51 protein-coding genes (1 of these 51 only partly in view) are annotated in these 57,671 nt (G+C 47.9%); 20 read left to right on the top strand and 31 right to left on the bottom strand.

The window, feature by feature from the left end:
* The 5 genes from gatA to GZ78_RS01435 form a co-directional block, all read right to left on the bottom strand.
* A protein-coding gene (gatA, locus tag GZ78_RS01455) for an Asp-tRNA(Asn)/Glu-tRNA(Gln) amidotransferase subunit GatA (RefSeq protein ID WP_034832190.1) crosses the window boundary here: on the bottom strand, positions 1–803 show its 5' portion. The gene continues 646 nt to the left of window position 1, outside the view; only the first 803 of its 1,449 coding nucleotides appear in the window; the start codon lies at positions 801–803; its stop codon lies beyond the left edge, outside the window.
* Between the two features lie 95 nt (positions 804–898).
* Positions 899–1,186 carry an Asp-tRNA(Asn)/Glu-tRNA(Gln) amidotransferase subunit GatC gene (gene gatC / locus GZ78_RS01450; protein ID WP_034832188.1) on the bottom strand — a complete coding sequence of 96 codons (288 nt, stop codon included), beginning with the start codon at positions 1,184–1,186 and terminating at the stop codon, positions 899–901.
* Positions 1,187–1,548: 362 nt separating this feature from the next.
* Complete coding sequence (locus tag GZ78_RS01445; protein ID WP_034832187.1) at positions 1,549–2,235, bottom strand: tellurite resistance TerB family protein; 687 nt, start codon at positions 2,233–2,235, stop codon at positions 1,549–1,551.
* Positions 2,236–2,355: 120 nt separating this feature from the next.
* On the bottom strand, positions 2,356–2,658 hold the full coding sequence (locus tag GZ78_RS01440; protein WP_152558489.1) for a hypothetical protein: 303 nt from the start codon (positions 2,656–2,658) through the stop codon (positions 2,356–2,358).
* A 163-nt stretch (positions 2,659–2,821) separates the two neighbouring features.
* Positions 2,822–3,112, bottom strand: a complete 291-nt coding sequence (locus GZ78_RS01435; RefSeq protein ID WP_034832183.1) for a hypothetical protein — start codon at positions 3,110–3,112, stop codon at positions 2,822–2,824.
* 294 nt (positions 3,113–3,406) lie between these two features.
* On the opposite strand from GZ78_RS01435, the gene fdhD reads away from it, so the two are divergent.
* The 5 genes from fdhD to mreD all read left to right on the top strand — a co-directional run bounded on the left by fdhD (position 3,407) and on the right by mreD (position 9,669).
* Positions 3,407–4,174 carry a formate dehydrogenase accessory sulfurtransferase FdhD gene (gene fdhD / locus GZ78_RS01430; protein ID WP_034832182.1) on the top strand — a complete coding sequence of 256 codons (768 nt, stop codon included), beginning with the start codon at positions 3,407–3,409 and terminating at the stop codon, positions 4,172–4,174.
* A gap of 64 nt (positions 4,175–4,238) precedes the next feature.
* Positions 4,239–6,575 carry an FdhF/YdeP family oxidoreductase gene (locus GZ78_RS01425; protein WP_051785914.1) on the top strand — a complete coding sequence of 779 codons (2,337 nt, stop codon included), beginning with the start codon at positions 4,239–4,241 and terminating at the stop codon, positions 6,573–6,575.
* 350 nt (positions 6,576–6,925) lie between these two features.
* Complete coding sequence (locus GZ78_RS01420) at positions 6,926–7,963, top strand: rod shape-determining protein (RefSeq protein WP_034832180.1); 1,038 nt, start codon at positions 6,926–6,928, stop codon at positions 7,961–7,963.
* Between the two features lie 315 nt (positions 7,964–8,278).
* On the top strand, positions 8,279–9,184 hold the full coding sequence (gene mreC, locus GZ78_RS01415; RefSeq protein WP_051785714.1) for a rod shape-determining protein MreC: 906 nt from the start codon (positions 8,279–8,281) through the stop codon (positions 9,182–9,184).
* On the top strand, positions 9,181–9,669 hold the full coding sequence (mreD, locus tag GZ78_RS01410) for a rod shape-determining protein MreD (protein ID WP_034832179.1): 489 nt from the start codon (positions 9,181–9,183) through the stop codon (positions 9,667–9,669). Before mreC ends, mreD begins: the two co-directional genes overlap by 4 nt.
* Positions 9,670–9,689: 20 nt before the next feature.
* Here the strand turns inward: mreD and GZ78_RS01405 are convergent, their stop codons facing one another.
* Positions 9,690–10,553, bottom strand: a complete 864-nt coding sequence (locus tag GZ78_RS01405) for an endonuclease/exonuclease/phosphatase family protein (protein WP_161787280.1) — start codon at positions 10,551–10,553, stop codon at positions 9,690–9,692.
* A 313-nt stretch (positions 10,554–10,866) separates the two neighbouring features.
* Between GZ78_RS01405 and GZ78_RS01400 the strand changes: the two genes are divergently transcribed.
* The 4 genes from GZ78_RS01400 to tldD all read left to right on the top strand — a co-directional run bounded on the left by GZ78_RS01400 (position 10,867) and on the right by tldD (position 18,899).
* Entirely contained in the window at positions 10,867–11,469 is a 603-nt protein-coding gene (locus tag GZ78_RS01400; protein WP_034832176.1) for a Maf family protein, read from the top strand.
* 211 nt (positions 11,470–11,680) lie between these two features.
* Positions 11,681–13,153: a ribonuclease G gene (rng, locus tag GZ78_RS01395; RefSeq protein WP_034832173.1), complete on the top strand. Its 1,473-nt coding sequence runs from the start codon at positions 11,681–11,683 to the stop codon at positions 13,151–13,153.
* A 212-nt stretch (positions 13,154–13,365) separates the two neighbouring features.
* Complete coding sequence (locus GZ78_RS01390; protein WP_034832171.1) at positions 13,366–17,262, top strand: YhdP family protein; 3,897 nt, start codon at positions 13,366–13,368, stop codon at positions 17,260–17,262.
* A 197-nt stretch (positions 17,263–17,459) separates the two neighbouring features.
* A complete protein-coding gene (tldD, locus tag GZ78_RS01385; RefSeq protein WP_034832170.1) occupies positions 17,460–18,899 on the top strand; it encodes a metalloprotease TldD in 1,440 nt (479 codons plus the stop codon).
* A gap of 148 nt (positions 18,900–19,047) precedes the next feature.
* Here the strand turns inward: tldD and GZ78_RS01380 are convergent, their stop codons facing one another.
* The 11 genes from GZ78_RS01380 to GZ78_RS01330 all read right to left on the bottom strand — a co-directional run bounded on the left by GZ78_RS01380 (position 19,048) and on the right by GZ78_RS01330 (position 27,637).
* Complete coding sequence (locus tag GZ78_RS01380; RefSeq protein WP_152558488.1) at positions 19,048–19,539, bottom strand: hypothetical protein; 492 nt, start codon at positions 19,537–19,539, stop codon at positions 19,048–19,050.
* A 258-nt stretch (positions 19,540–19,797) separates the two neighbouring features.
* A complete protein-coding gene (locus GZ78_RS01375) occupies positions 19,798–20,193 on the bottom strand; it encodes an energy transducer TonB family protein (protein WP_034832166.1) in 396 nt (131 codons plus the stop codon).
* Between the two features lie 45 nt (positions 20,194–20,238).
* A complete protein-coding gene (locus tag GZ78_RS01370) occupies positions 20,239–20,736 on the bottom strand; it encodes a gamma-glutamylcyclotransferase family protein (RefSeq protein ID WP_034832165.1) in 498 nt (165 codons plus the stop codon).
* A complete protein-coding gene (locus GZ78_RS01365; protein WP_034832163.1) occupies positions 20,733–21,248 on the bottom strand; it encodes a hypothetical protein in 516 nt (171 codons plus the stop codon). The genes GZ78_RS01370 and GZ78_RS01365 overlap by 4 nt, the downstream gene beginning before the upstream one ends.
* 12 nt (positions 21,249–21,260) lie before the next feature.
* Positions 21,261–21,722, bottom strand: coding sequence for a GNAT family N-acetyltransferase (locus GZ78_RS01360; protein WP_034832161.1), 462 nt, complete (start codon positions 21,720–21,722; stop codon positions 21,261–21,263).
* 66 nt (positions 21,723–21,788) lie between these two features.
* Positions 21,789–22,271 (bottom strand): hypothetical protein, encoded by a 483-nt coding sequence (locus GZ78_RS01355; protein WP_034832160.1) that lies wholly within the window; start codon positions 22,269–22,271, stop codon positions 21,789–21,791.
* 97 nt (positions 22,272–22,368) lie between these two features.
* Entirely contained in the window at positions 22,369–22,680 is a 312-nt protein-coding gene (locus GZ78_RS01350) for a cupin domain-containing protein (protein ID WP_034832158.1), read from the bottom strand.
* Positions 22,681–23,172: 492 nt separating this feature from the next.
* Positions 23,173–23,799, bottom strand: a complete 627-nt coding sequence (locus GZ78_RS01345; protein WP_034832156.1) for an NUDIX hydrolase — start codon at positions 23,797–23,799, stop codon at positions 23,173–23,175.
* 62 nt (positions 23,800–23,861) lie between these two features.
* Positions 23,862–24,920 carry an AI-2E family transporter gene (locus GZ78_RS01340; protein WP_034832154.1) on the bottom strand — a complete coding sequence of 353 codons (1,059 nt, stop codon included), beginning with the start codon at positions 24,918–24,920 and terminating at the stop codon, positions 23,862–23,864.
* A gap of 110 nt (positions 24,921–25,030) precedes the next feature.
* Positions 25,031–25,975, bottom strand: coding sequence for a hypothetical protein (locus tag GZ78_RS01335; protein WP_034832152.1), 945 nt, complete (start codon positions 25,973–25,975; stop codon positions 25,031–25,033).
* A gap of 117 nt (positions 25,976–26,092) precedes the next feature.
* Complete coding sequence (locus tag GZ78_RS01330) at positions 26,093–27,637, bottom strand: carboxypeptidase M32 (protein ID WP_236631463.1); 1,545 nt, start codon at positions 27,635–27,637, stop codon at positions 26,093–26,095.
* Between the two features lie 263 nt (positions 27,638–27,900).
* On the opposite strand from GZ78_RS01330, the gene GZ78_RS01325 reads away from it, so the two are divergent.
* Positions 27,901–28,860: a tetratricopeptide repeat protein gene (locus GZ78_RS01325; RefSeq protein WP_236631462.1), complete on the top strand. Its 960-nt coding sequence runs from the start codon at positions 27,901–27,903 to the stop codon at positions 28,858–28,860.
* A 104-nt stretch (positions 28,861–28,964) separates the two neighbouring features.
* On the opposite strand, the gene GZ78_RS01320 is transcribed toward GZ78_RS01325, so the two are convergent.
* From GZ78_RS01320 to GZ78_RS01300, 5 genes are all read right to left on the bottom strand, one after another.
* On the bottom strand, positions 28,965–29,423 hold the full coding sequence (locus GZ78_RS01320) for an Hsp20 family protein (RefSeq protein WP_034832148.1): 459 nt from the start codon (positions 29,421–29,423) through the stop codon (positions 28,965–28,967).
* 164 nt (positions 29,424–29,587) lie between these two features.
* On the bottom strand, positions 29,588–30,334 hold the full coding sequence (locus tag GZ78_RS01315; RefSeq protein ID WP_034832147.1) for a sulfite exporter TauE/SafE family protein: 747 nt from the start codon (positions 30,332–30,334) through the stop codon (positions 29,588–29,590).
* An 11-nt stretch (positions 30,335–30,345) separates the two neighbouring features.
* Positions 30,346–30,852, bottom strand: a complete 507-nt coding sequence (locus tag GZ78_RS01310) for an 8-oxo-dGTP diphosphatase (protein WP_034832145.1) — start codon at positions 30,850–30,852, stop codon at positions 30,346–30,348.
* 66 nt (positions 30,853–30,918) lie between these two features.
* Positions 30,919–31,590, bottom strand: a complete 672-nt coding sequence (locus tag GZ78_RS01305; protein WP_034832143.1) for a metallophosphoesterase — start codon at positions 31,588–31,590, stop codon at positions 30,919–30,921.
* Positions 31,591–31,687: 97 nt separating this feature from the next.
* The gene (locus GZ78_RS01300) at positions 31,688–33,043 is read right to left on the bottom strand and encodes a DUF6829 domain-containing protein (protein WP_034832142.1); all 1,356 of its coding nucleotides are present in this window, start codon (positions 33,041–33,043) and stop codon (positions 31,688–31,690) included.
* A 276-nt stretch (positions 33,044–33,319) separates the two neighbouring features.
* On the opposite strand from GZ78_RS01300, the gene GZ78_RS27065 reads away from it, so the two are divergent.
* Together GZ78_RS27065 and GZ78_RS01290 are read left to right on the top strand one after the other, a co-directional pair.
* Complete coding sequence (locus GZ78_RS27065; RefSeq protein ID WP_161787279.1) at positions 33,320–35,563, top strand: opioid growth factor receptor-related protein; 2,244 nt, start codon at positions 33,320–33,322, stop codon at positions 35,561–35,563.
* A gap of 341 nt (positions 35,564–35,904) precedes the next feature.
* The gene (locus GZ78_RS01290) at positions 35,905–36,330 is read left to right on the top strand and encodes a YybH family protein (protein ID WP_034832140.1); all 426 of its coding nucleotides are present in this window, start codon (positions 35,905–35,907) and stop codon (positions 36,328–36,330) included.
* 330 nt (positions 36,331–36,660) lie between these two features.
* Here the strand turns inward: GZ78_RS01290 and GZ78_RS01285 are convergent, their stop codons facing one another.
* Complete coding sequence (locus tag GZ78_RS01285; protein ID WP_201772671.1) at positions 36,661–38,184, bottom strand: FMN-binding glutamate synthase family protein; 1,524 nt, start codon at positions 38,182–38,184, stop codon at positions 36,661–36,663.
* Positions 38,185–38,420: 236 nt separating this feature from the next.
* Between GZ78_RS01285 and GZ78_RS01280 the strand changes: the two genes are divergently transcribed.
* The 5 genes from GZ78_RS01280 to GZ78_RS01260 all read left to right on the top strand — a co-directional run bounded on the left by GZ78_RS01280 (position 38,421) and on the right by GZ78_RS01260 (position 46,021).
* Positions 38,421–40,745, top strand: coding sequence for a hypothetical protein (locus GZ78_RS01280; protein ID WP_152558486.1), 2,325 nt, complete (start codon positions 38,421–38,423; stop codon positions 40,743–40,745).
* Positions 40,746–40,988: 243 nt separating this feature from the next.
* Complete coding sequence (locus GZ78_RS01275) at positions 40,989–41,756, top strand: SMP-30/gluconolactonase/LRE family protein (RefSeq protein ID WP_051785711.1); 768 nt, start codon at positions 40,989–40,991, stop codon at positions 41,754–41,756.
* A gap of 341 nt (positions 41,757–42,097) precedes the next feature.
* Positions 42,098–43,408: an MFS transporter gene (locus GZ78_RS01270; protein ID WP_051785710.1), complete on the top strand. Its 1,311-nt coding sequence runs from the start codon at positions 42,098–42,100 to the stop codon at positions 43,406–43,408.
* Positions 43,409–43,542: 134 nt separating this feature from the next.
* A complete protein-coding gene (locus tag GZ78_RS01265) occupies positions 43,543–44,604 on the top strand; it encodes a phospholipase A (RefSeq protein ID WP_236631461.1) in 1,062 nt (353 codons plus the stop codon).
* A 133-nt stretch (positions 44,605–44,737) separates the two neighbouring features.
* Positions 44,738–46,021, top strand: coding sequence for an MFS transporter (locus GZ78_RS01260; RefSeq protein WP_034832133.1), 1,284 nt, complete (start codon positions 44,738–44,740; stop codon positions 46,019–46,021).
* Between the two features lie 26 nt (positions 46,022–46,047).
* Here the strand turns inward: GZ78_RS01260 and GZ78_RS01255 are convergent, their stop codons facing one another.
* Both GZ78_RS01255 and GZ78_RS01250 read right to left on the bottom strand, forming a co-directional pair.
* Positions 46,048–47,196 (bottom strand): alpha-hydroxy acid oxidase, encoded by a 1,149-nt coding sequence (locus GZ78_RS01255; protein WP_034832132.1) that lies wholly within the window; start codon positions 47,194–47,196, stop codon positions 46,048–46,050.
* 146 nt (positions 47,197–47,342) lie between these two features.
* Positions 47,343–48,236, bottom strand: a complete 894-nt coding sequence (locus GZ78_RS01250; RefSeq protein ID WP_034832130.1) for an NAD(P)/FAD-dependent oxidoreductase — start codon at positions 48,234–48,236, stop codon at positions 47,343–47,345.
* A gap of 128 nt (positions 48,237–48,364) precedes the next feature.
* Here GZ78_RS01250 and GZ78_RS01245 point away from each other — a divergent pair, with 128 nt between their 5' ends.
* Complete coding sequence (locus GZ78_RS01245) at positions 48,365–48,709, top strand: hypothetical protein (protein WP_152558485.1); 345 nt, start codon at positions 48,365–48,367, stop codon at positions 48,707–48,709.
* Between the two features lie 490 nt (positions 48,710–49,199).
* A complete protein-coding gene (gene ltrA, locus GZ78_RS01240; protein WP_201772633.1) occupies positions 49,200–50,525 on the top strand; it encodes a group II intron reverse transcriptase/maturase in 1,326 nt (441 codons plus the stop codon).
* A gap of 94 nt (positions 50,526–50,619) precedes the next feature.
* Here the strand turns inward: ltrA and GZ78_RS01235 are convergent, their stop codons facing one another.
* The 4 genes from GZ78_RS01235 to GZ78_RS01220 form a co-directional block, all read right to left on the bottom strand.
* Positions 50,620–51,636 (bottom strand): threonine aldolase family protein, encoded by a 1,017-nt coding sequence (locus GZ78_RS01235; RefSeq protein ID WP_034832126.1) that lies wholly within the window; start codon positions 51,634–51,636, stop codon positions 50,620–50,622.
* A 155-nt stretch (positions 51,637–51,791) separates the two neighbouring features.
* Positions 51,792–52,382, bottom strand: a complete 591-nt coding sequence (locus tag GZ78_RS01230; RefSeq protein ID WP_034832123.1) for a hypothetical protein — start codon at positions 52,380–52,382, stop codon at positions 51,792–51,794.
* Between the two features lie 85 nt (positions 52,383–52,467).
* A complete protein-coding gene (locus GZ78_RS01225; protein ID WP_034832120.1) occupies positions 52,468–52,755 on the bottom strand; it encodes a hypothetical protein in 288 nt (95 codons plus the stop codon).
* A 251-nt stretch (positions 52,756–53,006) separates the two neighbouring features.
* Positions 53,007–53,288 (bottom strand): hypothetical protein, encoded by a 282-nt coding sequence (locus GZ78_RS01220; RefSeq protein ID WP_034832117.1) that lies wholly within the window; start codon positions 53,286–53,288, stop codon positions 53,007–53,009.
* Positions 53,289–53,676: 388 nt separating this feature from the next.
* Here GZ78_RS01220 and GZ78_RS01215 point away from each other — a divergent pair, with 388 nt between their 5' ends.
* On the top strand, positions 53,677–54,957 hold the full coding sequence (locus GZ78_RS01215; protein WP_201772632.1) for a DNA polymerase Y family protein: 1,281 nt from the start codon (positions 53,677–53,679) through the stop codon (positions 54,955–54,957).
* A 625-nt stretch (positions 54,958–55,582) separates the two neighbouring features.
* Here the strand turns inward: GZ78_RS01215 and GZ78_RS01210 are convergent.
* Together GZ78_RS01210 and GZ78_RS01205 are read right to left on the bottom strand one after the other, a co-directional pair.
* On the bottom strand, positions 55,583–56,275 hold the full coding sequence (locus tag GZ78_RS01210; RefSeq protein WP_034832113.1) for a hypothetical protein: 693 nt from the start codon (positions 56,273–56,275) through the stop codon (positions 55,583–55,585).
* 126 nt (positions 56,276–56,401) lie between these two features.
* On the bottom strand, positions 56,402–57,559 hold the full coding sequence (locus tag GZ78_RS01205) for an IS4 family transposase (protein WP_034832110.1): 1,158 nt from the start codon (positions 57,557–57,559) through the stop codon (positions 56,402–56,404).
* Positions 57,560–57,671: the final 112 nt, after the last annotated feature.

Raw genomic sequence — 57,671 nt, 5'->3', positions numbered from 1 at the left:
CCTGTTGAGAAATATTCTTTTGGCAGGCCAACTGTCAGGCCTTCCAGTGAATCATTCAGATTTGCGCTGTAGTCAGGTACTTCATGATCCAGGCAGGTAGAGTCGCGATGGTCAAAACCCGCCATAACATTCAGCATCAGGGCTGCATCTTCTGCTGTCTGGGTCATGGGGCCAGCCTGATCGAGACTGGAAGCATAAGCAATCATGCCGTAACGGGATACACGACCATAGGTCGGTTTGAGGCCTGTGATACCACAGTGTGAAGCGGGCTGACGGATAGAGCCGCCAGTGTCTGTGCCCGTAGCACCTGCTGCCAGGCGGGCTGCAACACAGGCTGCGGAGCCTCCGGATGATCCACCCGGTATAGCCTGAGTGTCCCAGGGGTTTTTTACGACACCGTAATAACTGTTTTCATTGGAGGAGCCCATGGCAAATTCGTCCATATTGGTTTTACCCAGCATGACGGAGCCCGCTTCTTTGAAGTTGCGAGTGACTGTGGACTCGTAAGGAGCTACGAAGTTATCCAGAATTTTGGAGCCACACGTAGTTTTAACACCTTCGGTACAGAACAGATCTTTATGGGCCAGAGGTATGCCGGTTAATGCTGAGGCGTTTCCAGCTGCACGACGATCGTCAGCAGCCTTGGCTTGTTCCAGAGCCAGCTCTTCCGTTACGGTGATGTAGCTGTTGTAGTTACCGTCCAGTTGCTTGATTCGATCAAGGTAGAGCTGGGTTAGCTCAACACTGGAGAGTTTGCCGTCGGCCAGGGCGCGGCTTTGTTCTGAGAGTGATTTGTCGTACATGATTCAGGGTAATCGCTTTAAAACAGAGTAAAAGGTTGAAGCTGCCGTTCTTCTGGATTCAGGCCGAGCGGCTTATTCTCGATCAGCCTGTTTGTTCACTCAATGACCTTGGGAACGAGGAACAGTCCATCTTCAACGGCGGGTGCACAGCTTTGCAGCTGTTCGCGATTATTCACTTCAGACACCACATCTTCCCGCAGGCGCTGAGTAGCATCCAATGGGTGAGCCATGGGTTCCACATTATCGGTATTAACCGACTGCATCTGGTCAACCAGTTCAAGAATGCTGCTGATGGTATTGGCAGTAGCTTCAACCTGACTGTCGTCTATGGACAGGCGTGCCAAGTGGGCAACCTTCTGAATTTCAGAGGCATCAATGGCCATGGCTATCTCCGAATTCGAGCTTTAAAAAGCGTTCATACCCTGTTTTCACCTGCTTTGTGAGGCAATGGGAGCACTGAGTATGGGGAATAAAGGCTAAATGTATGGGCTATGAAGGTGAATCTCAAGGTGTAGCCAGGATTAATTCTTATAAACCTGGCTTATCTTGGGTTTGCGGCTTCTTTCTTAAGTTGCGCAGGCGTAACAAATCGGAATCAAAGCAGACAAGGTCTCATTGCAAGCCGCTGACACAGCCCACCTGACCAAACGGTAATAAAAGCTGAAGAAGTCACTATTCGGTAATAAAAGCTGAAGAAGTCACTATTTCAAGCCAAAGCCCTGTCTATGTCATGGCTCTATGGCAGCTATACGTTCTGCACCTGCGCTTCCAGTTTCTCGACTAACCCAGGCTCCAGTTTAAGCTGTTTGGCCAGTTCCTGAAGGTAAGCTTTTTCCATGAAGTTTTGTTCATCAACTACCAGTAGAGAGGCAAGATAAACTTCTGCCGCCTCTTCAGGGCTGTAAACTTCACTGGCCACCTCTGCGGGGTCCAGAGGTTTTTCCAACTCTTGCTGAACAAACTGATTGACGTTTGTCGTTGCACCCAGAGACTTGACGACTTCCTGAATTCTTTCTTTCTCAGTGTCATCTACGTGTCCATCAGCCTTGGCTGCGGCAATCATAGCTTGCAGAATGATCAGGCTCTGTCTCTCTTCATTCTCTGGTAGCAATTTCATATCCGTGGTGTCTTGCTGAGCGCCTTCTGACTGATTACTTTTCCAGTCCTTATAGGTTTTCAGTGCCAATGCTCCCAGAGCTGCGGCACCGCCGGCACCTGCTGCAGTACCTGCGAGTTTACGACCTTTTTTTGAGCCAAGCAGTAATGACAGTGCGCTACCCGCCAAAGCGCCTTTACCCATACCAGAAAGCATGGCACTGCGTTCGCCGCCAGATGAGGGAATGTTAAGCCCTTTCTCTAACTTGTTTTTACCATCACTGGCCAGAGAGGAACCTGAGCTCAGAACTTGATTCAATAAACCCTTAAAATCCATAACGGCCTCCCGTTCAGGCTCTATTAATAACGAGGGTTACTATACGTGAGTTCATCTGCTTTGCATGATTCGGCAAGGTAAAGGTTTGTTAGCATCAGGTAAGGTAAATGCTTTAGCGGTTTAACCCGGAACGGTTGTGTCCGGCCTCAATAAAGATTCAGTGACTAACTGAATTTGCCTTTTGGCGTAAATGTCCTGTTTGTTAAAGTGATTGATCATCTTCTCAATAGATGAAAAATAGTTTCTGGTGACAGTTGAGTCATTGAGCAGATCGACCCCTCCATTCTGGTTTTTCACCAGACAGCGCCAATGACCATTGCCTCCCCAAAGAAAAGTTCGGGCACTTGGTTGTCGGAGAGCATTAATGGTTTCCGGGCGGTTGGGGTTAAGTTCTATCACGTTAAATCGATAGGCGTCCGGCACTAGGAGGCTGACCGAGAATAGACAGTCCGGCCTAAAATCCAGAAAGAACGGCCATCTTTTCCACTGGATTTGCTTAAATAGGTCAACTATTCGCACAAATCCAGTGAAAAAGCTGACTCGTTCTACTGAATTTTATGCTCGGACGCTATTCTCGGTCAGCCTCCTAGTCCTTCGTGAAAAGGTTCTGCTCGAAAGACGTCACCTTCATCAGGTCGGTGCAGGGTAAGGGCTCTTTGTCCCTTGGGTGGATTTCTGAGTTCTTCAAACGTTTTTCGCCACCAGAGCTGTTCTTCCTGATTTTTGAGGTCATTCTTACGACGCCATTTCTGGTCACCACTCGACCACTGCTGATGGCAGGTAGAGTTTCACTCTGACCTTTAAAGCTGAGGTCATCCAGTTGCTGTTCCCAGTTGCGAACTTTGGAATAAAGACCTGAATAAGATGCTGGTAGCATGATCGTCCCTGTCAGCTTTTTTGTTCTCCTGTCTTTTATTTTAACGTATGGTTGGTTAATTGTTGGGCACTACATTGTGAAAAAGATGGAATTTTTTTGAAACTGGTAACGTCTTCTTTTCTGTCAGTTTGAAAAGGCTGACATTTATCCATGGCAGCAGAAAAGGGTTCTCCGATTGAATGCCGCATTTTGAAGATCAGGCTATTCAAAGCACCTAATCAGCAGGCCGAGATTGTCTTAAGTCCAACAGGCTCCTAGAGATTTAGACCCTGCAAATACAATCAGCCCGAAGCAATGACACTCATATATAAAGACTATTCAGGAGCGTTATCCAGTCCTCTTCCCGATGAAGTAGCGGTTTCGCTCAGTTATAACGGGATTAGCCATGCAGTGATGGTGGCTTCTGAAAATGACCTGAAAGATTTTGCCCTGGGCTTTACCCTCAGTGAGGGGCTGGTTAGTCATCCGGACCATATTTATTCAGTCAGCCGTTCTCAGGTGGATCTGGGGTTTGTTCTGGAGGTGGAGATTGCCCAGCGGGATTTTCAAAACCTGAAAAAACAGCGGCGAAGTCTTCAGGGGCGCAGTGGCTGTGGTCTATGCGGGCATGAGTCACTGGAATCGACGTTTACTCCGCTGGCTGTATTGCCGGGTGCCCGCTTGCCACCTGCTGAGCACTTACACGAGATTCGTCAACGAATCAGAGACTGGCAACCACTAGGAGCCGGTTCAGGTGCATTGCATGCAGCGGCTTTGCTAAGCCCGTCAGGTGAAATTACTCTCTGCCGTGAAGATATTGGTCGCCATAATGCATTGGATAAATTGCTGGGGAGCGCTATAAAGCAATCAATAGATCTCTCCAGTAGCTGCATCGTAATGACCAGTAGATGCAGTATTGAATTGGTTAGAAAAGCGATTCGATGTCGTTTGGGAACGCTTGTAACACTGGCTACACCCTCATCTCTTTCAGTGTTAACTGCCAGAACCCATCATCTGAATCTTATTCATATTTCAAGGCAGGGCGAAGCCCGCCTTTATAGTAAGGCGTCTGGCTGGGAATAGAGTGCTCGTTCTACTGAATATTATGTTCGGGCATCATTTTCGTCAGGCTCCCAGGGAGGAGTTTATGACTGACAGGAACACCGACAGCGCTAAAAAGCTCAAGCCTTATACCCGGTCTGCTGGTGGCTGGGGAGCGCTGGCCAGCACGGGAAAACACCTGCTGAAAAGCGAAAATGCGGTTAAGAATATCCGTAGCCTGTTGAAAACTAATCAGGATAATGGCTTTGATTGCCCGGGCTGTGCCTGGGGGGAAGACGGAGAAGACAAAGTCTTTCGTTTCTGTGAGAACGGTGCGAAGGCCGTTACCTGGGAAGCAACTTCACGAAAAGTGGGACCGGACTTCTTCTCCCGGCACAGTGTTAGCTGGCTTCGTGAACAGAGTGATTACTTTCTTGAGTATCAGGGGCGTCTGACTCATCCCATGCGTTATAACAGAGAAAGTGATCGCTATGTAGACATCAGTTGGTCAGACGCTTTTGAACTGATAGGAAACACGCTCAACGGTCTGGATCACCCTAACGAGGCAGAGTTTTATACCTCGGGTCGTGCCAGTAATGAGGCGGCCTTCCTGTATCAATTATTTGTCCGCAGTTTTGGCACCAATAACTTTCCTGACTGTTCCAATATGTGCCACGAAGCCAGTGGTGTGGCGCTAGGTCAAGCTATTGGTGTTGGTAAAGGCACGGTCAGTATCCATGACTTTGAAAAAGCCGATGCCATCTTTATTTTCGGTCAGAATCCTGGAACCAACCATCCCAGAATGCTGGATGTCCTGTACAAAGCTTCGCGCCGGGGCGCGAAAATTGTCAGCTTTAATCCATTGAAGGAGCGTGGGCTGGAGCGATTCACCAATCCCCAGAATGCGGTAGAAATGCTGACGGATGGCTCAACCCCAATTTCAGGAATGTACCTTACGCCCAATCAAGGCGGCGATATGGCGGCGGTTCGAGGTATGGTAAAAGCCATGCTGGCTGAAGACAGGGCGGCCAGAAAATCCGGTGGTAAGCCAGTATTTGACGACGAATTTCTATCCACTCATACAAAGGGTCTGGACGAGTATCTGGAGCGGGTGGATAACACATCGTGGGAGTTTATTGTTGAACAGTCCGGGCTGAGCCAGTCTGAGCTGGAAGAGGCGGCGGCTATTTATACACAGGCTGAGCGGGCTATTTGTACCTGGGCTATGGGCATTACCCAGCATCGACACTCGGTTGCCACCATCTTTGAAATAACTAACCTGCTGTTGCTCAGAGGTAACATGGGTAAGCCTGGAGCAGGTGCTTGCCCGGTCAGGGGGCACAGTAATGTCCAGGGTGATCGCACCATGGGCATTGATGAAAAGCCTGCTGAAGCGTTCCTCCAGAAGATGGATCAGGTGTTTGGAATGGAGTTTCCAAGAGAACATGGTCATAATACGGTGCAATCCATCCGTGCCATGCTGGAAGGTCAAAGTAAGGTGTTTATCGGTCTGGGCGGAAATTTTGCCGCTGCTACTCCGGACACCCAGCTGACAGAAAAAGCATTAAGCCAGTGTCTTCTGACTGTAAATATTGCGACTAAATTAAATCGTAGTCATTTGATTACGGGGCAGGAGTCTCTGATTCTGCCGTGTCTGGGCCGTACTGAAGAAGATTTGCAGGAAGCGGGCAGGCAGTCCATCACGGTTGAGGACTCATTCAGTATGGTACACGCCTCGGGCGGTGTGCTGGCGCCGGCTTCTCGTTTGTTGAAGTCGGAGCCGGAAATTGTGGCTGGTATGGCGCAAGCTACGTTGGGGGCAAGCCCTGTTGACTGGCAGGAGCTGGTGAAAGACTACGGTCAGATAAGGAATCTGATCGAGAAAGTCATTCCCGGATTTACTGACTTTAATGAACGCCTTGGTCAACCCGGTGGGTTTTATCTTGGGAATGCCGCCCGGGATCTGGTCTGGAATACAGCAGAAGGAAAAGCCGTTTTGTTTTCCAGCCCACTGCCGGAGTCTATTATTCCGGCTTCAGTGACTGAGCTGACCGATCAACCGGTATTTGTATTGCAGACGTTGCGATCTCATGATCAATACAACACCACGATTTATGGAATGGATGACCGGTACCGTGGAGTTTATGGTCAGAGAAGGGTTCTGATGATGTCTGCAGCTGATATTCGCGATCTGGGTATGGAGAATGAAGATCGAATTTCCATTCGCTCACTCTGGCCGGATCAGGTGACACGTCAGGTTGATGACTTTGTACTGGTGGAATATGACATTCCCCGGGGGAATATAGCGGCGTACTATCCTGAGACCAATCCGTTGGTTCCTTTGGAGAGTGTAGGAGAGTACAGTGATACACCTACCTCCAAGTCGATACCGGTGGTTATAGAAAAGTTTTGTGATAAAGAAACCATTGCTGTTGGCACGTAAGTTGATAATGAATAGCTGAAGTTTTGGCTTTTGTTTATAAAGTGTGAATAGCGTGTAATTTTTTAATGGGGCATCAGGCCACCATGAATGACTCGAAAAAAATGAAATACTGGTTCAAAACTTTTCACTTTATTTCGGATTTATGAATGGCGGCCATTGAGAATACAGGCCATCTGCATTACGTTAATCAATGGTCTGTGTTAAATGGCTTGTGTGGCAACCCCCCATTTGGCCCTGAATTGCCCCGGCTAGACCTAAATTGTTTGCGGAATTGCCGCTTGCTCTGAGTACTTTGCATTGATAGAGTTTGCGGCATTTAAAGAAAGCCTTGAATCAAGGTAATACAGAAAATGCTGAAAAGGTTACGGGGTCTGTTTTCAAGCGATTTGTCGATCGACTTGGGAACGGCTAATACACTGGTCTATGTCCGTGAAAAGGGAATAGTCCTGAATGAGCCTTCGGTTGTGGCCATTCGAAACCTGGGAACTCAGAAAAGCGTGGTGGCGGTCGGTGCTGACGCCAAACGTATGCTGGGCAGAACCCCGGGTAATATCACTGCCATTCGTCCCATGAAAGATGGTGTGATTGCAGACTTCGATGTCTGTGAGCGTATGCTTCAGCATTTTATTAATAAGGTGCATGAGAACAGCTTTATTCAGCCCAGCCCTCGCGTGCTGGTCTGTGTCCCCTGTAAGTCTACCAAGGTAGAGCGCAGGGCGATTCGTGAGTCTGTTCTGGGTGCGGGTGCCCGTGAAGTCTACTTGATTGAAGAACCCATGGCGGCTGCTATTGGTGCTGGTTTGCCGGTTGAGGAAGCCAGTGGGTCCATGGTGGTTGATATCGGTGGTGGTACCACTGAAATTGCCATTATTTCACTGAGTGGTGTCGTATACTCTGAGTCCGTCAGAGTCGGCGGTGACCGGTTTGATGACGCTATCGTGACTTACGTTCGTCGCAACTATGGCAGCCTGATTGGTGACTCTACTGCAGAGCGCATCAAGCAGGAGATTGCCATTGCTTATCCCAGCGATGAACTGATGGAAATCGATGTGCGTGGTCGAAATCTGGCTGAAGGTATTCCTCGCAGTTTTACCCTGAACAGTGGTGAAATTCTGGATGCCCTGCAGGAGTCTCTGAGTGCGATTGTTCAGGCGGTTAAAAGCGCTCTGGAACAATCTCCGCCAGAACTGGCTTCTGACATTGCTGAGCGTGGCCTGGTACTGACCGGTGGTGGCGCCCTGTTGCGTGATCTGGACAAACTGATCAGTGAAGAGACCGGTTTGCCAGTACTGGTAGCGGAAGATCCGCTAACCTGTGTTGCTCGCGGTGGTGGTCGAGCTCTGGAAATGATGGACAAGCATCGTATGGATTTGCTCTCCACTGACTGATAGTTAATGGATTGCCATAGCGATTACATAGCAGGCCAAGCGGTTTCCGTCTGGCCTGTTGTTATAAGTAAAGCCTGTGTTTTGATCCTGTCTGAAGATTAACAGCCCATTGTTACTTCCGCTCCGGGCTGAGTATGTTTTAATAGTGATGGTCAGTCATCTATCGCACGAATCCCCTTTGTTTGTTTTCATAGCTGGGAGCGGTTGCTGCGGATACTGTTCTAAGCAGACATGAGCCGGAAATACCGCTGAAGTGAGCCATGGTAATCTTTTTGGCGCTCAGGAAAACGGCATTTTCATTGTAAAATTAAAAAAGTGAGTTCTCCGTGCAAATCACAGGAGCCAGCCATTAAACCGATATTTAGCCAGCAACAGTCTTTGGCAACACGCTTTGTTTTTTTGCTGCTTATTTGTATTGCGTTGCTGTTTGTTGATCACCGCTACCATTACCTTTCTACTGCCCGTTCCTGGTTGACGATGGTGGTGACTCCGTTGCAGTGGATATCTGACTTACCTTCCAGAGCGTTCAGTACCGCCGACGAATTAGTGACTTCTCGCAGTGAGTTGCTTGAGGAAAACACACGGTTGAAAGCTCGCAACCTTATTCTGGAACAAAAAGTTCAAAAACTGGCATCGCTGACTGCTCAAAACCTGCGTCTCAAGGAATTATTGAATTCATCTGAACTGGTGGATGAACAAGTTCTGGTGGCCGAAATCATCGGTGTTGATCCAGATCCTTACGCTCATATTGTCACTATTAATAAAGGTTCCTCAGACGGTGTCTTCAGAGGACAGGCCATTGTTGATGCTCATGGAGTCATGGGGCAGGTGGTCGCTGTTAACCCTGTGAGCAGCAAAGTGATGCTGGTGACAGATACGGCCAGTCGTGTACCGGTTCAGGTTAATCGCAGTGGTTATCGTGCGATAGCAGTAGGCACGGGTAGCAAAGACTCCATGGAGCTAGTGCACATACCCGATACTGTGGATATACGGGAAGGCGACCTGCTAACCAGTTCCGGTCTTGGGCAAATTTATCCGGTGGGCTATCCCTTGGGGAAAGTCAGGAAAATAGTACACACACCAGGAGAGGCTTTTGCCAAGATAGAGGTCCAGCTGATGGCTGAAGTAAACAGGACCCGTTTTGTGTTGCTGGTATTTCGTTCCGATGAAGAAATAGATCCGGAAGAGGCTCCGGAACTGAACCAGGAGGAGGGCTTATGAGTATTCAAAAAGCCAATGCTCACTGGGTTGTCTGGTTCTCTCTGCTGGGCGCTTTCTTGCTCAGTATTGTGCCTCTGCCTGCCTGGATATCCATTGCCAGACCTTCATGGGTCGCGATGGTTGTGCTTTATTGGGTGATGGCTCTGCCAGAGCGGTTCGGATTGTTTTTTGCCTTCTTCACAGGTTTGCTGATGGACGTTGTATTGGGAACAACGTTTGGCCAGAATTCCATGGGGTTATTGCTGGTGGCAGTTATTGTGCTGGGTCTGCACCGTCGCCTGAGAATGTTTCCATGGTGGCAGCAGGCCTTCATGGTGTTTGTGATCGTTGGTTTTTATCAGCTGCTCAATCTTTGGATTCGAAGTGCTTTAGGTAGAACACCGCCAACACTCTGGTATCTTGCGCCCGCGCTCACCAGTGCTGCATTCTGGCCGTGGGTGTCCATTATTTTAAGTTCTTTGAGGCGTGATTTTCGGGTGACCTGATTCAGTATCAGGTCAGATGCTCACTCTTCCAGCCGCCAGTTGAACTGAACCATTTTGGGTGAATGGTCAGACAAGGTCATGCCGTTCTCGTTAAAGCGCAATGTCTGAGCTTTCACCGGTGTCAGCTTCAACTGCTTGCTGCTGCGGAAAAAAATTCGGTCTACCGTCCACTTGTCTGTTTTTCTCAGGGCGGTAAAGGCGTCGGTTAACTCTGTTGCCTCTATCAGCTTTTGGTAAAGTCCCGGCATTCTTCCTTTGCTGAAGTTGAAATCTCCTACCAGAATGACCGCGTTATCTCCGGACAATTTTTGCATTTCTTCTGCCAATATCTCTACTTGCGCGGCTCGAATCAGGTTGCCTTCGTCTGTATGAGACGATTCCATATGAAGGTTATAGATATCCAGTCTCACCTCCTCACCATTTTCAGCCGTCAGAGTGTGAGAAGCGAAGGAAAAGCCTTTGCGGGCAAAGCAGTCGCTGCCATTGCCTCCTGACACGTTATAATCATGACAGCTGTCCCAGGGGTGTCTCTTGACTTCGGACATGGGGAATCGTGAAAACCGGTTCAGGCCATCATTCACCAGGTACAGCCATAACCACTCACCCCAAGTGTTAATTTTAGGGGGGCTCATGTACGGGAAATCCATATTTGCAGTGAGCAGGTCGTGATACCAGAAATCTTCCTGCACCAGCACAATATCGAACGCATTCAGCTTCTCGCCCATAGGGTCAAAGCGATCGGTATCGAGGTCGTTAATCCAGCTTGGCAGACCTGCAACGTTATAGGTGACAACGCTGAACTGGCCGCCGGGTATGACTTCCGTTTGCCCTGACAGGCTGGTCATTATTAACCAGGCTGCCAGTAGTGGTATTAGAGTTTTCATATTCATCCCTGATGCGTCTGTCTACCGTCAGTCTGTGAGAGCCAGCACACTCTGAGTCTTTTGCTTTAACTCAGGCCTCGGTACACTTTATTCTGAATGTACAGCCCTCTCAGATTTCATAGCTATGACATAGTGCTGACTCATCTGTATTGCTGGCTATGACGGCTGATTTGTGGACAGTGACGTCCTGTTTAAATTCATGTACTAATGTTTTCGACAGTCAGTGTACTGGCTGTAACTTTCTGCGTTATCCCAGCTTAAGCCGCAGGCACGCTTTGATGTCTGAGGCAAAGAATCAAGGAGTTGTTTTTAAATGATTTATCTGGCTTCCCAGTCACCTCGCAGAAAGGAACTTCTTCAGCAGATAGGTGTTGCTTTTCAGCAGATACATTCGGAGATTGATGAAACGCCATGGCCGGACGAAGCACCTGAAGCTTATGTCACTCGAATGGCTGAAGAAAAAGCGCGAGCAGGCTGGCATCAACTTGCGCTGGATCGATTACCGCCCAAGCCCGTGCTGGCTGCGGATACTTCCGTAATTTTGGGAATGAAAATACTCGGTAAACCCAAAAATGAGCAGCAAGCCTGTGATATGCTGTTGTCATTAAGTGGGAACAGCCATGAGGTGTTCACAGCAGTTGCGGTTACTGATGGTATTGATCTGTCGGTGAAAGTATCCAGAACAATAGTGCAAATGATTGCTTTTGACCGGAAGGTAGCTGAGGCCTACGTTGCCACCGGTGAGCCTATGGATAAAGCCGGGTCTTACGGCATCCAGGGAAAAGGCGCTATTCTGGTAGAAAATATGACAGGTAGCTATACCGGTGTGGTAGGGCTGCCCGTTAAGGAGACCGCAGACTTGCTTCAGAACCTGGGTATCAATCCCTGGCCTCCCAGTCAGTGTGAAACTGATTAAATGTAAGAATCCCGGGAAACTGTTAAGTACGGTTTCCCTGTCAGGCGATTTTAAGAAGGTCTGACATAAATTTTTCAGGTATTTAGTTTGTATTTTTGTTTTTCTGGCAGGCCAGGGTAATGAAGAGTTTGGCGGGTTAGTGCTCGGTAGCATGAGTCCGGCGGGCATCTGTACAGTTTCCTGATCACCTGACCAGTTCAAGGGGAAGGGAATGAGTGAAGAGATTCTGATGAATATCACGCCAATGGAATCACGCGTGGCGCTGGTTGAGAATGGGGTACTTCAGGAAATTTATATTGAAAGAGCCTGCAGTCGAGGCATTGTCGGTAACATCTACAAAGGAAAAGTGGTTCGGGTATTACCCGGAATGCAGGCGGCCTTTGTTGATATCGGTCTCGAAAGGGCTGCTTTTATTCATGCCAGTGAAATTGCTCCCCGCAATGATAAAGACAGTGTCGTCCAGTCAGAGCGACCTATTGTAGAGCTGGTTCATGAAGGTCAGTCGCTGGTTGTTCAGGTCACCAAAGATCCTTTGGGAACAAAGGGTGCCCGGTTGACCACTCACATCTCTATACCTGCTCGCTATCTGGTTCTCATGCCTCACAATAATCATGTGGGTATTTCACTGCGTATTGAAGATGCAGAAGAACGTGAGCGTCTCAGAAAGCTGGTTGAAGAAGGAATGAAAGACGACGGAGAGGACGAGAAGGGTGGTTTTATTCTCAGAACGGCCGCTGAAGGTATTACCGAAGCTGAAGTAAAGGCTGACATTCTGTTCCTGAGAAGGTTGTGGCAAACCATTGAAGAAACGGTCAAGGAAAGTACTGCTCCGTCCACTATTTATGAAGATTTACCGCTGCATCTGAGAACCATGCGTGACCTGGTTGATCCTGATATCGAAAAAATCCGTATTGATTCCAGGGAAACCTTCAATAAAGTATCCAAGTTTGTTAAAAAGCTGGTCCCCCAGGTGGATGGCCGGGTTGAGTACTACCCTGGCGAACGGCCTATTTTTGATCTGTTCGGTGTGGAAGATGAAATCAACAAGGCGCTCAGTCGTAAGGTTCAACTCAAATCCGGTGGTTACCTGATTATTGACCAGACTGAGGCCATGACCACCATTGATGTGAATACCGGTGCGTTTGTTGGGCATCGTAATCTTGAAGAAACCATCTTCAAGACGAATCTGGAAGCTTCTGTCGCTATAGCCCGACAATTACGACTCAGGAATCTGGGTGGAATCATTATCATTGATTTTATTGATATGGAAGATTCCGAACACCAGCGTCAGGTACTTAGAACCTATGAAAAGTCGCTGGAAAAAGATCACGCTAAAACCAATATTACCGGAGTCAGTGACCTGGGGTTGGTAGAAATGACCCGCAAAAGGACACGGGAGTCGTTGGAAAATGTACTCTGCGAACCCTGTCCAACCTGTGATGGTCGTGGCACACTAAAAACGGCAGAAACTGTGTGCTATGAAATATTCAGAGAGATTCTTCGAGCGGTTCGTGCTTATGACAGTCAAAGCTATACCGTTCTGGCATCAGAACAGGTAGTGGACCGTTTGCTGGATGAAGAATCCAGTAACGTAGCTGACCTCGAAGAGTTTATTCAAAAACCGATTCGTTTCCAGGTTGAGCCTATTTACAGCCAGGAGCAATTTGATGTGGTGCTGGTCTAGGAGCCTGACCGAGAATAGACAGGTCGGCCTAAAATCCAGAAAGAACAGCCCCTTTTTTCGATGAATTTGATTGAATAGGTCCAATATTCGCACAAATACATCGAAAAAATGGCCTCGTTCTACTGAATTTTATGTCATAGCATTCTTCTTTGGCAGGCTCCTGTCTCCACAATAAGGAAAGCGTTAATGAAAAACAGGTGGCCTGGTACTTCATGAGGTCCGATTCAAGGCTGGTAACTTACCTCAAGTCTACCGCTTTATGGAGTTTCCGCCTGACCATGGCGGCACTTCTATTCATTGTTTTACTGGTGGCAGGGATCCGTATCTTTATCGGCTCCCTGCCTTTGTTTCATGACCATCTGGTTGAGTATCTAAACGACAAACTGGACACCTCTTTTGCAGTCGATCAGCTGGATGCCAGTTGGGGCGGAGGCAGGCCTACGGTCAACATCGAGGGGCTGAAACTTCAGGGGAATACTTCTGAGGCTCCTGGCTTTGCTATCCACCGTCTCGATCTTGAATTGGATATGAAAGCCAGTCTGTTGAACTGGGCTCCGGTCTTTTCCTATCTGGAAGCTGATGGCGTCACTCTGGCTGTTGAAAGTGACAGCGATGGTGTTTGGTCGCTCAGAGGCATTCAATACATCCGTGACGAAGGTAAGAGCTTTAATCTGAAGAAAGTTCTGCAACTACTGCAGCTTCAGGAGTACATCGATGTCACCAACTTTTCCTTCACCATGCAGCCTTTTGGCAGTGAACCACTGATTCTGGATACCCGTTATTTTTCTATTGTTGAAGAATCATCCCTCAAGCACCTTCAGACCCGGGTTGTGACACAGAAAGGGGCTTTGGAGTTCAAGGCTTTGGGTAAAGGGATTGAAAGAAATGATATGGCCTGGTCAGGGCTGGTCACAGCCGATGCACTGGATCTGGCTCCCTGGTGCGCACTCTTTACGCAATGTCCGGCTGAGTTGAAGACCGCTGAGCTAAATCTTGATACGGAGTGGGAGTATCTGGATGGGCAATGGTTGTTGCAGGGGGATTTGAGTCTGCCCTCTATTGTGTATCAAAAAGATCAGCAACAGTTGCCAGAAGCTTCAGTTTCAACCCGGCTTTCACTGAGCAGTGATTATCTTATTGGGAGTACTGAGTGGAAGCTTGGGCTGCAAGATTTGCGATTAACGTCCGGAGAGCATGCTTTCGACTTGAACGTTAAATTGCATAGCACCCGGGGCAACGAGCCGTTTTATACGACGTCTGTTGATTCTATTGATCTGGCGGCACTCAAAGCTTTTCTGGTCAGTACTCAACTGATGCCAGAACTGGCGGATGAGCTGTTCACTATTCTCAATCCGGCGGGAGAGCTGAATGAGCTTTCTGCCCGTTTTTATCCCCGGAAACCATTGCGGGAGCAGTTGGATCTTTCTGCAAAATTGAATGCAGTATCTGTGGATGCCTGGGAAGGTGCTCCGTCTGCCTCCAACGTCAATGGTCGATTGGAAATGGGTACGCTCAGCGGACATTTTGATCTGGACACCGAAAACTTCAACCTCGGGCTGACCAAGTTGTTCAGAGATGTCTGGCACTTCGACAAAGCTAAGGCGAGACTCAGCTGGGACGTACTCGACAAGGAAAACCTCTATCAATTAAGCAGTAATGATATCACGGTTAAAGCCCCTGAAGGTGACCTCAGTGGTAACCTGAGGCTGGATATTCCACTGGATGGAAAGCAACCCATTGTCATGGATCTGAATGTAGGCATGAAAAATGGAGATGCCCGCTACGCTTCGAAATATCTGCCCAGTAAGCTACCTACTCTGTCAAAGGAGCTGGTCGAGTGGCTGGATACCAGTATTAAAGGGGCGGTCGTCAATGAAGGGCGCTTTACCTACGACGGGTCATTGGAAGAGACTGACGATCCTGATGACGTGAAGTGGGGGCTCTACTTCGATGTAGATAAAGCCAGGCTCGATTATCACTCCGATTGGCCTGAAGTGTATGACGCTCAGGGTCAGATATGGGTAGATAATGACAATATCAAAATTGATATTGAGTCGGCCAGATCATTGAATGCAAAGCTCAGTAATGTCGAAGCCATTCTGGCATTGGGAAAAGATGAAGATCTCGATCTGAAAATCTATGGTCAGGTGTCTGCTACCGGTCAGGACCTTGAGAAGCTATTGACTGAAACCCCTATAGATCAGGAGCTCAAGGGAGAGGCAAAGAAATGGACGTTAAGGGGAGACCTGGATGGCAGTATCCAGCTGTCGATTCCTCTGGAGCATGCGTTGGATACGTCAGTCGACGTCAGTATTGAAACGTCCGGTGCTTATTTCGGAATTGATGCTGCAGACATTCAGATTGAAGACATTCAGGGTGACCTGAATTTCAGTACTGAAACAGGATTGTCTGCAGAAAAAGTGAAAGGAAGGTTTCTGGGCGAGTCTGTTGAGGCCAGTATTTACACAGATGTGACGGATAAAACGCAACCAAAAGTTTATTTCAATTGGGAGGGGGTAGCCTCTTCTGAAGCACTTCAGCAATGGTTGCAGTTGGACGCTTTGAGCTTTCTGGAAGGTGCCAGCCAGTACAAGGGCGAGTTGATTCTTGGTGAGAAGCCTGCCGATGTTCAGCTGAAAGTCACCAGTAACCTGCAAGGGATGGAAGTTGAGTTACCGGCTCCCTTGAAAATTGCGGAGAATCAGACAGCACCTTTTGAGCTGCGTTTTAATCAATACGCAAATCATGACGAGCTGGATATTCTTCTGGCAGGAACCGGTCAGGCAAGAATCCGGTTTGGAGAAGGGTTTAAGTATGAGTCTGCTGTCGTTCTTCTTGGAAGTGAGGGCTCGCTTCCAGAGATGAAGTCAGGCCAGATTGTGGTTTCCGGACAAATTCCCGAACTGGATTTGACACCATGGAAGCAACAGTTTGAAGGCCAGCCGGGTGATGAAACAGAAAAGACTCTGGTACGTCAGGTTGAAGTTCAGCAATTGAAAGTTGATCAGTTACTCTTCGAAAAAGAGATATTGAATGATCTGGTTTTTAATCTGTCGCATGAACCGAAAGGTACACTTCTGGCGGTAAGCAGTGACAAAGTTGATGGCAGTTTAATGATCCCTAAGGGTCAGCAGCCTTATCAGCTTAATCTGAAGAAACTGTATTTCTCTGGAAGTCAGGTCGATGAGCAAGTTATTGAACCCCGTGAGGATGTGCTCAAGCATATAATACCTGCCGAATTGCCCAATGCTGATATTTTTATCGAATCACTGAAGCTGGGTGACAGAAGTCTGGGTTCTGTTTCTTTTGGTTTAAGGCCTTTTCCCAACGGCAAGCGTATAGAGAACCTGAAAGTCGATCTTGAAAAGATGGGGTTGTCCGGAGATCTGGATTGGACCTACATAAATGGTCAGCACCGGACTTCGTTTAATGAGCGTCTGACGGGGTCCGGTATTCAGGCTCTGCAAGAAGCGTTGGGTGTTTCTCCCTTCGTCTCTGCGAAGAAAACAACGGTTGAAGGTGTGCTGGCATGGGATGGATCGCCACTGGATATCAATATGGGGTCGCTGACGGGAAGCATTCGTCTCAAGCTGGAAAGTGGTACTTTACAGAAACTTGAGGGGGGAGCTGGAGCCCTTAAGTTATTCGGTATTCTGAATATGGAAGCACTGACACGGCGTTTGCGGCTCGACTTCTCTGATCTCTACAAAAAAGGCATCAGCTTTGACCGTCTTGATGGGGTCGTGCGATTTGATGAAGGGATAATTACCTTTGATCAACCATTGGAAATATCCGGTCCGTCGTCAGACTTCAAGCTCGATGGCCATGTGGATACAGTCAGTGAAAAGATGGATATGAGTCTGGTTGTTACACTTCCGGTATCGTCTAATTTGCCAATTCTCAGTGTATTACTGGGTACGGCCCCGCAGGTTGCTGGTTTGATTTATTTGGCGGATATGCTGGTAGGTAAGCAGGTTGATCAGTTAGCCAGTATTCGCTACCGGATCAAGGGCTCATTCGATAATCCGGAAGTCACTCTTGATCAGCTGTTCTCAAGTAAAGCCCGAAAGCCGGATCAGACGGAAATTCCCAAGCGGAAAAAGCCATGAAGAAAAATAGGCATGCTTTTTCTGTTCAGAGGTGTGACAATTCTATAAAGATGGCAGCCATTTGAAAGTCTATGGAATAGTCTGGCTGTCATACCCCAGAAGCCTGACCGAGAGTAGACAGGTCGGCCTCCTAGATGTAAGTCTGAAAATCTTTATAAGATGAAGACTGTGGATAATAGCAAGGGCCTGAATAATATATGACCGACATTCTTACACAGGCGCGACATCATTTGCTGGCGCCGGCAAATATCGGTGACAACGAGCTGGGCAGAGTGCTGGACAGTATCCTCGGACATTCGGTGGATGCAGCGGATCTCTATTTTCAATCCACGCGCCATGAAGCTTGGGCGTTGGAAGACAGCATTATCAAGGAAGGCAGTTTCAATGTAGACCGGGGAGTCGGTGTACGGGCAATGAGTGGTGAAAAAACCGGCTTTGCCTATTCCAATGAAATTATCTTACCTGCGCTGGAACAGGCCGCTGGTGCTGCTCGCAGCATTGCCCGTCTGGGACAGGAACATCAGATTCAAGCCTGGAATCGAAGTCAGCCACTGGCGCTATACGGTACGGATAACCCTCTGGACTCCATGAGCCGTGAAGATAAAGTGGCTCTGCTCAAGGCAGTGGATCAGGAAGCCAGAAAAACAGATTCACGGGTTAAACAGGTCAATGTCAGCCTGGCAGGCGTTCATGAAGTAGTGCTGGTTGCAGCTTCGGATGGGACGCTGGCGGCAGATATTCGACCATTGGTGCGTATGAGTGTCAGTGTTATTGCCGAAAAAGATGGCCGTATTGAGCGTGGTTCTGCCGGTGGCGGTGGTCGTGGTGATTATCTGCAGTTTATCGAGAATGGCAAAGGATTGAGTTACGCCCGGGAAGCGGTGCGACAGGCTCTGGTTAATCTGGAGGCAGTTGCGGCTCCGGCTGGAGCTATGCCGGTGGTATTGGCTCCAGGATGGTCTGGTGTGCTGTTGCATGAAGCGGTAGGACACGGCCTGGAAGGAGACTTTAACCGAAAAGGCAGTTCTTCCTATGCTGGACGTATCGGTGAAAGAGTCGCTTCGCCACTGTGCACCATTGTTGATGATGGTACGCTGACAGGCCGAAGAGGCTCTCTGAATATGGACGACGAAGGTGTGCCAACCGAATCAACAGTTTTGATTGAAAATGGCATTTTGAAAGGTTACATGCAGGACAAGCATAATGCCCGCCTGATGGGCGTTGCACCAACAGGTAATGGCCGTCGTGAATCCTATTCTCACCTGCCAATGCCACGAATGACCAATACCTACATGTTGGCTGGCAAGAGTGATCCGGGTGAGATTATTGCCAGTGTAGATAAGGGTATCTATGTCACCAACATGGGCGGTGGTCAGGTCGATATTACTTCTGGCAAGTTTGTATTCTCGACCAGTGAGGCTTACCTGATAGAGAACGGTAAGGTAACCACTCCGGTTAAAGGTGCCACCCTGATTGGCAACGGACCCGATGTTATGAATCAGGTCTCTATGGTAGGCAATGATCTGGAGCTGGATCCAGGTATTGGCGTTTGTGGAAAAGACGGCCAGTCTGTGCCTGTTGGCGTAGGTCAGCCGACACTCAAGATTGACGAAATCACGGTAGGTGGAACGGCCTGATCCTTCCGGAAAGTAGTGACCGTTAAGGTGGCTACTTTCAACCCCTCCCAACTTATATCTGTTTATTCATCGCTCTTCGAAACGCTGCGTTGTAGTCTGCGTTTACTCACTCCCACCTCCAGCTATTGAAGGCTCCTGGCGGTCGCTATTACTGTCGGCCAAAGTTCTGGATTTTCCGGTAGAGGCTATGAATGCCATTACAGCCCAGCATCACTGCAATACTGATCAACAGTTGAATGATCAGTGAGATAAAGTTGTGGGTCTGGTTGCCATTGCTCATAAGCTCAGGAACTACCAGATAGTTGACCAGAGCAAGATAGAATCCATTTAAAGCGACAACAAAAAAATAAAAACCAATCAGAAAAATTGCGGCTCTTAGCAATTCCTCAGTGGAGACTGAAAACTGAATGTTACTCTGAAAAGGGTAAAGCATTTTCGCCAGTGCCATGGAAAAACTCCAGACCAGCAGACCCGCTCCAATCGAAATAACAATGTCGAGCATCTGTAGGTACAGAAACAAGTGTTGATCGTTATCAGAAGATGAGTATGCAGCGTGAAGGATCAGAGGAAGAGACTTTAGCCCTATTACGATTAAATAAAGGGCGAATAACCTGATTGCGATAAAAGCCAGTGGATTCATATTTTACTTTGCCAGAGCCAGTTTAGAAGATGCCTAAGGAGTAGTCCCAAAATAATTTCCTTATTCAAATCTGCTCAAAATCCGTTCGGGCTGAGCTTGTCGAAGCCCAAAGCCATAACCCTTCGACAAGCTCAGGGTGAACGGAATCCGGGTGAAAATCGGGAAGTTATTTTGGGGCAAATCCTAAGGATACTAGTGCAACCAAGCGCCATGCGCACTGAGCCTGCCAAAGTGCATTGCCAGTATTCTTTGACAGCCTCAGCTTTCTATCTGCCAGGTGAATGTTTGCTGTAATGTTGAAGTCTGCTGGGCAGGTTCAAAGCTCCAGCAAGCGACTGCCTTTTTAAAGCTGCGGCCAAATTGTTGGTCAGATGAAGATACCACCTGAATATTTCGGACCTGTCCTGTTTCGAGTACTTCGTACTGAACCGTTGCCTTGCCTTCTACTCCAGTATTTAACAATGATTTTGGGTATTCAGGGGTATAAAGGTGCTTTGGCATCGGCAGGTTTTCAATATCAGCGCTGGCCAGCGAACGGGCATAATCACTGAGAGTGAAAGGCCTGAGGCTGCTGCAGTCAACCGACTTTTGAATGGATGGGGTTGTTGTGCAACCCGTTAGTAATATAAAGGCAGGGACAAGTATCTGTTTCATTATTTTTATTATTCCAGCCATGAATCCCTCTATTCTACGAAGAATTCAGGAAGGCTGTCTGTGAATGGCTCGTTCTTTTTGAGCTCTCTCTGCCAACGGATCTTCCCAGGTATTGATGCTTTCTAAGCGACAAATATAACTTTCAGGCAACTGAGCTTCCTTAGCGCCTACCAGTACATGTTGCAAATACCAGTCATAGGGGAGCAATAACTCATTGACCAGCAACGCACAATAGGTGAAGGCAGGTATGGATTCTTGCTTATCGTTGAGCAGCTGAACCTGTTTTTCTGCGTAGCCAATGCCAAGCCCTTCGTACTGATCAAGCAAAGCCTTTTCTTCCTCGGCAATATCAAACAGGCAGCCATAAATACGACAGTCATCGCCGGTATAGAAGGCGTCGCATTTGGCAGAGCCATCTTTACTGGCTTTGTGAAAACGCAGGTCATGAGCTTCCAGATAGAAAATGCCAAGCCGTTGAGCAGAAGGTACCCTGTTTTTCAGACGGGCCAGTGACATATTTGAGCCGTAGGCAAAATAATTCATAAAGCATCTTTACTCTGAGCCACTGGGAAGTCACCGGGTTCAATAATCATTATTTTGTCGAAGCCTTCTGACAGAGTAGGGGGGTCGAGTTGCTCGTATACGCTCCTGAGAGCATGCTCTGGTACCATTTCATCAACCTGGCGTTGGCTATTGTGATTCAAGGCATGCTCCAGTGGTGTCTTAATCCAGACGGCGACAATATATTCCGCATGTAAACGGGCTACAGAGAGGGCACGGATTCGATGTTTTCTGGCAGGTAATGCCGCATCAAAGTAGACACAGGGCAGATGGGGTTTATGTCTGTTGATCCAAGTGGTTTTGCCGCCCCCCTGAACCCCGAAAACAATATAAACAATGGCATTGCCATTTTGATCAGAGAGAACCTTTTCAAAATCAGAGTAAGCTTGTTCCCACGCTTTCTGGCTGCGTTCTGGTGTCCAGAACCGACCCTGTTCAGTCTGAAGATAATGGTCGGGGTTAATATGAGCCAGTTTGTGACGATCTTTCTGCATAAGTCTCAAGAATCAATGTTTAAAATACGTCATGGGCATGAATCGGACACCTTTCACATTACCTTCTGGTCCGGTGGTCTTAAACCCCTGGTGCTGATAAAAACCGACTGCATTGATCGAGGCGCGCAGCGACAGGCTATCTCCTTCTATATGTTCCAGCAGGTGATTCAATAAGATCTTACCAATCCCCTTGTTCTGGCTGCTTTTATCCACAAAAAGCGTGGTCATGTAGTTTTTGTCTCTGAGTGCCGCAACACCAATAATTCGGTTCTCTTCAATGGCTTTGACCGTATAGAAACGATCAGTGTTAAAAATAGTCCGGGTATCCTTGAGGATAGTATTGCTGAAAGTCTCTCTGCCTTCATCGGAAAACAGGGGGAAAATATCTTGCTCTGAGGTGTTTCTCACCAGAGACACTATTTCATCAAAATCCCCTGGGCTGACCGGTTCTATAATCCGTTGTTTATCAGACATGGTAAAAGTTCTTATTGTTCTGAGAGCAGGAAATACCCGGTTTTCCTGCTCTTTATGAAGAAAGGTTCAGCTACGTTTGCACTCGAGGACTTCCTCGCTGTCTCCAGCCTTGATGGCAATGGTACTTTGAGTCAGCTTGGTGATCAGTGACGTTTCCGGGACATTCATGGGAATCATGTCTTTAAGGTTGATGAACTGATCGAACTGGGGATCGGTCAGGTTTTTAATGTCCAGTTCGGTGACTGTCTCTGTCAATTTTGAACCATCGAGTTTCCAGGTACCTGCTCCGGTAATGGTGTATTCAAGATCCGGTATATTGAGGTTACCAAAGCTCAGCTTCATTGAACCTTCACTTTTCGAGCGGCCATCCTTCAGGTATTTCTCAGTGCTGATGTAATGCATTTTCCCCTGTTCCATAGCTACAGAAGCCTCACATGCCCAGATACCCACCAGGTTCTCCTGGGTGATCGCTACAGGTGATTCAGCATTGGCAGCCAGAGTTGCACAGGCCAGGGATAAGGAGAGAAGTGTCTTTTTTATTGTTTTCATTGTGTTTAGTTTCTTTTCTGAGCAAATGCTTTCATGGACGAATGAGAAGAGCTGGGAACAGCAACTAACTAATTGTGGCATGGTATAAATGGCAGTTCTATAGACTACCTTCATGCTCAATCACCAATACTCTTGAAGGAGTAGAGGGGTGTGCAACGTGTTCAGTGCCTTTTGAGGCAAAGAAAATATCGCCAGGATATAGAATGGTACTCTTCTCAAGATTATTTTCTTTGTACTTCATCTCAACTTCGCCATCAATGACTACAAATACTTCTTCCCCATCATTGATATGCCACTTGTAGGGAGTATCAGTCCAGTGTAAACGCGTTGTTACCCCCTTCATGTTTGCTATATCCATTGCGTCCCAAGACCTGTTGGGTCTGAATTGTTTACCTCGTATTATTTTCATTTGTTTGTAGCCTTGCTTGAATAATTGTTAAATCTTTTTATTTTGTCTGTTGGTTATCTTTTTCTTATGTCAAATCAGACCACCACTTTTGATGAGGCTAAATAGGCGAAAGCTTAAAGCCTTCTGATAATCTGTAGCCAATTCTGGCTTCATCATGAACTGGATTCTCTGAAACCGAGAGATCATTGATAGGGCGATAGATTGTTTACAGGTAAACAGAGTGCTTTTTTGCCAACTCTTTTTCCGGGATGGATTGATGTGTTCTCAGAGAGTTTTGAGATAGAAGAGGTGGCCTGATTTCTACATAAAATGGTTGGTACTCTCATTTCGGCAGGAGTATCTAAGACTGCAGGCTATAGATTCTGGCACGCTACCGCCTGAGAGTTTGACTGTTTTTTAAACAGTCGGGCCTGGCTCCATGGCGTGATATCAGCATCCTGCTTTTAAACGACATATTACTACTAATATTTGAATGCTGGTAGGTGTTATTACTTACTTGTCGAATTCTGTGGGCAGGTCCCTGTTTTCATGGTGCTGCTTTAATAATGAGATGTCTGAAGCAATAGTTCTTCCCTGGGACAGAGGGGGAAGCTGGTCCAACTCAAAAAAATCGACTTCTGATATTTCTATGTTGGCCGTGGGGGTTCCGCCCTTCAGTTCACATAGAAACAGCATTTTGATCAGGTGGTGGGGGTTTCTGGGGTGGTAAGGGTGTTTGTGAACATCTCGGACAGCGACCAGTTTTTGGGCTTTGACAATGTATCCTGACTCTTCCAGGGCTTCCCGCTCTGCTCCCAGAGCAGGTGATTCGCAGACATCGGCCCAGCCACCGGGTAAGGCCCAGCAATCATCAGAACGTTCTTTGATCAGCAGAATGCGACCTTCCTGGAAAACCCCGGCCCTAATATCCAGCTTGGGTGTGGTATAGCCCGTTTCGGGAAGAAAGTAGTCATCTACTTTTTCGGTGGGAGCACCTGTTAGCTGTGCCGTCATCTCATGGGCAATGTTCTGGAGCTGATGGTAACGCTCCAGGTCAAATCCACCGTCGGTGTAAGTAATTCCGTTCTGGGCAATAGCCCTAATCTGTTCAGCCCAGTCTATCCATGGGTTTTTCTGCATAGTCTTTGCCTGTCCAGTGATGAGTCTGTTTACTTTAATACAGAGTCGGCAGGCACTCTGTATTATTTTGCCTGTTCCGCTTCGACTTCCGCTTTCGGGCGACCAGAACCCAACAGGGCAGCAAATCTTCGGCTACTGGGGGACGATTCCAATAGAATTTTTATGCTGATAGTCAGGGGGACAGAGAGCAGCATTCCAATAGGCCCCAGTAACCAGCCCCAAATCAACAATGACAAAAAAACAACCATGGGGGAAAGGCCGAGCCCCTTACCCAACACCCGGGGTTCAAGAATATTGCCAATCACCATATTGATCGCAAAATAGCCAGCTGAAACAAACACCGCCTCTGAAAAACCCAGCTGCAGCAAAGTAATTAGAATGCCAGGGATAGCCGCTAGTATGGAGCCAATGTTGGGAATAAAATTAAGGGCAAAGGCTAGAATACCGCCCAGCAGGTAAAGGTTTACGCCTTGTGACCACAGCAGCAGAGCGACCAGGACACCAGTGAGCAAACTAATGGCCGTTTTCAGGGCAACATAACGGTTGACCGAGGACACAAATCTTTCTAGATCTTTCAGTTGTTGATCCGGATTGGACATGGAGCGAACCAGCTTGTTTCTGAGCAGGGGAGCCTCAGCCAACATGAAAATGACCGTCAGAAAGATAAGGAAGACATAACTGGTAGCACTGCCCATATGGGTCAGCATGGACGTTAAAAAGCCAAACAGGGATGAAGTATCCAGGGGCTCAGCCATCGATTTCAGGTCCAGGTTAATATTGCGCTGTGCCAGTTTGTCACTGATCTGGTGGATAATATCGATCGTTTGCTGTTTATACCCGGGCAGGGCTCTGGCAAAGTCCTGCAAGGCACTGCCAATGGTGGCCACAATCATCAGTATCACGATGATAAGCACTGAAACAATCACCAGAATACCCAGCACTCTGGGAATATGCAGTCGGCTCAAGGCATTAATCGCCGGGTTCAGGAGGATAGCCAGAAAGTAGGAAAACAACAGGGGAGAGAGTATTTCACTGCCCAGGCGGATACCGGCAAGAATGATCACCAGTGAGGCGGCTACGACTAAGTAACGGCCACTGTTCTGTAATTCGGTTAGTTGCATGGTAGCGGTTGCTGGCTGTTATTTTGTAGAGGGTGGGGTTGCAATGTTGAACAGGTTACACCGACTTTCCCTGCGTGTCGTATGAATTTTAAATCTGAACGGTTAACCGCTCAAAGTGCTTGAAGTGGAATAGCAGGTTGTACGACATTACCGGGGCTGGACTTGGATGCACTCCGGCAGACACAAAAGAGTGCAACGGCCAGGGCAATATCAATAACAATATAAACCAGTGCGATACCGGCAATGGTTATGGTCGCCGTTGTGGTAGAAATATAAGGATCCTGATAGGAAACAGGTGGAATAGTGGCATTGGTGAAATTGCCGTATTCATCGGTCACATGATTTATGGATCGAACCAGTCTTTGCTGGGGAACGTTATAGTCGGGAGGATCATCCAGCAAGTCACTCAGACATGCCGCACCTTTGTCATCATCGCATTCATTTTCCAATAGACTCAGATATTGCTGGATCTCGGTGGTTCGAGAATCACGCTTATGGATTGAGTGGATATCGACTGACTCGCGATCCTTCAGCCGGTATTCAAAAGCGTTGCCGTGATTATCGGTCACCGTGACCTGGGTTATACCGTTTGTTTCGGAGACATCAGTCAGAGTCAGGGTGTAATACTGCTGCAGTTGATCCAGATCTACCTGTTTACCGTCCAGCTGTTCTGTCAGAAAAGACAGCGTGGTTTTTTCCAGATACCTTTGTTGGATTTTAAAGCCGGATTCCAGAAAATTGAGAAGTGCTTGCGTCTGTTGCTCGTCCAGATCTTCAGCCTCCGAGTCATGAGGTTGGAAACTGTTCTCGCCTTGTTTAAGAGAAATATAGGGTGTGCTTTCGAGTTGAACCGCTTCGGGAGTTTTTATCCAGTTAAGCTGTAACTGCCATTGTAAATGCTCACCGTCGGGTGTGAGGAGCTTAACCGCAGGAGGCAGGCCTGGATTGAGCGGTTTCTGCACGCGAACCAGAAAGCTGGGCTGAGCCTGAACAATGACATGAAAGCTGAAAAGTAATGAAAAACAGATGCCTGACACCAGCTGTCGAAATGACACAACCTTTACCTGAATCTTTTTAAACTTTCATAAAGGTAGCTAATGCCAGACGGCTGTCCAGTAACCCTGAACCCGACTTCAGTGTATGCAGGTTCGGGTTACTGAGACGGTGTGCTCTTAGTCGTTCAGGTAACGGTTCAGAATATGCTGTTTGAAGTGATCTGCATTCAATGGCTCTCCGGTGGCTGTCGTATACAACTCATGGGTTTCCAGTTTGCAGCCTTGTTGCCAGATATTTTCTGTTAACCAACTGAATACCGGCTCCAGATCACCGCTTGCGATACGACTTTCTACATCAGGTAATTGTCGTTTAACAGCGGAAAACTGTTGGGCTGCATACATGGCACCCAGGGTATAGCTGGGGAAGTAGCCAAAGGCTCCCATAGGCCAGTGGATGTCTTGCATACAGCCTATGCTGTGATTTTTACCGGTAGATAAACCCAGGTAAGCCTGCATTTTTTCATCCCAGACCTGAGGCAGGTCATCGACCAGAAGATCCCCTTCAATCAGTGCTTTTTCGATCTCATAGCGCAAGATGACATGCATGGGGTAGCTGATTTCATCGGCATCTACCCGGATAAAGCCTGGTTTGACCCGGTTATAAATTTTCTCAAGATTGGTCTGACTAAAACGATCATTTTTCTGTCCACCGGCAAGGTGTTTAACGATCAATGGTCTGATTAGCTGAAGAAAAGCAGGACTGCGGCCCAGTTGCATTTCAAAAAACAGGCTTTGTCCTTCATGAACGCCCATGGATCGGTATGAGCCCAGAGGCAAGCTTCTCAGGTCTTCAGGTAAGTTCTGGTTGTAGCGGGCATGGCCTGTTTCGTGGATAGTGCCCATCAGAGACTCCACAAAATCTTCCTCGTTATAGCGAGTCGTGAGCCGCACATCTTCCGGTACACCTCCACAGAATGGATGGACACTGACGTCCAGCCGGCCATGGTTGAAGTCAAACCCCAGCAGTTTCATGACATCCAGCCCCAGGGCTTTCTGATTTTCTGTGGAGTAGTGGCCCTGACTGGCAATCAGAGAATCATTTTTCTGTTGTTCAACCACTGTTTGCAGGGTTTCAGGCAGCCAGCTTTTAAGGTTACCAAACAGCACATCCAGCTCGCTGGACGTCATGCCTGGCTCATAGAGTTCCAGCATGGCATCGTAATCCTGAGCACCCGAAGCGGCAGAACGAATACTGGCTTCTTCCTGAGCGAGCTTAACGACTTCTTTCAGGTTTTCGGAAAAGTCTTTCCAGTTATTTTCAGGACGCTGGGTTCGCCAGGCATGTTCACACTTCGAATTGGCCAGAGATTGGGCTTTAACGAGGTCTGCTGGCATAACAGAAGCTTTTCTCCAGCTTCGTTCCATTTCCCGGATCGAACTCTGTGTTATCGAGTCATCAGCACTTTCCCGTGCTTCTTTGATCCAATGACCTACCTGTTCTTCTGTCAGCAATTCATGCATGAGGCTGGACAGTTCAGCAAGTGCTTCTGAACGTGCCTGGTTACCCCCGGAAGGCATCATGGCAGATTGATCCCATTGGGTAATGGCTGAAAGGTGTTGAAAACGATAAAGCTTGTTGAAACGTTCTATCAGTTGATTGTAAGCCTGGTGCATAGTTTCGGTTCCATGGTTTTGGTTATTGTTACGGTCCAGGTTTTGCATGGGACCCTTCTGGCCTTCATTGAAAGCCCTGGGTAGCAGGTCTTCCGGCTTTTGGCCATAGGCAGAATGAAGCATCATCCAGTGGCGTATGGGATTATCCTATACTAGTACTCCATTTCCTGTCGGCCTTTCATTGTAGCGGTGAGTTATTAGTCTGAATATGACTTTTCATCCAGGTTGAATGGAAGGGACTCTCTGGGTCGGTTGATCGTTTTCTGAAAGCTGAAAATAGCCCTGATTGAAGTGAGATGGAGTTTGAGTTCATGCCAAAACCGTTGTTCCTGACTGGTGTAGATTTTTGGTTTTGCCAATTTAAAGTAAGATGTTTTGTACTGTTGTGTGTTGTTCTTTTTACGCAATCTTCGGTGAGTCAGTTGCAGGTGTCCGATGAAGAACCGGTTATCTGCCAAAAGCTGAAGCCTCCTAAAAACAAGCCTGAACAGTTAGTAGACTGGTTGCTGAAAAATGGTCATCGTCTTAAGCACGAAGGCTGCTGGAAGAGTCATATCAGTCTTGGAACACGGGGGATGGAAGAAGCGGCTAAGCAGTCTCGCTTTCTGGATCGAGCCCGGATTGCCCTGAATCTCTCTTCCAGTTATTTTTGTCTGGGCGATTACGATAGCTGTCGCAAACTGGCTGAGGAAGCGAGCCACTATGCCCGTGAACATAAAGACTGGAAAGAATACATTACCAGTCTTTATCTGCTCTCAGGAGTGTCCAGGGCTCAAGGTCGAAAGGAGGCCGTTTACTATGCCGAGAAAGGCATGGAAGAGTTACAGAAACACCAGCCAGATGACCACTATCTTAAAGCCAAAATTCTGTACAACCTGGGTGGGGCGCTCAGTGATCTGGAAGAACCTGATCTGGATCGTGCTAGAGCGGCCATGATGGAGTCTCATTCACTTTATCATGGACTCAAAAACCAGTACGAAATTGTCCGCTCGGGTTTAAGGCTGGCAAGAATCGATTATCTGAAAGGCAACTACATCAGTGCCCTGGCTGTTATTCAATCTGTGGAAGTTCATCTTGAGAGACCCCGTTCGCGAATGCTTTATCACTATATGATGGCGAAAATTCTTCATCGCATGAAAAAGTGGGGTAGGGCCAGAACCGAAGCCTTGGAGTCTCTGGCATGGGCAGATCGTTTAAAGGCCAAAGTCGATGAGGAAAGGACACGAACCTTGTTAGATGCGATTGATAATAAGACTTTTGTTAAAGACTAAGTGATCAGTCCGTTTTTGATAAACGACGCAGCTGGATTGTTATCGCACAAAAAGGGAGCAAGCCTTATGGCGAGCTCCCTTTTTGTCTATGGACGGTTTATCTCTCAGGCAGACTCAGCATCCAGCAATTTCTGTTTGGCAATATTGATCTTTCTTGGCTTCATGGCCTCAGGGATTTCTCGTTCCAGCTCAATATGCAGCAGTCCGTTATCCATACTGGCTCCCGTCACCTTGACGTAGTCTGCCAGCTGGAAGCGGCGCTCAAAGTTACGCTCGGCAATACCTTGATAGAGGTATTTTCGCTCAGGTCCAGAGGTCTCTTTTTTACTCTGGATCAGCAGTACATTGTCACGGGTTTCTATATCCAGCTCTTCTTCGGAAAAACCGGCTATTGCCATGGTGATACGATACCGGTTGTCGTCCAGTAATTCGATGTTGTAAGGCGGGTAAGTGTTCTGTTTTGCCTGCTGGGTTCCGGTCATGTTCTCAAGCATGTGAGCCACACGATCAAAGCCGATAGCGGAACGGTACAGGGGGGTGAAGTCTAAATCGATAGTACGCATTATCATATCCTCTCAAGAGCAATATGCAGTCTTAATGACCTCTCTGGCGAGCAGGTCGTGTTCAGTGACGATCCTCATTTGAGCCATCGTCGTATTTATAGATAGGGGCGTATTTTGTGTTTCCAACCCCTGTACCAAAAAACATTCAGAGTTTTCCAGAATAGTTAGAGAACATCGCTAAGGAGCTTTACTCCTGTAAGGAAAAGGCTGATGTACAGAATCTTGTAAAAAAAGTCGGTTGAGACCGTTTTAACCATCTTCATTCCAAGCCAGACACTCAGCGGGCAAACAGGCAGTAATAGAAATGACAGCATGAGGTTATTTGTGGTGAATTGACCCAAGGCGGCATAGGCCGGCAGCTTTACCAGGTTGAGAACACCGAAAAAAAGAGCCATGGTGCCCGCCAGAAATTCCTTCTCCATCTTCAGTGGAAGCATATAAACACTCAGGGGAGGGCCTCCGGAGTGAATGCCGAAGCTGGTAAAACCACTGATAGCAGACCAGAAGATACCTGCCCCTTTGCCTGGTTTGTGAGGAGGGTGAAAGTAGTGGCCAAACCATTGGTTCAGGCAGAATAAAATAGCAATGACGCCAATTATGCTTCTGATTGTCTGTTCACTCAGAGAGGCAAAAACCATCAGGCCCAGAAATACACCGAACAGACCCGGGAAGAGGATAATCTTAAATACGGACCAGTCGATGCTCTGCCGCCAGCCCCAAATGGCGAATCCGTCCATCACTAACAGGAGAGGTAGAAGAATGGCAGCCGCCTGAACCGGAGGCATAGTCAGCGACATCATGGGCACAGCAATCATGCCCAGAGCGTTGCCCATACCCCCTTTGCCCAGTCCGGTAATGATGACCGCAGGGATAGCCGTCACATAGAAGGACAATTCGGGAAATGACAACATGGTAAGTGTCGTCAGGTGAGGAGTTCGATTTCGTAATCCAGCATTGTGTCCTTGTCGAACAGGTAGCGACCAATGAAATTCTTTTTCTTTAGCAGCAGAGGCAGCCAGCAGCGATCATCTTCCCACATTTCGTCATAGGGAATGTCGTTTATGTGGAACCACAGGGGAATGGCTTCGTCGGTTTCTTCTGCAATGCCGTCATAATCGGAAGCTGCAAAAGCGTATACATGAATGGAGTAACCGTCGACAAACTGGAACAGACATTCACCATGAAAGGCCATATTGAGAGGGGTTATTTTCAATTCTTCCTGAACCTCTCGAACAGCACACTCAAGCGTTGTTTCACCCTCTTCAAGGCGGCCTCCAGGCCCATTGATTTTGCCGGCTCCCAGCCCCCTTTTCTTACGAATTAAAAGAATATGGTCTTCTTTAATGACGAACGTCAGGGTGGCAGGGTCCTGGGCTTTCCAGTTTTCCCAGTCAATGTCGGACAGTGTTCTGGCGGCTATAGGCTGCATATCAGGCTCTGCTTGATCGATACCACAAAGATTCCAGTATAAGGCAGAGAAGAATGAGGTCGGGTATTAATTTTTATTGAGTTGTGACAGGGGAAGCAGAGTCAGGTCATTGGACTTGAACGCTCCGGTATCAATAAAGTGGGTATTACCCAGGGTTAGAGGATCTTCGACAATGGTGTGACCACAAATAATATGGTCCACACCTTCCACCCGGTCTGTGTTTCCGGTTTGTACTTTTGTTCTTGACCACATCAGCAGTCGGGTCAGCTCAGAATCGTTGGCAATACTGTCCGGGTCCCACTGTTTTAGCGGGTATTCGGCATGACAGATAGCGGCATTGCTGCCATTTATCTGTTCAACAAGGATCAGGAAAGGGAGAGTATCTACCCAGTTGGCATATTCCAGCATTTTTTCAGTAGACACTTGAAGGTGCCATTGGCCGCCATTCAAGACCCAGTCAGCCAGTATGGCTGATGACTCAGGGTTTCGGGCAATGGTTCTAAGCGTGTCTTCATGATTGCCGCAAACGGGGTGAAACCAGGGTTCATGAATGAGGGTCAGGCATTCTGGAGATTGAGGGCCACGGTCGATCAGGTCTCCAACACTGAAACAGCGATCTATTTCAAAATTGAAATCCACACTGTCCAGTTTTTCGAACAGCAAATCGTACATCCCGTGAAGGTCACCGATTGCGAAATCCCTTCCTGACAAATTGGCTTTGAAGGTTTGGAGAAACATGATGGCTCCTTTGAGTCCTTTGCAGTCCTTTGCAGTCCTTTGCAGCCCTTTGCTTCTGGAGATTTAAGGCTCCTGTCAGATACGGATGCCGGTACAGTTATTTCAGAGTTGCCAGACCTGTTTTTGAATCGACCTGTATCATAGGTTTTGCTGACTTGAGCAATGCCCGAACCTGTTTGTCATTGGCCAGAACCCGGAATGACAGGGGGGTATTTTCAGACAGCTCGCCTGCTTTTCTTGCCTTGGCAGCAGTATCCAAAGCGTTCAGATAAAACGGCAGAACCTTTTCTACTGTTTCGGTCAGGTTGCTGATAAGCAAAGTGTTTGCAAACAACGCAGGTGCATAGGTTGGAGTGGCATAGACAGTGGTCTGAAGCTGAGACTGAACATGATTGATCCAGCGTTTTTGCTGCTCCCCGGGTAGTTTTCTGAATGCTTGCAATAATTGGCTGCCTTTTTCCGGAGTAAACAGTCTCATCATGGCTGCTAATGCCCCCAGTGCCTGAATCTCTGGGGTGGAAAGGCTTTTATAATCTGAAAGCTTCAACCAGCGGGCTCGTTCAATCAGGTAAGACGGAACAGGGTTGAAATCGGGGTCTTTCAGCAGACGGTCCAGTTCTGTTTTGATCTGGTTCATAGCCCGGAAAGTGTTCTCAGTCAGATACAGTGAACCTTTGGCGCTGACATGGCCCCTGAAACCGGCAATATTATCCACCCAATAGGCATACCAGAGATTAAGATCCTGAAGCTTCAGCTGGCCACTGCGAAAACCTTCTTTCAGTCTGGTGTACATATTGAGAGAGCCTTCGTTGTACATCATATGACGCAGATGGCTGTCTGGCAGAAAAACAATAGTAAACTTGCGACCGTCAGAGTGATATTTGCTGGCTACTTCTTTTGCCAGTGGGTAAATACTGGTGGCCTTTTCTGCCGTGACCGAGAGGAACTGGGTACTGTCTTCCGGAAGCTTTTCTCCCAGTACTATAGAAGCCCGCTCTCTGGCTGTGGGCGACATTGTGACAGCACTGATCAAGGCTGCAGCAGAGAGAGTATCGTAAGATTCATCGTCCAGCCCGCGAATTAATTCTGATAACTGATTGAAGTGCTGCTGGCTTAATACAGCTATATCCAGATCTTTTTGGGGCAGGATAAAGGCATCGTAAGCCTCTTCTGAGCCGGACCGAAGTAGTTGCAGGGAGTACAGGCGAGACAAAGCCCTGAGTATTTCTCGATGAATACCGGACGGCAATCTGTCTGCCGACATCTCGGGCGTGAAATTGGGGTTGTCCATGGCCCAGCTGAGTTGCTCGATCTGGCTGCTGGTGATCTTCAGGTCTTTGCCGTAGGTAATACGGGCGTACTCTCTGATCAGGTTCACTGCTTCGCTGGCTTGTGTGTTCAAACCCGGCAGAATAAGCAGTAACAGGAATAGTGTTTTTACCAGTGTTTTCATGACTGAAAGGGCGGTTGGCTAAATGCCTAAGCATAGCAACCGTTAAGAAATCTGCTGTGATTGGGCTTTCGATCGTTCATTTAGCATGGTCATTTGGCATGGCTTTTATTATGAATGATAAATATAGGGCTATATTGACCATTCAGAGCTCGCTGGTCGAAACAAAATGTCTTACATCAATTGTATTTCCTATCCGAAATGAAAACTTTCCTGTGCAGTTTCGTTCTTTGCATCAGTTTTTTAGGTAACTTTGGTTACGGATCAGAGCGGTATCAGTTGCCCGATGGTGTCTATGAGTATGATGAAATGGGCAGTCATTACTGGCAGGGTGCAACTCTGGGCGGCTTCAACAGCTATCAAACCTCTATTGCAGGCAGTTATCTGGAGTCATTGCAGATACTTATTCCTGCCGTGGTGGTAATGAGCAGGGTATCCAAACATGTGCCATACGCAGGTGTGACGATTTCTTTGAGCTCATTGGGACTGGCAGTCGCTGACTATGTGAGTGTAGTGTGGGAAGGTTGGAGTCTGGCAGCCAACAAGCATAAATCCCATGACTTGATCTATCCCATTCCCTTTAAAGGCAAAGATCGTCCACCTTTGTTAATACTGCTAGTGGTTAACGCATTTGGCCCACATTATGAGATTTACTCCTTGTGGAAAGAGGAAGCCGATGAAAAATATAAAAATGATGAATATCTGCAACTGGCAAAAAGCCTGACAAGGTACGGTCTTTCTCTGAAGCTTTCGGTTCGTGAGGTATCGGGTCATGGCGAGTCTTCCCGCTTGTTGCCGTCTGCCCGCTTGTTGCCGTCTGAAAGTTTCCTCGATATTTCGCTGATCGATACGAAGCAGAATTTTGAGCATTACCAAACCTTCACAGCCAGCTCTCCTTTGCCCTGGCTGGATACCCATCTTCCAAGCCCGGATGAAAATATTACCGGAGACCGATATCAGTCCGCTCTGGAACCGAAATGGATTGAGCACATAACATTATGGATGGAAGAAAATCATGAGATTCTGGCGAACAAAAGTCTGGTGCTGACCAATGAATTTCCGGGGCCAGAGCTTTTCGATGATCTGGGCTGGGAGATGAACGACAGTCGTGAGGTCGACATTGGCAGCGATGGGTGTCTGACTGTTTCCTTTGGCAGTCATTCCCTGAGTTTTGATCAGAATCTCAAGGGGCCGGAGGAGGTGTCTTGTCTGTCAATTTCACAATCCAACAACACTTCAATGGCTCTTTATCATCACGAAGCGTATAACCAGTATCAGACTCAAGCGACTTTTTTCCGGGATAAAGTCGTTAAAAAAGCGGTAGCATCTGCCGTTTCATTCTCTGCTGGCTGGGCGCTTTACCACCTTTTCAAACCTTCTCCCCGGGTTGTACTGGTTGGCGAGCAGCCTGCCTTGACCGGAAGACAACCTCAGGCTGTATTGCCTGCTGCCCTTGGAGTAGGCTCAGGTGTTGTGGTGGTACATGGGACTGATACTGTTCCTGTAATATTGCCTGTACCTGTGGTGGCTGCCCTGCAGCCTCTCCAGACATTCGGCCAGAAGAATGAACCTCCAGTTACCCCACATTTTGATCTTGTTCGTCAGAGTCAGGGTGGAGATCCGCCTCTGAAAGAACCCGGGAATGAGATAGCACCTGGCTCAAAAGAACCTGTGGGTGGTGTAGCGAAGCCCTTTAAGGTGGTGCCTACGGCTACTGTTACACCCTCTAAAGCTGTAACTGCGACCGTAAAAGCTACAGCAAAGCCAACACCAAGGGTTACACCCACTCCTGTCCGGCAACTCGCAGCACAGGCTCGCGGTTCATACCCGTTCAAGCAATCACTTCTGAAAGAGCGGCCCAGAAGAGAGGCCCTCCCCAATAATCTGGTTCGGAAAGACTTTCCGGTTTTTGCTCATGACGAAACCAAAATTTATCCGGGTCAGACAGTGGCGTTGAAAGATGTTCTCGATGGAAACCTGGCCACAGTGATCGGCCCGGAACCTGGTTTTGGATCTGCGGCAAGAGCTCGCTTCTTACATGAAAGACTGCAATTTGTACTGGAAAAAGAACACAGCTATATCCAGCAGCTATTCCCTATCTGGGACAATAAATCCACCCCAAATCCTAAGGCACCGCTGCTGACGAAAAGGATGATTGAGAATATTCAGAGCGATCCGGTTTTGTTGCAAAAAGTCACCGCCCATATCGATATGATGATCGACTTCTGGGGGCTGCGAAGGATAGGAGATACCTTTGAGGTTGTGCATGGATTAGACAACCGTCATAAAAAATGGACTCAAGCGGATCATAATTTGAGACGGGTTACGAGGTTGATTACTTTCCTGGCCTCTGTTGGGTTCAAGACAGCTGCTCAAAATCTTGAGAAAACCATGAATGGTTATCGGAGAAGCGCAAATACTTTTTGGAGCAAGGCGCTCTCGGAACATATGAGGCACACAGACAAGGATCTATTCCTGAGGGATTATGGAGATGGAGTCCGGTCATTTGGGCCCAATTCATAAAACGCAGATCTTTAGCCAGTTTGGGGTGTACCTCTGCTGGAAATATTAAACTTTTTCAGGTATTGGAAAAGCTGCTTTTCTTTTGCAGTAGGACTTTTGCGTTCTACCGGTGGTTAGCAAATTTTGCTCTGGCAGGGCTTACAGCCTTGATGCAGTGATCATGAATTTAAGTTGAGACTCGACAGAAGGCTATAAGTTTACTGTTTAAGCCATCAGAACATCGGCTGGCGAGAGCTTTTGAGTTGGGCTGGAAAGATTCCGTCAAGAAACCTTGATTGACTCTACCTATACTTTTATATGAACATCTCATGAACAGGGCACTATTCAGGAGGGGAATCGACATGGCGGACTCTAGGGAGACCATCCGATCATTGTTTGATCTGCAGGCTGAAAACTACAGCCGCCAGAACAGTGCAGGCATGCTGGATCATTATGCACCGGAAGAAGATCTGCTGTTCTGGAGCTCCGAAGGTGCTCAGATCAGCGGTCATGATGCCCTGAAGGTTTGGTATGAAACGCTCTTTAATCAGTTTGAAATTCTCTCGGTCAAATACCGTATAGAGTCGGCCTGGGAAGGAGCCGGACAGATTTCCTGCAGTACTACCTGGCAATTTGAAACTCGCTTGAAGGAAGTAGAGGGGGCTGTAGTGGAACTTCAGTCTCTAAGAGCGACTCATGTTTTGCAGCAATATCAGGGTGAGTGGAAAATTGCCCATATCCACTCTTCTCCCATTGGTCAGGCATCAGCTGACTTTCCTACCAGCTAATACCAATCGTATTTTCTAACTACGCTATTGCGCTGGTGATCTGAACGCCAGCCCTGCGTTGGAACTCCTCGCAATAGCTGGCTATTACTCGTCGTTCTGCCGTCCAGTTTGGCATGCTCATTACGGTAGTTAGAAAGCACGATTGGTATATACCCATCGCCTTTCAAGATGCTACGTTGTTGCCAGCGTTCGCTCACTCTGATCACCTACTACTTGTAGGCTCACAGGGCTTCGCTCACTTGTCGCCTGGTAGCATCTTGAAATCCAATGGGTATAACAGCGTCTGATAGCAGGTCGGTGACCTATCACTTTTCTGCTATTTTTCTGTTTTTACTGCTCTTTTTTCGGATAAGGGTGTAGTTTATCCAATGAAATAGATTGCCCATTCTCCATCACCTGCCTGGCATGGTAACGGCGTAGCTTTCGTGGCTCATCCACGCCGCAGGAATGAGCGATCAGCTCAATATCATGGACCAGATTTTCGTGGTAACTGGCCACTCTCTCTGCTTTATCTTTAGGGACCAGTCCGCGTTGCAGTTTCTGAATGTGAGTTGTGATGCCGGTAGGGCAAGTGTTTTTGTTGCACTGCAAGGCCTGTATACAACCTAGCGCCAGCATGAAGCCTCTGGCAGACACCATAAAGTCAGCTCCCATGCACAGTGCCCAGGCCGCATCGGAAGGATTGATCAGTTTTCCGGAGCAGATCAGTCGAATGCGCTTTCGCAGGCCTTTTTCCATCAGCAGGTTATGAACAAAAGGCAGACTTTCGCTTAACGGTAAGCCAACATCATCCATTAACGCCATGGGGGCCGCACCAGTACCGCCGTCGCAACTGTCGATGGTCAGAAAATCAGGTGCTGACTCTGGCCCTCTTTTCTTAATTTCATCACACAGGTCATAAAGCCAGTTGTCTGCACCGAGCACAAACTTGAGGCCCACCGGTTTACCCGTAACGGTTCTGATTCTATCGATCATGTCCAGCAGGTCACCGGTAGAATTGATTTCCGGATGTCTATTGGGGCTGATAGAGTCCTCACCCATAGGTATCAGTCTGATCTTTGAAATCTCTTCCGTCACTTTGGCTGCAGGCAAAATGCCACCCTTGCCGGGTTTGGCTCCCTGACTCAACTTGATTTCAAACATGCGCACCTGCTCATGAGCAGCCACTTCTCTTAAACGGTTATCATCCAGGTTCCCTTGCTCGTCTCTCACACCATATTTCGCCGTACCTATCTGGAAGACAATGTCACAGCCTCCTTCCAGGTGGTAAGGAGAGAGTCCACCTTCTCCGGTGTTGTACCAACAGCCAGCCATTCGGGCCCCATTCGAAAGAGCCTGAACAGCAGGAACGGAAAGAGCGCCGAAACTCATGCCGGAAATATTGAAAATAGACGCAGGGCGATAAGGTTTTTCACAATGAGGTCCGACCAATACGCTGGCCGTTTCCTTGGCGTCTTCTGACAGAGTTGGGTATGGACAGTTCAGAAAGAGCACAGAGCCCCGTTCACGAATCGGTTTGCTGGAACCAAAGGCGACAGTGCGGTCGACATTTTTTGCAGCACGGTAGACCCATGATCGCTGAGCTCGGTTGAAAGGCATTTCTTCGCGGTCACCGGCAAAGAAATACTGGCGAAAGAACTCACCGACATGCTCAAAAAAGTATCGGAACCGGCCAATGACCGGGTAGTTTCTGCGGATGGTATGGCTGGTTTGATGTTTGTCGGCCAGATACATGAAGAGGATGGCTACAAACCCCATGCCTAGAAGAAAAATAAACAGCGAGGCCATGATTTGCAGGATGGCCGTAATGAAAGCTACAAATTCATGATCGAGCAGCTCCATGCTCATACTCATATCCATACTCAGAGTCCTTTGTTAGATTGCGGTAATTGAGTCTTCTGTCGGCAGAAGCGGTTATGACATCAGGGTTTATTTTTCTAAACGAGTATATCGGTAGCTATGTTTCAAGGCTTCTTCTGAGATAGTCCTATGCATTTTTGTCAGAAGCTCTTACAGGTTGGTTAGTCATATCAGGAACATTATTCCGCACACGAAGTCACAGGATGAGTAACTATAAAAAGGACTTAAACATGATCCCTTCTAATGACGCTGGTAATAAACCTCTTGAGTGTTTTCAGGGGGCTTTAGCTGATGATAAACAGAAAAGCGCTAACAAAAAAAAATCAAAGAAAGGTAAGAAAACGTACACAGCTCCAAAAGGTGCTTCAGTTGCCTGCCCATCTGGAGCATCGAAGTCCATTCCCCAAAAGCCAACATCTCCGGAAATGATGCCGCATCAGACTAGCATCGAAAAAAAAATGCTTGATAGAGATACACAACTAGAGCAAGGAAAGTTAGAGAGTAAACTTTCTCTGGATGAAAAAAGGTTTCGCGTTCCAAAAGACAGCGGTTCAGAACAAAGACGAGTAATCAGTCGTGGCAATCCCTCAGAAAAAGCACACATGGTTGATAAGGCAATGAAGAGTGTAGTCATGACGCTACAGCTTGATGATTTGGTGGACAGGGGCAGAGCACTGGATCAGCAGATGAAACAGTGTAAAGCTATTGGAGAGAAACTGCCATTGCACAAGAAGCCAGAACTGAGAGACCAGGCTTTACAGTTGATCAAGGATTATGAGCAGTACTTGTCAGAGAACCCGCATGAAGCACAGTCTCTTGCTGTATTGAAGCGCGAAGCGATTCAGTTTCATACAGGCAAGCATCAGATTATAAGACTGTCCATTTGTCATTTGAAATCACAAATGCTGCCCAGGGCTGAAGCTCTGGTTGAAGATATAAGGGCAAACGTCCAGAGTATTGATGTACCGAGCATTACGCCCTATATCAAGAAGTATCTGAATCCCTATGTCGTGCTCATGATTGAGCTGGAACAGCTTCGTAAACTGGTGACAATATACGGTATCGAAAAAGAAACGTTTCTGGAGCCCTGTCTGGATCATATGCAAAGGGTCTCTCATAGTTTGAACCTTTTCGCCAAACTGTTTGCCGATCTGATTCATTTTTGTCCATCAGAAACCAGTAAAACCCTCCTGCAGGAAATGTGTCGAAGGTCCATTAGCGTGGTTGATGATTGTTTGCCAGTCGCCTGGGGGGGCGTTGATTCTGAGTTAGCGAGGGAGTTTTGGCTGGATCGCCTGCACTATGTGGCGCTGGTTGACAGAGGTTATGACTTTCCTGCGGCCCTGGAAGGTGTAGATGTATGCTTTGTCCACTATAACACTGAAACCTGCCTTAAATTACTTGAACGAGTCGTTGCCATGGCTGCAAAGTTTTCGAGTGTGCTTGATGAGGGTCAAGGCAGTTACTTTGAGTTGAAAGTCGCCAGTGATGGTCTGAATGCCATTCAGACCAGTCTGGAAAATGGTTTTTTGAAAAACGTGATGGACGGTAAGCTGCCGGAAAATATTGACTCTGACGAAATAGCAGATAGTCGCTGTAGCCTGAAGAAGGCCATGTCTGTTCTGCAGATTTATCAAGACCGTGCCGAAAAAGCCAGACTCAGGGAAAAAGCGGAACTGGATGCATTTTTAAAGCAGATGAAGGAAGAAGGTGTAAGCAAACCAAGCATTTCAAGTACAACGCCACATAGCCAGATCTCTGGATATCAGGATGACGATTCTGGCGATGAAAAGCAGTCAGAGCCAGAAGTAAAGAGAAAAACAGATTCTGCTATTCGTTCTGATACTGTGGAGTCATCAATAGCCGAAGCTTCCCGTTTATTGATGGGGCGTGACCAGAATCCATCCAGAGCCTTGTTCCTGCTTCGTGAAGTACTCAAGCAGCCTCAGCTTTCTGCTGACCAAAAGCAGTCTGTTAAATTGGGGATCTGTGAGGCCTGTCTGGCAGACGGTAATGAGCGGCTCGGGAAGGTGATAGAGCACCGGAAACACGTTCAAACTTACGCCCGATGCCTTGAAAGTGGTCAGGTTATTTCGAGCCCGAATGATAAAGCTTTTGTTGCAGCCATTCAGGTGTTGCCCCAGCTGCAACAGGCACTTTTTGGCATATTAGAAAGAGCAACAGCCATCATTGATAGTTTCTCACTGCCTGATTCAGAAGGTGATTTAAGAACCAGCAGTGAAATGGTGTTGATGAGAATGACATCATTTCTTGCTACTTGTCAGGCACTGGTGAATTCTCAGGTGGATCTGGAAGAGTTGTTCAGAATGCGGGGCAGTTACATTAAAAGTCATTTGTCGAATACAAAAGCCCGGCCGGGATTACCGCTATTAACCGTCAACGACGTAAAGTACGTTTGTGAGGTGGATCGTGACTTTGACAATGCTTTAGAGAATTTGGAGAAAGCTGTGGAGCAATTACAGGGAGCTTTTCAGAGGACACTTAACTTTGATGAACACTTTCCACCGCTAACGCCCTATGGAGATAAAGGGTAGGTATTCAGTGGATTCAATCTGTTTCATTCCTTTTAGGAATAGTCCGTAAATAACTTCCTTATTTGCCCCCCGTTCGGGCTGAGCCTGTCGAAGCCCAGAGCCACCACCCTTCGACAGGCTCAGGGTGAACGGAGTTCATGTTTTAATCGGGAAGTTATTTCAAGACAAATCCTTAGTTCTTTTTTTAAGGTGAGTTCTGTTTAAATAGGGAACAATCCAAACAATAATAATTACAAAACGCTCATGATAAAAAAATGTTCTCTGCTGATTGCCCTGTTGATGCTGGCAGGCTTGTTCTATCTGCTTTTATCTCCAGTCCCTATTAGCCCGGTTGCCTGGCAGGTACCTGATAATCCCGGATACAAAGGGCATTATCAGGTCAATTCAAAGCTGTCTGATCTGGAGTATCTGGACATTGCCCCTTATACCGGCCCGGAAGATCTGGTTATGGATTCAGAAGGCTGGCTGTATATTTCGGTTCACGAGGGAAAGATTCTAAAAATGAAACCCGGAACCGGGAAGCCAGAAGTATTTGTGGGTCAGTTGGGGCGGCCACTGGGGCTTGCTCTGGATAAGGATGAAAACCTGATCATTGCCGACGCCTATAAGGGGCTGTTGAAAGCGACGAGAGATGGAACCTTGTCCACTCTGCTGGACAAGGTGGAGGATGAGCCTCTGGTGTATGCCAATAATCTTGATATTGACAGACAGGGGCGTATTTATTTTTCAGAAGCTTCCAGCAAATTCGGTGCCCAGGCCAATGGCGGCAGTTACCCGGCCAGTCTGTTGGATCTGATGGAACATGGTGGTCATGGTCGTCTTTTTAGATTGGATCCTGCCAGCGGTGAAGTGACCACCTTGATGCAAGGACTGAACTTTGCCAATGGTGTAGCGCTGGCTCATGACGAACAATCCCTCCTTCATTTTTGGTCTAGTCTTGAGTCACTTGATGGTTTAACAACACTGACCAGGAGATTCGGGAGCCTGACCGGGAATAGCGTCCGAGCATAAAGTTCAGTAGAGTGTGCCAGATGTTTCACTTAATTTGTGCGAATAGTTGATCTGTTTCTGCAAATTTAGTGGACAATATGGCCGTTCTTTCTGGACTTTAGGCTGGTCAGTCTGTTCTCGGTCAGCCTCCTAGGAGCCTGACCGAGAATAGTGGTCGAGCATAAAATTCAGTAGAACGAGGCCATTTTTTCGAGGTATTTGTGCGAATAGTGGGCCTATTCAATCAAATTCATCGGAAAAAGGGGCCGTTCTTTCTGGATTTTAGTCCGACCTGTCTATTCTCGGACAGGCTCCTAGAAGCCTTTCGGGCTTAAGCTTCCGGTCACTAATCAGAGTGACTTATGCCACGTTGCATTACCGCCCCCAGCGAACAGTATAAACTGGCTCTGGCCGTTTCCATGGGAGGCATGCTCGAGCTTTATGACTTTCTTATATATGCCCTGATGGCCAGTTATCTTGCCGATAACTTTTTCCCTGCATCGGACAATGTGACCTCGCTGCTGGTCACGTTTGCTGCATTTGCTGTCGGGTATCTTTCAAGACCGCTGGGTGGGTTGTTTTTCGGACATCTTGGCGATCGTCTGGGTCGCAAGCGAACCTTTACCCTTACTATTTCCCTGATGGCCCTGACGACGGCTCTGATAGGTTGCCTGCCAACGTATCATGAGGTTGGAATAGTGGCTCCCATTCTGCTTATTCTGTGCAGAATATTTCAGGGCTTTTCTCTGGGAGGCGAATTGCCTGGCGCCATTACTTATCTGGGTGAAAGTGCACCGCAGCGACAGGGGTTAATGATTGGTATTCTGTTTATGGCCCTGATGGTGGGTATCTCATTGGGTACATTTGTTCATGGTCTGCTGAACCAGTCACTAGGCTCAGAGGTCATGGCCAGCTGGGGGTGGCGGATTCCTTTCTGGATTGGAGGTCTGTTGGGGCTGCTCAGTTATCAGATCCGGAAACGGTTTGAGGAGTCGGGCTTTTTCATGGCGCTGGATCAGGTTCGACAAAGATCCAGCATTCCGTTGCTGGTGCTATTGAAACAACATCGGAAGGGGCTGCTTTGTGGTTTTCTGCTAATGGCACTTTGTGGTTCTACAGTCACAGTGTTTGGTGTTTATATGCCCAGTTACCTCAGTATATTGTTGGGGCTGCCCAAAGGAGAAGTGGCCTGGCATACCGCAGTGGCTTTTTTAATTTTGGCTCCTTTCTCTCTATTGGCCGGTTTGTGCACAGACTTGATCAACAGGAAACTGTTGGCTGCCTGCCTGGCTCTGGCCGTCATTTTTCTTGCGATCCCTGCTTTCCAGTATTTTATGGGTGATGATATTCATATCCGCAGGATGATGGTGATCTGCGGGTTGTTTGCGGCCATTGCTTCAGGCTTGCTACCTCCCATGATCATTCGACTGTTTCCAACAGAAGTTCGTTATACCGGCGTGGCCACCACCTATAACTTTGGTTTTGCTTTATTTGGCGGTCTTGCACCCTTCAGCTCAACTCTTCTGGTGCAACTCACGGGTACGAATATGGGGCCAGCATTTTATGTTTCAGCGATCGGTGTTTTAGGATTGATGGCTTTATTTATCGCCTGGCCTGATTATCCCATGCGCTCTGAGACTATTGTTGATAACGTAGTTCCAGAAAAAAGTTGAGATTGTGCTGTCATGGAATTATGTTCATTCAGGCAGTAAATTTTCGGGTTGCCCTGTGACGAACAGCTTTTATTCCAAGACTCTCAGTGGCATTTCAGATCATGGCTTCAATAGAAAGAAAAAGATTTTCGGCTATGAAAAATAATATGACACCTGTCGTGCCCATAGAGGGATCTTTGCGGGTGGCAGGTTTGGTTCTGAGTCTGTCGCCACTTCTGGCTTTTGGATCAACCCCCTTTGAGCAATGTCTCCTGAAGCAGGCTATGGAAGCAGATGGTCAGACGACCATGGCCGAAGCAAGAGCCATGTGCAGTCATCAGGCATCGAAGAAAGATCAGCTGCCGGTAGTGGCTGATGACTCTGATATGGCTCTGGAAATTGAGGAGAGTGCGTTTGATGAACGAGCCAGAGGGGAGAGGCTGGCTACCGATAACCGCTTTGTGATAACGCCTCATCGTCCTAATTATGTGCTTCCGGTATCCTGGAACAGTAATGTCAACAAGGAACCCTACAGGGCAGTGGGTGAGGACTTGACGTCTACTGAAATCAAGTTTCAGCTGAGTTTGAAAGCCCCTGTCTGGGAAGGTTTATGGAATGATTATGGCAATGTTTATGTTGCCTATACCAATACCTCCTGGTGGCAGGCATACAACGGTAATTCGGCACCGTTCAGGGAAACCAATCATGAACCGGAAGTTTTTGCGGTCTTTCCTGTTAATTACTCCGTTCTGGGAATGGATTTGAGAGCGGTGGTGGCCGGCCTGTCTCATCAGTCCAATGGCCGGACAGGCAGTCTTTCACGCAGCTGGAATCGGGTTTACATGAACTTCCTGCTGGAGAAAGGCAACTTTTACATGAGTTTCAAGCCCTGGTACCGGATTCCGGAATCGAAAAAAGATCCGAATGATACTAACAATACCGAAGGGGATGATAATCCAGATATTGAAAAGTACATGGGTAATGGTGAACTTCATTTTGGCTATAAACTGGATGACCACCAAATTTCCATGATGTTCAGAAATAACCTGCGATCTTCCGATAATAAAGGAGCGGTTCAGCTCGACTGGTCCTTTCCTCTGAGTGATCGTTTCCGGGGTTATGTTCAGTATTTTAATGGCTATGGAGAAAGCCTGATTGATTACAATGCCAGCGTCAATCGACTCAGTGTAGGTGTGATGTTGACCGATTGGTTGTAAACGAATGGTCTACACTGGAGCGTCAAATACCTAATAATGGGACGCTTCAGTGGGCTTTGTGGTTTAGCGGGTGCTGCACTGGTTGTGAAAAAACATTGTCGTTTATCTGTCAGTCTGGCATAAGCAGGGAAATATGACTTCGTACTCTCTTAAACCTGAACACCGACAGTTAGTTCTGGTGACTTCACTGGGCGGTTTTCTTGAACTTTACGATTTTGCTATTTATGCCCTGATGGCGGGTTATATCGCTGATCAGTTTTTCCCCAATCAGGACCCTTACCTTTCTCTTTTGTCCTCTTTTGCAACGTTCTCGGCAGGTTATCTTGCTCGCCCTGTTGGCGGTATCATCTTCGGACACCTGGGGGACAGGAAAGGTAGAAAACCGGTTTTTGTCATAACTATTTTAATGATGGCCCTGCCGACGGCATTGATAGGCTGCCTGCCTGTTTATGCACAAATTGGTGTTTGGGCTCCGGTTCTTCTGGTAACACTGAGAGTCATTCAGGGGTTCTCTATTGGGGGAGAAGTTCCCGGAGCCATGACATTTCTCTGTGAAACGTTGGAGGACCGCCGTGGCATGGTAATGGCGCTATTGTTTATGTCGCTGGTGCTGGGGGCGGTATTTGGTTCGATGTTGCATGCTTTGCTACTGGATGTTCTGTCGAAAGATGCGATGAATCAGTGGGGTTGGCGCTTTCCTTTCTGGTTGGGAGGACTGTTTGGTATTTTCAGTTACCTGTTTCGCAGGCGTTTTCAGGAGTCCAGGCTGTTCGTACAGATCTATGAAAGCCAGCAACGTTCACGGGTGCCTATCAAAACATTGTTTAAACATTTCAGAATGCCCCTGCTGTGTGGCTTTTTGATGATTGTTCCCATCGCTACCAGTGTGCCTCTGCTTTTATTGTTTACTCCAGGCTATCTATCCCATCTTTTACATTATGATCCGGGTGATGTGGCTCTTGCCAATGCTCTGGGTGGGGTCTGTTCGAGTCTGGTGTTTCTGATGATGGGGCTGTTATCAGAACGGTTTCAAACACGAACATTATTATTACTGGCTTCCTGGATGCTGATTCTGTCAGCTTGGCCCATATTTGGCTGGCTGGTCAATGGTACCGCGCACGTGATCTTGATTATGTGTCTGGGCTCAATATTGCGTGGAGGGGTTGCAGGGATCGCTCCACTGACTTTGGCCTCTATCTTTCCGGTACATGTCCGGTATTCAGGCATTGCCTTTTGCTATAACCTCAGCTTTGCCTTGTTCAGTGGTATCACGCCTATCTTGGCTATAGAGTTAATTCGGGTGACAGGGAATATGTCATCTCCGGCTGTCTTTCTGGTCTTTGGTGGGCTAAGTGGAATGCTGGCCTGTATCATAATGAAAAGAGCCAATGTGAAAAATTACTTTGCTGAATCCTGAGATTATAATGTAAGTGTGTCGGTCAACTACCGGAACCGGAGATTGCTTCGGTTCAGTTCTGAAATGTTTTTGCAGCCCATCAGTTTCATATCACGTTCCATCTCACTGCACAGGTTGGCAAGGGCTTTGTGAACCCCCGCGCTTCCTGCAGCTGCCAGAGCATAAAGATACAACCGGCCACCAGAGCACGCTTTTGCACCCAGCGACAGAGCTTTGAGAACATGGGTTCCCCGTTGTATACCTCCGTCGCATATCACATCAATCCGATCACCTGTGGCATCAACAATTTCTGCCAATTGATCAAAAGGTGATCGGGAACCGTCCAGCTGGCGGCCGCCGTGGTTGGAAATCATGATTGCTGCAGCACCGATATCTGCTGCCTTGCGTGCATCGTCAACGGACATAATACCTTTGAGTACGAAGGGCTTGCCCCAGTATCGGGCAATTTCTTCTGCTGCCTGCCAGTCCATGCTCTGATCCAGCATGGTATTAAAATAGTTGGCGATTGAAAGGGGGATACTGGAGCCTTCGCTGACGTAGTTTTCAAGTTGAGGCAGTTTGAATCCACCATGTAAAAAGTAATTCAGGGCCCAGGTCGGGTGGCTGACAAAACTCAGCAAACTTTTTACCGTTAGCCTGGGAGGGACAGTAAAACCGGTCACAAGATCTCTTTCTCGATTGCCGCCTACTGCGGTGTCGACGGTCAGGGCCATGGCATCAAAATTTGCTGCTTTGCAGCGGTCAATCATATTGCGTGTCAGCCCTTTATCTTTATGCACATAGAGTTGGAACAGCTTAGGGGTTTTAATGGTTGAACCAATGTCTTCTATACTGGTAGTGCCCAGTGAGGACAGACCAAAAAGGGTTCCAAACTGTTCTGCTGCCTTGCCTACAGCCATTTCACCTTCATGATGAAAAAGACACTGCAGGGCCGTAGGGGATAAGAACAGTGGGATATCCAGATCCAGTCCCATAACCCGGGTTGAGAGATCAACCTGTTCAGCCCCTCTCAGCACATTGGGAACCAGGTCACAGTTTGAATAGGCTTCGGTATTTCTTTTCAGTGTGGACTCGTCGTCTGCTGCGCCATCAATGTAATGAAAGATAGGAGAGGGGAGCCGTTGCCGGGCGAGCGCCCGGAAGTCACTGGTGTTATGACAATGTTTCAGGCGCATGGGTTTCCAGGCAGTCTGTGGTAAGGCACAGAGTAGAGTTGGATTATGAAAAACGTTTAGCGTTTATGTATAGCAGTGCTCCGGAGCAGATCAACAGTAAACCGGAAAGTAAATCGGAAAAAGTCAGCAGGGTCTGGCTCACAAGGTTATCCGATAGGTTCCAGGTATCGAGATATTTCTCGCGAAGCTCTTGCCGCCTCACCAATGCAAACGCTCATACAGGGATCAATCGGGTTTCTGACATCACCAATGACCCAGATGTTCTGATCATCCAGCTGCAAGCCGTTTTCCGGGGGCAACAGGGACTCTGGCAATAACTCCTGAGCGGGAGTATAACCGCATTTAATAATCACCTGGTCGCACTCGAGCCTCTGCTCTTCTCCGGTAATACTGTGTGCCAGATGCAGTCCTCTGAACGTTGGTTCATCCTTGAAATACTGAACTTTCTGCTGGTAGTGAAGGCTTATATTGCTGATCCGTCGGGCTTGTTCGACAAAATATTGTCTTGCCCTGGGTTGCCCGGATCGTATAAGAATGTCAACCTTGTTGACAGAGGGTGCCAGCAGTAAAGCGTTTTCAAAGGCACCATCGCCACCACCAATGATGGCTATATGCTGATGCTTGAGCTGCTCTATAACGCCGGTAGCCGTCATATGAACGTGTCTGCCCATAAACGGTTTGAGTTGTGGTAATGCCCGCTTGCGGTTGCCTGTAGCCATTATGAGAGCAGAGTAGGTCAGGCTTTCATTTTCTGTATAGGCAACATTGTTCTTGTAATCGATGTGCTTAATGCTCTGTCCCAAGCGATAGTGAATATCCTGCTCACTAATTTGTGCCACTAAAGTCTCTAGAAGCTCTGAAGCGGTACCCTTGAAGCCAGGGTAGTCGACCAGGGGCAAGTGTATCTGGTGGAGCTGCCCACCAAGCCGGGGTGTCTGTTCGATGATCAGTGGTTGCAAGCCCTGACGCTGGCACCAGAGTGCGGCAGACAGACCGGAAATGCCACCCCCGATAATCAGTATTCTTTTTGAACTGTTCACGGCAGACTTCTCCTGAACATCCTGTTCTCTTGTCTGTTGTTTTTGTTGTCTTTTAAAGTATTGCATGAAGGTCGAGTGCTAGGGAAGGTACGAATAATGATGCTGATGTCAAACGGGTGGACAGTGACATGGGCGTTCTCAGGTATGAATTGCATGAGCGTTTTATTGAAATCAACCAGCGGTTTGATGATCACGATTTCAGGTTTGACGAGCATGATAAGCGTTTTGATTTTATAGACGCTTGCTTTGAGCGAGTGGATCAACGGTTTGAAAAGGTAGAAAACGAAATCAGTTCTTTTGCCAAGCAGAGCAACAAGAATTTTAGCAATATGATTGTTCGATTTGAAGCTATTGAACGCTGTCTGGACGATCAACATAAAAGACTTACAACGATGGAGTCGGGTATGCTCGAACTCAAGGCGTCTCTGGGACGTATTGAGTTAATGTTACGCCAGCTTGTTCCCGTTCAATAGTCATAGTCGACAACGGCCAAAAGGCCATTGTCGTTTATGTGTGCCGAGCATGTCACACAGCTTGGGGGTGAAAGTCCCCTGTCCAGCCAGATGAGGGCGAAGGACTAGCGAAGCACAAGGTTTGTATCGTGAGGTGCAGGCTGAAGGCAGTGTGGAGCAAAACCGCGAGCCGACGAACAGAAATCAGATATGAGGCTGTCTGCGTGAGGACGAGTCAGCGTATGATGACGAAGTCCATACTCATCCGGACACTCAGGCAGTAGATCTGGCGGTTGTGCGGCGAAGGCGGTGTGACTTACCTCGGGAGGTCTGTGTGGTGTCTGATATTTCGGACTGAGGCTATCGTAAGGTGGTCTGATCGCCATACAGAAGTCAGCAGACGGCATAGTAGCTGGCGAATGTCAGTGAAGGCCTGAACGGTACAGAGTGGTGAATAGTTTCTGTTATTCGATACACCGGACGCAGACAAATCCAGCAAACACTGGAACTCATGCCAAGTGGTCACGGCGGAACCGGAGGCTGCGACGTTATGAGGGCTGAGGTTGTGTCGGCATCACAGGATTACGAAAGCCCGGCAAGCGATGCAAGCCTGATGGCACGCATCGCCCACCCCAATAATCTGAAGAAAGCCTTTCAGCGAGTAAAACGCAACAAAGGAGCGGCAGGCATTGACCGCATGACAGTGGAAGACCTGTTCACGTATTTACAAGGGCATGGTCGTCAACTGAGGCAGTGTTTGAGCAGAGGGTTGTGGAAACCCACTCCAGTAAGAAGAGTTCTGATTCCCAAGCCGTGCGGTGGAGAGCGAAAGTTGGGTATACCAACAGCTCTTGATCGAATGGTGCAGCAGGCAATACAACAAGTATTGCAGGCAGAGTGGGAGCCAAGGTTCTCGGCTTACAGCTACGGATTTAGGCCCTATAGGTCTGCACATCAGGTTATCAGTCAGGCTCAGCTGTATATGAAGGATGGTTACAACTGGGTGGTGGATATTGATTTGTCGAAGTTTTTCGACCGGGTCAACCATGATCGACTGATGGCAAAGTTGGCAGAGCATATAGAGGACAAGGATGTATTGCGTTTGATTCGTCGATTCCTGAAGTCCGGAGTGATGGATAACGGGCTGGTAAAACCGCAAGCGGAGGGTGTTCCACAGGGAGGTCCCCTGTCTCCTGTACTTTCAAACATAGTGTTGGACGAACTTGACAGAACGCTCGAAAATCGAGGACTGCGATTTGTTCGGTACGCTGACGACTGTCGTGTGTTTGTTAAAAGTAAGAAGGCAGGGGAAAGGGTGATGGCCAGTCTGGTCAAGCTGATCGAGGGTAAAATGAAACTGAAGGTCAATCATACAAAGAGTGCGGTTGATCGTGCATGGAAGCGCCCCTTTCTGGGATACAGTTTTACCCGAGACGGCAGGAAAACCCTTGCGACAAAGAGTGGCAAGCGCTTCAAGGATAAAATCAGACAGCTAACCCGAAAGGGAGGTCGATCCCTTGAGCAGAGATTGGAAGGACTCAACAGGTACTTGCAGGGATGGAAGAACTACTTCCGAGAAGTGGAGACCAGTACAGAGTTTGAACACTTTGACTGCTGGATAAGAAGGCGGTTGCGAAGTCTGCTCTGGTATCAATGGAAAAGAAGCCCAAAGCGGTACAAGGAACTGCGAAAGCAGGGAATCAGTGACAAACTGACAAGGCAAACGGTAGCTTCAGGAAAAGGACATTGGCGAGTGAGCCGGAGTCCTGCGTTACACATGGCGCTACCCAATAGTTGGTTTGATAAGTTAGGTTTAATCAGATTGTTGGCCGCTTAACTGGCCGAAACGCCCAGTACGGACCCGTATGCTGGGTGTTGTGGGAGGAGCGTAGCCGTGAGGCTACGCCCTATCCCGATTGATTAGTAAATACTTACAGTTCTTTCAACGCAGTCGCTATAAACCCGTCTACTTCTTCTTCTGTTGTATCAAATGATGTCACCATTCGATAGCACTCAGGCCCATTAGGGTAGAAAGCTCTTTCGGCCATCAGTTTATCCGCCAGTGTCCTGGGCATCGTTACGAATAACTGGTTAGTTTGTACTGGGCAATAGAGGTTGATGTCCGGATGTTTCAGCAAGCCATCGGCCAGTCTTTCTGTCATCAGGTTTGCTTGTTGAGCATTTTTTTGCCAAAGGTTATTGGTAAAAAGTGCTTTCATCTGAGCAGAAATAAAGCGCATTTTGGAGTGAAGCTGCAGTCCCTGTTTACGCAGGTGTAGGAAGCCATCGGCTGCTTCGCGATGGAAGAACACCAAGGCTTCACCGAACATCAGGCCGTTCTTGGTGCCTCCCAGTGACAGGATATCAATGTGCTGACAGAGTTCTGCCAGAGAACAGTCCATGGCCACTATGACATTGTAAACACGACAGCCGTCTACATGCAGGAGCATGCCAGTCTCTTCGCATACAGCCTTGATCGCAGCCAGTTCTTCCAGAGAGTAAAAGGTGCCCCATTTCGTTGACTGGGTGATTGAGACCAGCTTTGGACGGGTAGCATGAGGTCCCCAGTAGGTTTCCTGCTCATACGCCGTTCGGATTTGCTCCGGTTTGATTTTTCCGTCGATGGCGGGGAGCGTAATGATTTTACTGCCTGTGGCATTGGCAGGAGCTCCGACCTCATGGGTAAAGATATGAGCACTGTCAGGGCAAATAATGCTGTCGATACTACGCAGCACGGATTTGCAGGCCAGGGTATTGGCAGCCGTTCCGTTGTAGACGTAATAAATATCACACTCTCGGCCCAGAGCAGCCTTGATCAGGGTATCGGCTTCCTGAGTCAATAAGTCCCCTCCGTAGGAAGGCATATGACCCTGGTTGGCCTCAGCCAGTGCTTGCATGATTTCAGGGCTGACGCCTGAACAGTTGTCACTGCAGAAATTCTTTTCCATGGACTGCGCTCTGTTCTCATGATTAAAGCCAGCTAGTTTATCCGGAACTGGCAAAATGCCCAATGGTCGTGGAGTTGAGTAGTCGAGATGTGTGTTTTGGTCAGGCAAAAAAAACCAGGAGCGAGTCCTGGCAACAAGGAGTGTTCTAAATTATTTCACTGTGATGCTGCTAACCCTGGTTTTCGGCTACTCTGGCTTTCCAGAGGGCGATTCTTTTCAAAATCCTGTCTCAGATACAGGTTTGGAAAAGCGTGGCTGGCAAACTCTTGTTGAGTAAAGTCGCGAATGGCTTTCTTCTCACCCTTTGTCCGGGTGTGTTTGGGTTGTGCCAATCGGCTGGTGGTTTCGGGGTTAACCTTGCCATTTTTGCTTCTGGGCACAGGGGCTTTCAGATCATCCTCATACTTCTTTTTGGCTTTGCTCAGGGCTTTCTGTCTTTCAAGAAAATCCGAAGAGAGTTCTTTCAGTTGTGCTTTGGGCTTCTGCTCATCTTTAGTACCAAAAACCACAGTGCGAATGTTCTTTTGAAAACGGTCTGCCACTTCTGCTCCCGGAGTATTCAAGGGGATGTGATGAGGCTTGGAAAGAGCTGTCATAAACGCGTGATCAGGCTTTTTCCTGGTTGTTTCCTGTTGGGTTTCAGTCGTGACAGCCGGATTCTTTTTTGGCTTGGCCACTGGACGAGGAATTCGTGATGGCTGTGGTTTCCTGGGCGTCTTGGCTGCAGACACCTGAGGTTGAATCACTGTCTTCTGTTCTAACGACTCCTGCTATCTATGACCAGCTTATCTGTCTTTCTCCTGTTTCTTAATAACAGCCCGGTTAGCAGGCCTAACGAGCTTTTTCCAGAATGCGCAGACCACCGCCTGAGAGGTTATGGAAGAAGGTGTCTCCGGGGACAATATTCACCCGGCAGCGAGCTTCCTTCGGCAGGCTCTGCAGTAGCAGGTCTCTGTTTTCTTCTTTCTCCAGCACGTCCGCAGAGAACTCTCCGAGAATGACGATAGGGTGCTCCGGATTCTGGCCCGGGTAATATTCGCTCTGCTTGATGTTGATAATGGTGGCCAGTGGTTGCTCAATGACTGCCTGAAAAAGAATTCTCAGTTGGGCTCTGGGCACTGGCGGCCATCAGGGTATGGTCGTCCACCACCTTTGCATTGTCCACGGCAATCCCGTGTTCCTTGAACAGGACCCTTGCCATTCAGGTGAAGTAAGCTTCCCGGTTTTTGCTGGCCGGGCAGTTCTGGGTCATCAGGTGGCGATATTCTGAGAGTTTGCTGGATGCAGGAGCTGACTTTCGGCGATAAAAGTCGTAGCCGGCCATTCCTATAACGAGATCTGTACTGCTGCCTGACTCCAGCTTTGAGTGTTCAGCACTCTTCCAACAGCTTTAGCGGCGATTCGTTGAATGTCATATTGTCGGGATCTCCGGTCAGATAGGCATCTGTTTCTGAAGACGCATAGCCAGAAAAAGCAGGCGTTTCCATACCGGTATGGGCAACGGCCATCCGGGCGTCGAAATGGCTTATGTAGATCGTAGTACGGTATCTGACGGCCAGAACGGCTTCGTTGAAGCCGAAAAAGCTGAGGAGTGTCAGTACGATCTGAAAGGTGGCTTTTATTTGGCTATTGGCATGTGCGCGCTTGAACATGGCTACTTCCCTGTGTGAACCAATGTAGAGCCGATCGTACGAAATTCAGGCAGTGAATTGCATAACATCTCTGTCAGCAGCGCTGACGAAACTCGATGACTCTACAATGTCACTCTCGTTTAGCATCCATCAGTAGTCATATACCCATCAGTAGTCATATACCCATTGGATTTCAAGATGCTACTAGGCGACAAGTGAGCGAAGCCCTGAGAGCCTATAAGTAGTAGGTGATCAGGGTGAGCGAACGCTGGCAACAACGTAGCATCTTGAAAGGCGATGGGTATATTCGGGGGTTTTAAAAGTCCACAGATAAAAGGAGGACATTTTAATGAAATCTCCGGACTGATAAAAAAATTCAATCAAAGAGGGACTTGTTTAGAAACTCTATGTGAATAATACTGTATGTATGAACAGTATCTCTGTAAAAGACAAGTCTTGGCCCAGAATGATTGCGCTGGTGGACATGAACGCTTTCTTTGCTTCCATTGAGCAGCTTGATAGGCCTCAGTGGCAGAATAAGCCGGTTTGTGTCACCAATGGCCGAACAGGGACTTGCATCATCACCGCCTCTTATGAGGCCCGGGCTCGGGGCATCAAAACCGGTATGAGGTTACGCGAGGCCAGAGGGTTGGTGCCTGATCTGATTCAGGCTCCGTCCCGGCCTTACCGTTATGCCCAGGTTTCTTCCAGTATTATGTCAGCGTTGGAAAGCATCACCCCGGAAGTAGAAATCTTCTCGGTCGATGAGGCTTTTCTTGATCTGACCGGTTGTCAGTCACTTTATGACTGCTCCGTAGAGGAGATCGGTCGCAGGATCAAAGCCTGTGTTTTTGAAGTTTCGGGCCTGTTGTGCTCAGCGGGCATCAGTGGTGACAAAACGACTGCCAAATGGGCGGCTAAAAAGCAGAAGCCGGATGGTCTCACTATCGTGCACCCATACAAGGCTCGTGAAACCTTGTCGGGTGTACTGGTTACCGACCTGTGTGGAGTAGGCTCGGGCATTGGCCGTTACCTGGCTCAGTACGGAGTGCATCGCTGTGGTGATATGCAGAAAGTCCCCATCAGTGTGTTGGGCAAACGTTTTGGCAATCTGGGTAAACGTATCTGGTTGATGGCACAGGGCATGGACCCGGAGCCACTGCATAAAGAAGTGGGAGTCCCTCAGAGCATCGGGCACGGCAAGGTGATTCCACCAGACACTCGGGATAAGACCATCCTGAGAACCTATCTGCTGCATATGTGTGAGAAAGTGGCCGCCCGCCTCAGACGTTATGACTTTGATGCACAGTTGTTCTCTATTGGAGTGAATACGCCCAGAGGCTGGGTCAGCAAAAAGTTGAAGACCACAACCCCGACATCCGATGGCGACCTGATCATGGCACTGGCAGATTTTTTCCTGAATGTTTACTGGGATGAAGGAGAGAGAAGCCACGGAGTGCATCAGGTACATGTCGGAGCTCTGGATCCTCGGCCCAGACATGGGCAAGGAGAGTTGTTCTCAGAAGAGGATGTTAAAAAGGAAAAGCTACTGGCGACTATTGATCAGGTCAATCATCGCTACGGAGAGTTCGCCCTGTGCAAGGCTCCTTTGCTGAACCGCTCGGAAATGCCCAATGTTATCTCACCGGCCTGGCGGCCTGTTGGACCCAGAAATACTTTGGAGAGTTGAAAGTGGAGCATCAAGGTGTCTGTTTGTCTGGTTTAGCAGCATCAAGAACCTTTTCCCATTCAGGCAGGCTAATATATTCTTCGTCTGCGAGTTCTGTGCCGTATTTTTTAAAGATTGTATCGAGCTCTAGGAGGCTGACCGAGAATAGCGTCCGAGCATAAAATTCAGTAGAACGAGTCAGCTTTTTCACTGAATTTGTGCGAATAGTTGACCTATTTAAGCAAATTCAGTGGAAAAGATGGCCGTTCTTTCTGGATTTTAGGCCGGACTGTTTATTCTCGGTCAGCCTCCTAGGCAAAGCACCCCGACAAGTATTGCTTCTGAGATGGTTGAGATAGCCAATTAGCTCTTCATACATTTCTGGATATTTCATGTCTGATGCTCTTTTTCTAGTTTGGTGAGTCCCATTTCTTCCAAGAAATATATTCATTTATAAGGAGTAAGTACCCAACCCTATGAAATCATACTTTCTGACTCATTGCTCAGGCACCCTCGGCAACGGCTCCTGCGTTGCCCTACCTCCTGCATCCATGCAGTCGAGACTTACGTACCTGATTCTGACCGTGCCATCCCTTCTATCGGGCATCCGGTTAAAACCACCAACGCCTTTAATGCCTGGAAGTGACTACTCAATATTGGCATCAGAACATAACCAGTGCTGATAGAGTTCATAGGTCAGAAGCAAGTGCGCTTGAAATCTATTGAAGTTACTGTCACTGGCTTCATGAAAAGTGTCCCAGTCTCTCTCAACCTCCCACCAGGGAGTATACCCCGACAGTTTTACAATACTGATGAAGGTCATTAACAGCAGGCTGTCTTCATGCTCACTTTTAAAGACTTTGAAAGATTGCAGGGCCTTATCTGCCAATAAAATATGCTGAGAGGGAATTCCTGCCCACCAATGGTAGAGCAGTGTAATACTGGATGTTTGAGAATCCGCCTTGAGGTGTTGGCGGTAGTCCTTCATAAAATGGCAGAACAGCTGGGCGCTGGTTAGCCAGTATTCCGGTGTGGGAGAGAGGCTGGACAGAAAACTGCAGCCGTCGGTGTCTGTTAGCCAGAGATAACGTAAAACCAGAAACGTGAAAGTATTTTCATCCTCTGAGTATCGTTTCAGCAGGCTCTCCAGCCCCAATCTGGCATCCTGAACCCTCAGGTCTTTGAGGTCGGTTTGTATGGTTTGGTATTCTGGCCACCATGAAGGTGAAGAGTCGTTATAAAGTTTATCCAGATCCGAAAAAGAAGAGTTAGCTGTAGCTATTTGCCCCAGGAAAAGAGCTAGGCAGAAAGCACAGACGGCCTGAATTTTGGAAAGCACCAGAGATCCTTAAAAACTAATGAATGTCTGGAATAAAGTAGACGGGCTCAGATAGTCTGCAAGTCATTGAGAAGTTTATGTTTGCTACATCTGTCGATGAAGTTACTGAATATCGCTACTGTCCGGTTAAACATATCCAAGTTCCAGACTCCCCTGATTCTGGAGCAAGCCGACCCCACTTTTCTCCGGCGGATCACTGAATAACTCCATAAGAGAGTGACAGCAGCTCAGGTTAAGACTGATTCTCCTGGCTATTTGCTGTAACGACAGCTGGCAGCGTGTTGTGATCTGGGCCAGGCGTAGTAGAAGGTAGGCAATCATTGCTGTCAGAACCTGAATTTTCACTGCGTTCTCACTTCTGCCAATGAACCGCTTAATCTTCAGATTCTGTTTAATCCACTTGAAGAACAGTTCAATCTGCCAGCGAGATTTGTACAGGGCAGCAATTTCAACCGCTGTTCTCTTCAGGTCATTACTGATAAATACCAGTACTTTGCCGTCTTCCTCACGGTGAATTTTGACTCGTCTCAGGTAGGTTGGACAGTCTTTACGGCCTTTGTCAGAAGAAAGCCTGATGATTTGATCTTCAAGGATAAAGTTTTCCTTCGTTGCACGAGTTTCAATGACTTCGTAGACCGCAGAGCTCTTCATTCTGCCAACGAAAAGAGTACCCTGGCAGGTCATCTCGTAATACCAGCTGTAGTCATCATAGGCCCGGTCAAAAACATAGGTAACACCCGCCATAATGGGCAGGTTCTGAGCGGCTTTACGATCATTCACTTTGGCGCTGGTCAGTTCGAAGAAGGTCGGTGTATCTGCCTCCGGGTCATAAACCGTGTGCAGCTTTATGCCGCCCTTGGTTTTCCTGAAATGAGCCCATTCAAACTGGTTTACATTCAAGTCGATGGTTGTGGAGTCAATCAGACGTACCATGTCACTGGCCGCTCCCCGTGGCAGATGGCTTCTGACCTTTTGCAGCAGAAAGAAAAAAGTCTCTGAGAAAATGCTGGCGGACCGATGACTGTTGGCGTCCGACAGTGAAGAGCGCTTTATGCGAGAGACGCCCAAATGGTAATGGTGGCTGTGGCAGGTGTTGAAGTTCTCAACTAAATCCCGAATCGAGACCCGACTGGCCAGTTGAGCAAACATCATGGCGACCAGCTGAGTCCAGCATGACAGAGTTCTGATCCGATGATCACCATTGTGACGGTCAACCACCTTCTGGAATTGGTGGCGGGGAATGACTTTGAGCAACTGTTGGAAAACGCTGTTATGATGCTTCATGCCTGTCTCTCTTGGTCTGTGAAATAGCTGTCTCGACAACTTCTATTTTACTGTAAACCAACAGGGACAGGCACTTCCCAGTTATTCCGGATTTTTAACCGGACAGCAGTGA

This window comes from Endozoicomonas numazuensis, assembly GCF_000722635.1.
GTDB lineage: Bacteria > Pseudomonadota > Gammaproteobacteria > Pseudomonadales > Endozoicomonadaceae > Endozoicomonas_A > Endozoicomonas_A numazuensis.
Note: the sequence above shows the minus strand (reverse complement) of the source record. Positions and strands in the feature narration are given on the sequence as shown.

Excerpts from the sequence above, each read along its gene's own strand:
- GZ78_RS01280 (WP_152558486.1), top strand. The coding sequence starts at position 38,421 with ATGATCCCTTCTAATGACGCTGGTAATAAACCTCTTGAGTGTTTTCAG.
- GZ78_RS01320 (WP_034832148.1), bottom strand. The coding sequence starts at position 29,423 with ATGCGTACTATCGATTTAGACTTCACCCCCCTGTACCGTTCCGCTATC.
- GZ78_RS01315 (WP_034832147.1), bottom strand. The coding sequence starts at position 30,334 with ATGTTGTCATTTCCCGAATTGTCCTTCTATGTGACGGCTATCCCTGCG.
- mreD (WP_034832179.1), top strand. The coding sequence starts at position 9,181 with ATGAGTATTCAAAAAGCCAATGCTCACTGGGTTGTCTGGTTCTCTCTG.
- GZ78_RS01370 (WP_034832165.1), bottom strand. The coding sequence starts at position 20,736 with ATGAATTATTTTGCCTACGGCTCAAATATGTCACTGGCCCGTCTGAAA.
- GZ78_RS01435 (WP_034832183.1), bottom strand. The coding sequence starts at position 3,112 with ATGCTACCAGCATCTTATTCAGGTCTTTATTCCAAAGTTCGCAACTGG.
- ltrA (WP_201772633.1), top strand. The coding sequence starts at position 49,200 with ATGCCAAGTGGTCACGGCGGAACCGGAGGCTGCGACGTTATGAGGGCT.
- GZ78_RS01375 (WP_034832166.1), bottom strand. The coding sequence starts at position 20,193 with ATGAAACAGATACTTGTCCCTGCCTTTATATTACTAACGGGTTGCACA.
- GZ78_RS01420 (WP_034832180.1), top strand. The coding sequence starts at position 6,926 with ATGCTGAAAAGGTTACGGGGTCTGTTTTCAAGCGATTTGTCGATCGAC.
- GZ78_RS01340 (WP_034832154.1), bottom strand. The coding sequence starts at position 24,920 with ATGCAACTAACCGAATTACAGAACAGTGGCCGTTACTTAGTCGTAGCC.
- GZ78_RS01205 (WP_034832110.1), bottom strand. The coding sequence starts at position 57,559 with ATGAAGCATCATAACAGCGTTTTCCAACAGTTGCTCAAAGTCATTCCC.
- GZ78_RS01360 (WP_034832161.1), bottom strand. The coding sequence starts at position 21,722 with ATGTCTGATAAACAACGGATTATAGAACCGGTCAGCCCAGGGGATTTT.
- GZ78_RS01260 (WP_034832133.1), top strand. The coding sequence starts at position 44,738 with ATGACTTCGTACTCTCTTAAACCTGAACACCGACAGTTAGTTCTGGTG.
- GZ78_RS01235 (WP_034832126.1), bottom strand. The coding sequence starts at position 51,636 with ATGGAAAAGAATTTCTGCAGTGACAACTGTTCAGGCGTCAGCCCTGAA.
- GZ78_RS01255 (WP_034832132.1), bottom strand. The coding sequence starts at position 47,196 with ATGCGCCTGAAACATTGTCATAACACCAGTGACTTCCGGGCGCTCGCC.
- GZ78_RS01270 (WP_051785710.1), top strand. The coding sequence starts at position 42,098 with ATGCCACGTTGCATTACCGCCCCCAGCGAACAGTATAAACTGGCTCTG.
- tldD (WP_034832170.1), top strand. The coding sequence starts at position 17,460 with ATGACCGACATTCTTACACAGGCGCGACATCATTTGCTGGCGCCGGCA.
- GZ78_RS01390 (WP_034832171.1), top strand. The coding sequence starts at position 13,366 with ATGAGGTCCGATTCAAGGCTGGTAACTTACCTCAAGTCTACCGCTTTA.
- GZ78_RS01310 (WP_034832145.1), bottom strand. The coding sequence starts at position 30,852 with ATGCAGCCTATAGCCGCCAGAACACTGTCCGACATTGACTGGGAAAAC.
- GZ78_RS01400 (WP_034832176.1), top strand. The coding sequence starts at position 10,867 with ATGATTTATCTGGCTTCCCAGTCACCTCGCAGAAAGGAACTTCTTCAG.
- gatC (WP_034832188.1), bottom strand. The coding sequence starts at position 1,186 with ATGGCCATTGATGCCTCTGAAATTCAGAAGGTTGCCCACTTGGCACGC.
- GZ78_RS01325 (WP_236631462.1), top strand. The coding sequence starts at position 27,901 with ATGCCAAAACCGTTGTTCCTGACTGGTGTAGATTTTTGGTTTTGCCAA.
- GZ78_RS01305 (WP_034832143.1), bottom strand. The coding sequence starts at position 31,590 with ATGTTTCTCCAAACCTTCAAAGCCAATTTGTCAGGAAGGGATTTCGCA.
- GZ78_RS01285 (WP_201772671.1), bottom strand. The coding sequence starts at position 38,184 with ATGAGTATGAGCATGGAGCTGCTCGATCATGAATTTGTAGCTTTCATT.
- GZ78_RS01265 (WP_236631461.1), top strand. The coding sequence starts at position 43,543 with ATGAAAAATAATATGACACCTGTCGTGCCCATAGAGGGATCTTTGCGG.
- GZ78_RS01330 (WP_236631463.1), bottom strand. The coding sequence starts at position 27,637 with ATGCAAAACCTGGACCGTAACAATAACCAAAACCATGGAACCGAAACT.
- GZ78_RS01355 (WP_034832160.1), bottom strand. The coding sequence starts at position 22,271 with ATGAAAACAATAAAAAAGACACTTCTCTCCTTATCCCTGGCCTGTGCA.
- GZ78_RS01300 (WP_034832142.1), bottom strand. The coding sequence starts at position 33,043 with ATGAAAACACTGGTAAAAACACTATTCCTGTTACTGCTTATTCTGCCG.
- GZ78_RS01350 (WP_034832158.1), bottom strand. The coding sequence starts at position 22,680 with ATGAAAATAATACGAGGTAAACAATTCAGACCCAACAGGTCTTGGGAC.
- GZ78_RS01365 (WP_034832163.1), bottom strand. The coding sequence starts at position 21,248 with ATGCAGAAAGATCGTCACAAACTGGCTCATATTAACCCCGACCATTAT.
- GZ78_RS01220 (WP_034832117.1), bottom strand. The coding sequence starts at position 53,288 with ATGTTCAAGCGCGCACATGCCAATAGCCAAATAAAAGCCACCTTTCAG.
- GZ78_RS01245 (WP_152558485.1), top strand. The coding sequence starts at position 48,365 with ATGGGCGTTCTCAGGTATGAATTGCATGAGCGTTTTATTGAAATCAAC.
- GZ78_RS01380 (WP_152558488.1), bottom strand. The coding sequence starts at position 19,539 with ATGAATCCACTGGCTTTTATCGCAATCAGGTTATTCGCCCTTTATTTA.
- GZ78_RS01345 (WP_034832156.1), bottom strand. The coding sequence starts at position 23,799 with ATGCAGAAAAACCCATGGATAGACTGGGCTGAACAGATTAGGGCTATT.
- GZ78_RS01425 (WP_051785914.1), top strand. The coding sequence starts at position 4,239 with ATGACTGACAGGAACACCGACAGCGCTAAAAAGCTCAAGCCTTATACC.
- GZ78_RS01275 (WP_051785711.1), top strand. The coding sequence starts at position 40,989 with ATGATAAAAAAATGTTCTCTGCTGATTGCCCTGTTGATGCTGGCAGGC.
- rng (WP_034832173.1), top strand. The coding sequence starts at position 11,681 with ATGAGTGAAGAGATTCTGATGAATATCACGCCAATGGAATCACGCGTG.
- GZ78_RS01290 (WP_034832140.1), top strand. The coding sequence starts at position 35,905 with ATGGCGGACTCTAGGGAGACCATCCGATCATTGTTTGATCTGCAGGCT.
- GZ78_RS01405 (WP_161787280.1), bottom strand. The coding sequence starts at position 10,553 with ATGAAAACTCTAATACCACTACTGGCAGCCTGGTTAATAATGACCAGC.
- GZ78_RS01445 (WP_034832187.1), bottom strand. The coding sequence starts at position 2,235 with ATGGATTTTAAGGGTTTATTGAATCAAGTTCTGAGCTCAGGTTCCTCT.
- fdhD (WP_034832182.1), top strand. The coding sequence starts at position 3,407 with ATGACACTCATATATAAAGACTATTCAGGAGCGTTATCCAGTCCTCTT.